The 57,671-nt window shown below is 60.0% G+C and carries 49 protein-coding genes and 1 tRNA gene (2 of these 50 cut by a window edge); 36 read left to right on the top strand and 14 right to left on the bottom strand.

Features of this window, described 5'->3' with window-relative positions:
* The 3 genes from QZ822_RS02430 to dacB all read right to left on the bottom strand — a co-directional run.
* Positions 1-327: the start of an MFS transporter gene (locus tag QZ822_RS02430; RefSeq protein ID WP_294642312.1), read on the bottom strand. It extends 915 nt beyond the left edge of the window; 327 of the gene's 1,242 nt are visible here — the first part of the coding sequence; its start codon is at positions 325-327; its stop codon lies off the left edge, out of view.
* A 555-nt stretch (positions 328-882) separates the two neighbouring features.
* Entirely contained in the window at positions 883-3,978 is a 3,096-nt protein-coding gene (locus QZ822_RS02425; RefSeq protein ID WP_294642311.1) for a DEAD/DEAH box helicase, read from the bottom strand.
* A gap of 209 nt (positions 3,979-4,187) precedes the next feature.
* Complete coding sequence (dacB, locus tag QZ822_RS02420; RefSeq protein ID WP_294642309.1) at positions 4,188-5,804, bottom strand: D-alanyl-D-alanine carboxypeptidase/D-alanyl-D-alanine-endopeptidase; 1,617 nt, start codon at positions 5,802-5,804, stop codon at positions 4,188-4,190.
* Between the two features lie 331 nt (positions 5,805-6,135).
* Here dacB and ppa point away from each other — a divergent pair, with 331 nt between their 5' ends.
* From ppa to folE, 10 genes are all read left to right on the top strand, one after another.
* Positions 6,136-6,621: an inorganic diphosphatase gene (gene ppa, locus QZ822_RS02415; protein WP_005504328.1), complete on the top strand. Its 486-nt coding sequence runs from the start codon at positions 6,136-6,138 to the stop codon at positions 6,619-6,621.
* Between the two features lie 437 nt (positions 6,622-7,058).
* A complete protein-coding gene (locus QZ822_RS02410; protein ID WP_294642307.1) occupies positions 7,059-7,877 on the top strand; it encodes a hypothetical protein in 819 nt (272 codons plus the stop codon).
* A 202-nt stretch (positions 7,878-8,079) separates the two neighbouring features.
* Entirely contained in the window at positions 8,080-9,483 is a 1,404-nt protein-coding gene (locus QZ822_RS02405) for a glycosyl hydrolase family 28-related protein (protein WP_083321764.1), read from the top strand.
* A gap of 94 nt (positions 9,484-9,577) precedes the next feature.
* A complete protein-coding gene (locus QZ822_RS02400; RefSeq protein ID WP_070832273.1) occupies positions 9,578-10,408 on the top strand; it encodes an S-layer homology domain-containing protein in 831 nt (276 codons plus the stop codon).
* A gap of 257 nt (positions 10,409-10,665) precedes the next feature.
* Complete coding sequence (locus QZ822_RS02395; protein ID WP_070691310.1) at positions 10,666-10,890, top strand: helix-turn-helix domain-containing protein; 225 nt, start codon at positions 10,666-10,668, stop codon at positions 10,888-10,890.
* 45 nt (positions 10,891-10,935) lie between these two features.
* Entirely contained in the window at positions 10,936-12,177 is a 1,242-nt protein-coding gene (locus QZ822_RS02390; RefSeq protein ID WP_294642305.1) for a type II toxin-antitoxin system HipA family toxin, read from the top strand.
* A gap of 94 nt (positions 12,178-12,271) precedes the next feature.
* Entirely contained in the window at positions 12,272-13,405 is a 1,134-nt protein-coding gene (tilS, locus tag QZ822_RS02385) for a tRNA lysidine(34) synthetase TilS (protein WP_294642303.1), read from the top strand.
* 196 nt (positions 13,406-13,601) lie between these two features.
* Positions 13,602-14,153 carry a hypoxanthine phosphoribosyltransferase gene (gene hpt / locus QZ822_RS02380; protein ID WP_005504342.1) on the top strand — a complete coding sequence of 184 codons (552 nt, stop codon included), beginning with the start codon at positions 13,602-13,604 and terminating at the stop codon, positions 14,151-14,153.
* 315 nt (positions 14,154-14,468) lie between these two features.
* Positions 14,469-16,697: an ATP-dependent zinc metalloprotease FtsH gene (ftsH, locus tag QZ822_RS02375; protein WP_294642301.1), complete on the top strand. Its 2,229-nt coding sequence runs from the start codon at positions 14,469-14,471 to the stop codon at positions 16,695-16,697.
* The gene (gene folE, locus QZ822_RS02370; RefSeq protein WP_005507626.1) at positions 16,684-17,268 is read left to right on the top strand and encodes a GTP cyclohydrolase I FolE; all 585 of its coding nucleotides are present in this window, start codon (positions 16,684-16,686) and stop codon (positions 17,266-17,268) included. Before ftsH ends, folE begins: the two co-directional genes overlap by 14 nt.
* Positions 17,269-17,645: 377 nt before the next feature.
* Here the strand turns inward: folE and QZ822_RS02365 are convergent, their stop codons facing one another.
* Positions 17,646-17,852 carry a hypothetical protein gene (locus QZ822_RS02365; protein ID WP_070688722.1) on the bottom strand — a complete coding sequence of 69 codons (207 nt, stop codon included), beginning with the start codon at positions 17,850-17,852 and terminating at the stop codon, positions 17,646-17,648.
* Between the two features lie 231 nt (positions 17,853-18,083).
* Here QZ822_RS02365 and folP point away from each other — a divergent pair, with 231 nt between their 5' ends.
* The 11 genes from folP to QZ822_RS02310 all read left to right on the top strand — a co-directional run bounded on the left by folP (position 18,084) and on the right by QZ822_RS02310 (position 31,464).
* Entirely contained in the window at positions 18,084-19,052 is a 969-nt protein-coding gene (gene folP, locus QZ822_RS02360; RefSeq protein ID WP_294642298.1) for a dihydropteroate synthase, read from the top strand.
* A gap of 64 nt (positions 19,053-19,116) precedes the next feature.
* A complete protein-coding gene (gene folB, locus QZ822_RS02355) occupies positions 19,117-19,518 on the top strand; it encodes a dihydroneopterin aldolase (RefSeq protein ID WP_294642297.1) in 402 nt (133 codons plus the stop codon).
* The gene (gene folK / locus QZ822_RS02350; RefSeq protein ID WP_294642295.1) at positions 19,518-20,108 is read left to right on the top strand and encodes a 2-amino-4-hydroxy-6-hydroxymethyldihydropteridine diphosphokinase; all 591 of its coding nucleotides are present in this window, start codon (positions 19,518-19,520) and stop codon (positions 20,106-20,108) included. Before folB ends, folK begins: the two co-directional genes overlap by 1 nt.
* 51 nt (positions 20,109-20,159) lie before the next feature.
* Positions 20,160-20,678, top strand: a complete 519-nt coding sequence (locus QZ822_RS02345; RefSeq protein ID WP_294642293.1) for a DUF3180 domain-containing protein — start codon at positions 20,160-20,162, stop codon at positions 20,676-20,678.
* Complete coding sequence (locus QZ822_RS02340; RefSeq protein WP_294642291.1) at positions 20,665-21,432, top strand: PH domain-containing protein; 768 nt, start codon at positions 20,665-20,667, stop codon at positions 21,430-21,432. Before QZ822_RS02345 ends, QZ822_RS02340 begins: the two co-directional genes overlap by 14 nt.
* Positions 21,432-23,258, top strand: a complete 1,827-nt coding sequence (locus QZ822_RS02335) for a PH domain-containing protein (protein ID WP_294642289.1) — start codon at positions 21,432-21,434, stop codon at positions 23,256-23,258. The genes QZ822_RS02340 and QZ822_RS02335 overlap by 1 nt, the downstream gene beginning before the upstream one ends.
* Positions 23,259-23,352: 94 nt before the next feature.
* A complete protein-coding gene (locus QZ822_RS02330; RefSeq protein WP_294642287.1) occupies positions 23,353-24,315 on the top strand; it encodes a Rossmann-like and DUF2520 domain-containing protein in 963 nt (320 codons plus the stop codon).
* Positions 24,312-25,259, top strand: a complete 948-nt coding sequence (gene panC / locus QZ822_RS02325; protein ID WP_294642285.1) for a pantoate--beta-alanine ligase — start codon at positions 24,312-24,314, stop codon at positions 25,257-25,259. Before QZ822_RS02330 ends, panC begins: the two co-directional genes overlap by 4 nt.
* A gap of 103 nt (positions 25,260-25,362) precedes the next feature.
* Complete coding sequence (lysS, locus tag QZ822_RS02320) at positions 25,363-26,895, top strand: lysine--tRNA ligase (RefSeq protein ID WP_239663389.1); 1,533 nt, start codon at positions 25,363-25,365, stop codon at positions 26,893-26,895.
* Positions 26,896-27,579: 684 nt separating this feature from the next.
* Positions 27,580-27,933 (top strand): Lsr2 family protein, encoded by a 354-nt coding sequence (locus tag QZ822_RS02315; RefSeq protein ID WP_005504366.1) that lies wholly within the window; start codon positions 27,580-27,582, stop codon positions 27,931-27,933.
* Positions 27,934-28,884: 951 nt separating this feature from the next.
* Positions 28,885-31,464, top strand: coding sequence for an ATP-dependent Clp protease ATP-binding subunit (locus QZ822_RS02310; protein WP_294642283.1), 2,580 nt, complete (start codon positions 28,885-28,887; stop codon positions 31,462-31,464).
* Positions 31,465-31,611: 147 nt separating this feature from the next.
* Here the strand turns inward: QZ822_RS02310 and QZ822_RS02305 are convergent, their stop codons facing one another.
* Positions 31,612-32,646, bottom strand: coding sequence for an A/G-specific adenine glycosylase (locus QZ822_RS02305; protein ID WP_294642281.1), 1,035 nt, complete (start codon positions 32,644-32,646; stop codon positions 31,612-31,614).
* Positions 32,647-32,739: 93 nt separating this feature from the next.
* Here QZ822_RS02305 and QZ822_RS02300 point away from each other — a divergent pair, with 93 nt between their 5' ends.
* Entirely contained in the window at positions 32,740-33,537 is a 798-nt protein-coding gene (locus tag QZ822_RS02300) for a hypothetical protein (protein ID WP_294642279.1), read from the top strand.
* Positions 33,538-33,637: 100 nt separating this feature from the next.
* On the opposite strand, the gene QZ822_RS02295 is transcribed toward QZ822_RS02300, so the two are convergent.
* Positions 33,638-33,877 (bottom strand): hypothetical protein, encoded by a 240-nt coding sequence (locus QZ822_RS02295; RefSeq protein WP_005507607.1) that lies wholly within the window; start codon positions 33,875-33,877, stop codon positions 33,638-33,640.
* 151 nt (positions 33,878-34,028) lie between these two features.
* Positions 34,029-35,105, bottom strand: coding sequence for a DNA integrity scanning diadenylate cyclase DisA (gene disA, locus QZ822_RS02290; protein ID WP_294642277.1), 1,077 nt, complete (start codon positions 35,103-35,105; stop codon positions 34,029-34,031).
* Positions 35,106-35,313: 208 nt separating this feature from the next.
* Between disA and QZ822_RS02285 the strand changes: the two genes are divergently transcribed.
* Entirely contained in the window at positions 35,314-36,768 is a 1,455-nt protein-coding gene (locus tag QZ822_RS02285) for a DNA repair protein RadA (RefSeq protein WP_294642275.1), read from the top strand.
* Between the two features lie 151 nt (positions 36,769-36,919).
* Here the strand turns inward: QZ822_RS02285 and QZ822_RS02280 are convergent, their stop codons facing one another.
* The 6 genes from QZ822_RS02280 to QZ822_RS02255 all read right to left on the bottom strand — a co-directional run bounded on the left by QZ822_RS02280 (position 36,920) and on the right by QZ822_RS02255 (position 44,161).
* Positions 36,920-38,248, bottom strand: coding sequence for an FUSC family protein (locus QZ822_RS02280; RefSeq protein ID WP_314667432.1), 1,329 nt, complete (start codon positions 38,246-38,248; stop codon positions 36,920-36,922).
* A gap of 123 nt (positions 38,249-38,371) precedes the next feature.
* On the bottom strand, positions 38,372-40,114 hold the full coding sequence (locus QZ822_RS02275) for a polysaccharide pyruvyl transferase family protein (RefSeq protein WP_294642271.1): 1,743 nt from the start codon (positions 40,112-40,114) through the stop codon (positions 38,372-38,374).
* Positions 40,115-40,116: 2 nt separating this feature from the next.
* Positions 40,117-41,175 (bottom strand): glycosyltransferase family A protein, encoded by a 1,059-nt coding sequence (locus tag QZ822_RS02270; RefSeq protein ID WP_294642270.1) that lies wholly within the window; start codon positions 41,173-41,175, stop codon positions 40,117-40,119.
* Between the two features lie 142 nt (positions 41,176-41,317).
* Positions 41,318-42,352 carry an inorganic phosphate transporter gene (locus QZ822_RS02265; protein ID WP_060824240.1) on the bottom strand — a complete coding sequence of 345 codons (1,035 nt, stop codon included), beginning with the start codon at positions 42,350-42,352 and terminating at the stop codon, positions 41,318-41,320.
* The gene (locus QZ822_RS02260; RefSeq protein ID WP_012902791.1) at positions 42,352-42,969 is read right to left on the bottom strand and encodes a hypothetical protein; all 618 of its coding nucleotides are present in this window, start codon (positions 42,967-42,969) and stop codon (positions 42,352-42,354) included. The genes QZ822_RS02265 and QZ822_RS02260 overlap by 1 nt, the downstream gene beginning before the upstream one ends.
* 418 nt (positions 42,970-43,387) lie before the next feature.
* A complete protein-coding gene (locus QZ822_RS02255; RefSeq protein ID WP_294642267.1) occupies positions 43,388-44,161 on the bottom strand; it encodes a histone acetyltransferase in 774 nt (257 codons plus the stop codon).
* A gap of 87 nt (positions 44,162-44,248) precedes the next feature.
* Between QZ822_RS02255 and QZ822_RS02250 the strand changes: the two genes are divergently transcribed.
* The 9 genes from QZ822_RS02250 to QZ822_RS02210 all read left to right on the top strand — a co-directional run bounded on the left by QZ822_RS02250 (position 44,249) and on the right by QZ822_RS02210 (position 51,167).
* Positions 44,249-44,321: transfer RNA gene (locus QZ822_RS02250), tRNA-Lys, on the top strand.
* A gap of 169 nt (positions 44,322-44,490) precedes the next feature.
* Positions 44,491-45,000, top strand: coding sequence for an asparaginase domain-containing protein (locus QZ822_RS02245; RefSeq protein WP_070832225.1), 510 nt, complete (start codon positions 44,491-44,493; stop codon positions 44,998-45,000).
* Position 45,001: 1 nt separating this feature from the next.
* Positions 45,002-45,670: a FlxA-like family protein gene (locus QZ822_RS02240; RefSeq protein WP_294642265.1), complete on the top strand. Its 669-nt coding sequence runs from the start codon at positions 45,002-45,004 to the stop codon at positions 45,668-45,670.
* 217 nt (positions 45,671-45,887) lie between these two features.
* A complete protein-coding gene (locus QZ822_RS02235) occupies positions 45,888-46,625 on the top strand; it encodes an organic solvent tolerance protein OstA (protein ID WP_294642263.1) in 738 nt (245 codons plus the stop codon).
* A gap of 111 nt (positions 46,626-46,736) precedes the next feature.
* Positions 46,737-47,330: a multidrug DMT transporter permease gene (locus QZ822_RS02230; protein ID WP_294642261.1), complete on the top strand. Its 594-nt coding sequence runs from the start codon at positions 46,737-46,739 to the stop codon at positions 47,328-47,330.
* 665 nt (positions 47,331-47,995) lie between these two features.
* Positions 47,996-48,247 carry a hypothetical protein gene (locus tag QZ822_RS02225; RefSeq protein WP_294642259.1) on the top strand — a complete coding sequence of 84 codons (252 nt, stop codon included), beginning with the start codon at positions 47,996-47,998 and terminating at the stop codon, positions 48,245-48,247.
* 92 nt (positions 48,248-48,339) lie between these two features.
* Positions 48,340-49,158: a multidrug ABC transporter permease gene (locus tag QZ822_RS02220; protein ID WP_294642257.1), complete on the top strand. Its 819-nt coding sequence runs from the start codon at positions 48,340-48,342 to the stop codon at positions 49,156-49,158.
* A 200-nt stretch (positions 49,159-49,358) separates the two neighbouring features.
* Positions 49,359-50,183 (top strand): hypothetical protein, encoded by an 825-nt coding sequence (locus QZ822_RS02215; protein ID WP_294642255.1) that lies wholly within the window; start codon positions 49,359-49,361, stop codon positions 50,181-50,183.
* A gap of 324 nt (positions 50,184-50,507) precedes the next feature.
* On the top strand, positions 50,508-51,167 hold the full coding sequence (locus QZ822_RS02210) for a hypothetical protein (protein ID WP_044150058.1): 660 nt from the start codon (positions 50,508-50,510) through the stop codon (positions 51,165-51,167).
* Positions 51,168-51,316: 149 nt separating this feature from the next.
* On the opposite strand, the gene QZ822_RS02205 is transcribed toward QZ822_RS02210, so the two are convergent.
* On the bottom strand, positions 51,317-51,973 hold the full coding sequence (locus tag QZ822_RS02205) for a DedA family protein (protein ID WP_070507274.1): 657 nt from the start codon (positions 51,971-51,973) through the stop codon (positions 51,317-51,319).
* A gap of 337 nt (positions 51,974-52,310) precedes the next feature.
* On the opposite strand from QZ822_RS02205, the gene QZ822_RS02200 reads away from it, so the two are divergent.
* The 4 genes from QZ822_RS02200 to QZ822_RS02185 all read left to right on the top strand — a co-directional run.
* Positions 52,311-54,500, top strand: coding sequence for a RecQ family ATP-dependent DNA helicase (locus QZ822_RS02200; RefSeq protein ID WP_294642254.1), 2,190 nt, complete (start codon positions 52,311-52,313; stop codon positions 54,498-54,500).
* A 42-nt stretch (positions 54,501-54,542) separates the two neighbouring features.
* On the top strand, positions 54,543-55,070 hold the full coding sequence (locus QZ822_RS02195; RefSeq protein ID WP_294642252.1) for a nucleoside deaminase: 528 nt from the start codon (positions 54,543-54,545) through the stop codon (positions 55,068-55,070).
* 299 nt (positions 55,071-55,369) lie between these two features.
* Complete coding sequence (locus QZ822_RS02190; RefSeq protein ID WP_294642250.1) at positions 55,370-56,257, top strand: multidrug ABC transporter ATPase; 888 nt, start codon at positions 55,370-55,372, stop codon at positions 56,255-56,257.
* Between the two features lie 2 nt (positions 56,258-56,259).
* Positions 56,260-57,671, top strand: partial view of a YhgE/Pip domain-containing protein gene (locus tag QZ822_RS02185; protein ID WP_294642248.1) — the 5' portion only. 1,195 nt of this gene lie beyond the right edge of the window; 1,412 of the gene's 2,607 nt are visible here — the first part of the coding sequence; it begins with the start codon at positions 56,260-56,262; the stop codon falls past the right edge of the window.

The raw sequence follows: 57,671 nt of genomic DNA, 5'->3' as shown, positions 1-57,671 counted from the left end.
GATCACCAAAACGTAAATGTTGGTGACGTTGAAAACGAGGTAGAGAAGAATCGCTATCCAGGACAGTGACTGGCCGATACAGGATAGCGCCAGGCACTTTGAGGGGCCGATTCTGTCGACCCATGTTCCAGATATTGCTCCGGCGCAGGTGGCGAGAACACCCGCGACGAAGAGGGTGATACTCGCAGCTTCGGGGGAGCCGGTCAGCGCCAGGATAATGATGGGCGTGGTGATATAGCTCATCGAGTCTGAGAGCTGGTTGGCTCCAATGGCGAAGAGAGTATTTCGAAAATCTCTATTCTTGAGTAGCTCGGTGTTGACACTCATGGGGGACCTCCACGATGGGGTTTATGGTGTCGCGCGGCGTGCAATCCGTCGTGCGTAGTTCATTGTGCGCAATTCGTAGCGCGCAATCGTATGAGTGAATACCCCGACAGTCGGCTGCGCCTGCCTGTATTCGTCTGTTTTCGTTTGTTTTTGCCTGTGCCCGCCGGTCATGACGGGCCCGCCGGTCATCACGGGGTGGTTGAGGATGCACGGGGCGGCTCATCGGGAGCCCCCGCACAAGAAGTGTGTCGCGCGATACTTTAGATTCTATAAGAGATGTGAATCATATACATGAACGCTAGTTGAAAAACTTTCCTCATTTTGAGTATTGACATTAGGGTTAGTTTGACTATAATTCATTCTTGGTGGTTCCGCCCAAGTAAACCTCGGCTGAACCTCAGTTAAACCCGATTACGGGCGCACCAAAGACGCCCGCAACCAGGCTCCGCCAGTCCACACCGCCAGACTCTGTTACAGTCAGACCCTGTTACAGTCAGCCCCGCAACGCAGCGGGCGGGGGTATAGAAGAGCGCAGAATAAGGGCTGCACTAGGTGCTACTCCACCAGGCCCGCGAAGCCCGACAGAGCTAGCACCTCCTCAACATCCTGCGGCACCGAACGCGCCACCCACGGCGAATGCACCAACACCGCCTGCCACTGACCGCGCGACACCGCCACATTCAAACGATTCGGCGACAGCACAAACCCGGCACCGCGCCCAGATTCAACCCGCGACGACGCCAACGACACCAACACCACCGCAGCCTCCTGCCCCTGGAACTTATCCACCGTGCCCACACGCACGCCAGCGCCCGAAGAATCCGCCAAACCAGCAGCAATCAGCGCCTCACGCACACAATCAACCTGCGCGTTATACGCCGCCACCACAATGCAATCCTCCGCCGCCAGCGGGCGCGGCTCAGCACCAGCCGCCGGAACCCACTCACGACCCAACAACTCGCGCACGCAATCCACCACCGCCTGCGCCTCCTGCACGGAACGCACCGAACAACCCGCATGCTCCACCGGATACGACACCACACCCGGCGCAACACCCCGCAGGGCGCGACCAGCCGTAGCCGCCGCGCTCGCCAACGCGCCATCATACGACAGCCACGAAACCCGCTCGCACAACGCCGAATCCATACGCCACGACTCACCCAAGAAATAGCCAAAACGAGGATCCAGCGCCGCCGCCCCGTTAGACAACCAGCCCAGCGCCGAAACATCCACCGGGTACGGGTGCACACCCGTCGACACCTGCGGCAACTGTTGCGGATCGCCCAACAGCAGTACCGAACGCGCCGCACGAGCCGCCGCCACCGTATTCGTCAGCGAGAACTGGCCCGCCTCATCAACCACCAGAACATCCAGCGACCCGGCAGGCACACGACGCTCACTCACGTAATCCCACACCGTACCGCCAAACAGCAGGCCGCCCGCACCAGAAATCAGCTCGACCAGCTCAGAATCAGACACCTCAGACCACGGGGCGTCCGGAGTCACCGACTTACCGCGCAGGCGTACCGCACGCGAAACGTCAAAACCATCACGGGCACAGCACGCCACCATGAGATTCTCAATCACCGCATGCGACTGAGCCACCACACCCACCTTCGCACCCTCAGCCACCAGACGCGCAATCACATGCGAGGCGAGGAAAGTCTTACCCGCACCGGGAGGGCCCTGAACCGCCACATAGGAATGGTCGAGGGCGCGAACCGCCGCGTGCACGGCATCCACCGTGGGCAGGTCAGAGTCGGAAAAATCAACCTCACGAGGTAGATTTTCTGCATTTTTGGCGTTTGAGGCGCCCTTCTTCAGGCGCGGCGCGCGGCGGAACAGCAAATCCGCGGAGGCGCTCTCCACCCCCGTCAGCGAAGCCGCCGCATCGAGCACGCTCGGCAGGGCACGGGACGGGTCAGGGGTCTCGGCGGACTCGCTGGAAGCTTCGGAATCCTCGCCGGGCACGGGGCCATTAAGCACGGGGTCGCTCGGCATGAGAGCGCCGCCGAAGAGCAACCCGTGCACATCAGACTGCAGAGCCGCCTCAATCGTCGCCGTAGACACCGGATCGCCAGGACCAATACCCGAAGGCAGGGCGCGGTGCGGCTCATCCTTCACGCGGATGCGCTCCTGCAGAAGCACCTCCAGGAACTCGCTGGTCGACTCAGCCGGCTCTTCGGAGCCTTCGGGCTCGGCACCGAAACCGCCCTGCGCCACCGCCAGCACACGCATGCCAAAGAAACCCGTCGCCGCCAACTCGGCGGGCATACGCTCACCCGGATTCGACGCGCGGAAATAATTCAGCTGCGACTCCATGCGGTCCAGCGCAATCTGCGGGCTCAACCCCGCCTCATACGCACAGAACACCGCGTGATCAGAGGGTGCAATCACCAGGCTCGGATCAGCCTCAATCCGCGCACGCAACAGGCGCACCTGCGCGCCGCGCACACGATACCAGCCGGGAGCGTCCGGCACCTCGGCGGGCTCCTTCATGGCGGCGGCGAGCGCCTCCAGGTCGGCGGGGGTGTTCAGAAGGGCATGCGCATGCTCCACCGAAAGCACCTGCACCCGGTCAAGGTACGCGTAATCGCGGCTCGCCACCCACGCCGTCGGGTCGTCCTCTAGGCGGCGAATATGCTCACGCCAGAACGGGGCACGCTCGCGGCGGTGATAATTCGTCATGGACAGCAGCATCGCCGCCTCCAACTCACCGGCACCCCAGCCGTGCTCCGCCGCGTGCTCCTCCAGGGAGGCGAGCTGGGCATCCAGCAGGCACTGCAGGCGGTACTGTTCGCTGTCGTTCTCCACCGCGGCGGGCACCCTGTACATGACCGGGTACTCCTCAGTTTCGGGATTCTCGGCGGTATCTTCGGCAGTGTCTTCGGTGACGAGCTCCGGGGCGTCGGTCGCGAGGGCAAGAGATGCCGCCGCGTTCAGGCACGCCGGGCACTCGTCGCAGGTCAGAAAATAGGGGATGCGCTCGGCAAGTTCTGCCGGTTCCGTACCATCGTTCAGCGCCTGGGTGAGCAGGAGGAGGCGCTGCTCCTGTAGGCGAATCAGCGGCAGAATACGCGCCGAATCAACCCGGTGAGGTTGAGGAACGGGGGAGTGGTGCTTGGTGGGCTCCGATTCGGACTCTGCGCCGTACTCCTCCGCGCCGTGCTCCAGGTGAAGGTCAAGGCGCGCGGCATTCTCGGTGTTCTCTGTGCTCTCGGTGGCGCCGCCGGTTAGCAGGTGCGCCGCCAGGGCACCGCGCAATAGTGCCCGATGCGCCGCCTCACCCAGGTGTGGGGTGCAGACGATTCGCGCGGTGTTGCTCTCGGCGGTGCTGTTCGCGGGTGCGCCGTTCGTGACTGCGTACTCTAGACGGTCAAGCTCCACCGTGTAGGTCAGTCCCGCCGCGGAGGTTGCCACCAGGGGCACCGGGCGCGCCTTACCATCCGCATGCTCACCGCCGACCACTCCACTGCCGACCATCCCACCGGCGGTCAGCACTCGCAGACATTCGCGGTATGCCTCACGGGCGCGCTCAAGCTCCGTCGGGCGCACAGTCTGCTTCTGTGCCCGTTCCTGAAGCTCGGTGTAGAGCCGCAGCTCGCAGGCAGAGGTTGCGGTCAGATCAGCGAGAGTGAAGGTAAGGTTCATGGTGACTTTTCTGCTGGAGGAGAGAGGAACAAGTCGGGCGTGAAACCCGCCGTAGGGAGTGGACGCGAGCCCCGGTTGAGAGGCTTGCAAGAACCCTGAACCACCCCTCACCCCGAGAGGTTGATTTTCAGGTTTCACGTGAAACACTACAGAAAATCAACCTACACGGGGTGATTCAGGGGGCTTTCGGGGCTATCCGGGCATACACGCTAGGAGGCTGCACCCGCCGCAGCCGCGGTAGAAACTGCCGCCGAAGCAGCCGCAGAAGCCGGGGCGCTTGCCCCGTCCGAAGCGGGTGCCGAAGCACTCGCTGCTACCGCAGAGGGAGCATCCGAAGCACTCGGCGCGGTCGAACGGTTCGCAATCGCCGCCGCCGCCGCGTCCACGCGTTCCTTCGCGGCGGGCAGCGCATCCGCACCGCCCAGATCGTTCAGAATAATCGCGAAAATCAGGCGGGTGCCGTCGGGTCGGATCGCCACACCGCACAGCGAAGACACCGTGTACAGGGTGCCGGTCTTCGCCTGCACAAAAGTGCGCGCGTGCACGGCGTTCGCCGCACCAAAACGGTCGGTCAGGGTGCCGCTCACGCCCGCGACCGGGAACGTGCTCATCAGCTGCTCCGCATGCTCATCAGCATTCAGCAGAGCCACAACCTGCACGAGGGTTCGGGCGGTCACGCGGTCCGTCAAGGACATGCCGCACACGTCTGCCTGCACCAGGTTTTCAATGTTCACACCGGCATCCACGAGTGCCTGGCGCACGGTCTGCTGTGCCGCCTCGCCGCTGCCTTCCTTACCTGCGGCAATGGCGGCGCAACGGCCGAGCACCTCAGCGAGGGCGTTATCGGATTTGAGCATCATGTGTTGTGCCTGCTCCAGCAGGGTTGCCGATTCGACCGCGGCGATTTCAACTGCTTCCGCGGGGGCGGTGCGGCGCTCCGCGAGGGTGAAGCTCAGACCGGACTCCTTGCCGGCGGTGTTGAGTGCATCCACGAATGCCTGCTGGGCGGCAACCGCCGCATCATCCGGGCGTACCGGGTTGCTTGCGGTGGACTTGCCCGGCACCGTGTGCGATTCGAGCGCAATCGGGTGAATATGCGTGATCTGGCCGGACGCCACGTCCGCGTCATCCCAGCCGGGGTTCACGCCGGGGCCGGTGAAGAAGGTGCCGTCAAGGTAGACGGGCAGCGCCGCGGTCGGCTTCTCGCCCTGAAGAAGCGCCTTCACGGTCAGCTCGGCGAGGGTGGTCAGGCCTGCGCGTCCGACAATCTGCTTCGGGTCGGAGGCGCCCGCACCGAGCAGGGTGTCGCCGCCCGCCATGAGGTACAGTCCGGCGGCGTCGCGGGTGACGCGGGTGCGCAGGCGCGCCTGCAGATTCGCGTAGCGGTTGAGCGCGAATAGGGTTAGCACCTTAAAAGTGGAGGCGGGCACGCGCGCGGTGTCGGCGTTGGCGGCGTAGAGGTCGGCGGGCGCGGTGGTTGCCTTGATGCTGGGCAGGTTGCCGTCCATGCCGGTGACGAGCAGGCTGTACTGCGGGTAGGTGCCGTCCGAGAAGAGCGCGGTGAGGGCGGCACGTAGCTGTTCCTGTTCCGCTTCGGGCAGTGCGGGTGCGAGGGTCGGGGTGGCGCTGGGGGTTGCGGAGGCGGTCGCCTCGACGGTGCCGGTGGGGCTGCCGGTTGCGCTGCCGGTGGGGCTTGTGGAACCTTCGGGGCGTTTCTGTTCGGTTGCGGCGGATCCGCAGGCGGTGAGGAGGAACATGCCGCCGAGGGTGAGGGCGGCGCGTCGGGTGAGGGTGGTGGTCTGGGTGTTGTGCTTGTTGGAAGGCATCTTTTGAGCATAGCGGGCGGATGGGGTGCCTATCGAATTTACGCGCCGGTGCTGGGATGCTCATGCCGTGTTCCTGCCGCCCCTCGCGGACCCTCTCTGGGCTGCCCGGTACGGCGGCCGGGTGCGCCGGCGGGGCGCGCTGGCGGGCGTGGGACTAGGCGGAATGTTAACTGTGGTGTGAGCGTGGTAAATTACGCTGGTTTTGGCGCCGAATACGCGGTTTCGGTGTGCGTGAACGGGTTACAATGGGTGAGTTCAACACCTAACTTTCGCACCTTGCGCGCCGAAGTCGCCGCGAAAGTGACTCTAACTCACGAGAAAGAAGGTTCCGATGGAACTCGACGTCACTATTGAAATTCCCCGCGGCTCCCGCGTGAAGTACGAAGTGGACCACGAGACCGGCCGCCTGCGCCTGGACCGTGTGCTGTTCACCTCCATGCAGTACCCCACCGCTTACGGCTACTTCGAGAACACCCTCGGTGAGGACGGCGACCCGCTGGACGCAATGCTGATCCTGGACGTTGACGTTGTTCCCGGCGTGCTGGTTGAGTCCCGCCCGGTCGCAGTGTTCAACATGACCGACGAGGCTGGCGGCGACGCTAAGGTTCTGTGCGTTCCCACCGACAAGCGCTACGACCACATCAAGTCCCTGGCTGATGTTCCCGAGCAGCTGAAGGCTGAGATTCAGCACTTCTTCGAGCGTTACAAGGACCTGGAGCCCGGCAAGTGGGTTAAGGGCGAGGGCTGGGAAGACCTGGCTGCTGCTGAGAAGATGGTCCAGGAGGCTATCGACCGTTTCGCAGCTGAGGGTCACTAAGCTGCCGCACCGTTAGGTGCACCCGGTTTTTCGGAAGGGGGCGTGTTCCCTGCGTCTGGTTCGTGCGAGTTTTCGTGCGTGCTGGAGGCAGTGGGCACGCCCCCTTTTGTTGTGCTCGGAGTTGTTGCCCAGGGCTTTGTAGAGGTCGATTTCAACAAGTACTCTGCACGGTGGGGCTTGTAATATTTCTGAAAGTTCAGATTTTTAAAGATATTTCTAAAGTTCTAGTTGCATAAATATTCAAGTTTAAAGTGAGATTTTAATAAACTTCAGGTTTACATTGATATATATTTTTTTCACGAGAATGAAATATTTGCTTGTGAATACTCGAAACGGTGAATTTTCAGAGTAGGGTTGAAGGAGTGTGGTGTAAGAGCGTGGACGAAGCGTAAACGCCACACACTATTGTCATCACTCAACTCAATTTAAGGACTATCATGTCTGAACTGTCACGCCGGCATGTGTGCCGGCTTTCGTCATTTGCCCTGGTAAGTTTCTTCGTAGCACCTCAGAGCACGGCATGGGGTATTCAGGGCTCTGTTGGGTCTCCCCAGCAAATAGATGGGTGCACTGTTGCCCCGCTTCGTGAAGCGTGGTTGCCGACTAATGGCGCAGATAATGTCATTCTGTGGTTTCAGCTCCTTCCCTTTTCGGGCCCCTATGCTGGGGTGCATGCGCTTCCGTCGGTAGAACTGATGGGGAATCAAGGAGAGCGATTCTTGTATGAGGTAATTCGCCCCCATATTCGCCGTGATACAGGGCAGTGGCTGTCTAAAATTCCTTCGGGTCAGCAGATTGTGGTTGAGCTTGAACAGCTGAGTGGATCGCAAGAATACATGGTGCAGATGAGCCGTTGGCAGCCGGGTTCTATGGGATTGACAAGCCATTCTCCTGAGGGGTACCCGGCTGCACCATCACTGACAGTGCGTGAGGACTCGGGTCTGAAGGTGGTTCGTGCGCGTGGTGCCTCAGTGGAGAGCACTGAGTATTTTTGTGGTGTCTACCAAGGGGAGATGAAGGGAAACGCATCCTTTGGAGAAGATGACGGTGCGTTTATTCAAGCTCAGCGCTGGGAATGGGGTCTTGAGGTTGATAAAGATATTTCTCAGCCGGAAGAGTTGTTTCAACGAGGGTGCTTTGGCGTGTATTTCCCGGGTCGTAGCGAATACGGCGGATCTACTGTGTCGGCTTCCTATCGGATTAGTGTTAGGACGCCGGGAGGCGTGTTGACATATACCACAATAGCTGCCCCATAAAACAATTATGGGGGTAATCGCAGGGGTGTGGATTCGGGAAATCTTGCTCTGCAAAAAGAGATGATTGATAGGGGGTTGGTACAGATTTAATAGAATTAAACACAAATCATCTATATGTATAGATATTCAGGAAAAATTGGTGGGTTGGCATTCAAACTATTTGAATGCGTTTGAACTACATGGCTTAAGAAAGGAATACAATATGGTTGATTATAGTAAATCAAAGCATGTGAATGTTTTGGATTTTGGTGCAGACCCAACCGGTACGAAGGATTCCGCACCAGCAATTCAAAATGCCATTAACTCGGTGGCCGCTGTTCCCGGTGGTGGTTCTGTCGAGATTCCTTCGGGAATCTATCTTGTGAGTAATGATTTTATTAATCTCAGGGATAGGGTAGAGGTGTATGGTCATGGATTTTCAACACAAATTATTGGGTTTAATAAAAACCCGAAGATTTTAAGAGATGTTGATGGTGACGATATGGAGTGTCAAGGGGTATTTCATATGGGGTCATACAATACCTTTGTGGGTGATATGGGAACAAATATACCAATGCGTTTTGGGGTACGGGATATGTTTATTCGTGCCGCCAATCTTAATCTTTTGAATCCTAATATTCGTAAAGGATTTTTTGAGTATCAAATTGCTCAGGGTAAGCACGTTGCTGATAATTATATACCGGATAATATTGCGGGCATTATTGTTCATACAAGATATAATATTTTTAATGAACCTGAAGCTGCCCCTATTATTTCAAATGTTGAAATCTGGGATACGGCAATCGGAATTGCCATCCTGGGTGAACATGATCGTGCTATGAAGGTTGATAAGGTCCGCATTCGTAAAACTCGCAGACAAGGGCTCTTGGTGGGAAAGCCGGTGGGTCATGTTCAGCGTAGAACAGAGAGTTTGAACTCTGGAGCTGCGGATAATAAGTTTGTGATGGTTGAGGTCTCTGATGCCAATCTTGGTGGCGGATATCATGGGGCAATTGAGGTGTACGGAGCTCAATGTAAATTTGTGGCATGTACCGCCTGGTTTGCTATTCGCAATAAGCCAAATTCCGACCTTTATCACGATAGAGATCAGTACCGCAGAAAGTCTGGTGCCGGGTGGGCGATTTTTGGCGAACGGAATATGTTCATCGGATGTACCGCTCAGGAGAATGGCGGGCACGGGTGGGTCGTAGGTTTCAAGGATAATCAGTTTATGAATTGTCTAGGTGAGTCCTCGAGTCTCGAGAATTCACTTATTCTTAAGGGAACTGCACGCACTGATGAAGCAGCTAATTGGTATATTGGACGAAATGCTTCTGGAGCACGCCTAGTATCGCCGCGTTCGGCTAATCCGAAAGTTGGCCAGCGTTCCTCGCGTTACGGGTTTTATCTGGAGAATAAGCTGGATGATATTAGTATTGTGGCCGGTTCATCGCGTAATGCCCGTGATGGTAATAAATTGACTTCGAATGACGGTCGGCACCTTTTCTTTAGGAGAGATCGCAGTGTCCCCTGGGGCAATTTCTATATTGATATTAATTTTGTGGTCTATAGGACCTCGCAAGATAATGAGATTAATCGGAATAGTCAAAATGACGTAAAAGTTTAATCATTCTGAAATAATTGCGCGGAGAGTGAATCCCGAGTATGTTCAAAGGGATTCACTCTTCTTCTACTCTCACACCTTTCACCGAGGATAGAAAATGAAGAAAAACCTCTCGACCCGTGGCGCGGCGGCACTGTTGGCGCTGGCTATGGGGTATATGGGTCAGGGCGTAGCCCAGGCGGCATACATTCAGCCGAAATCTGCACAGCCTGTAGAAGAGCTGGAATTTGATGTTAATTGTTTTGACATGCACTTCTATTACGGCAAGAACACTATGGGCAGTTTGGATTGGGCGGAGTGTACCGGCCTGATTACGAAGAAGCAGGTTGTTGGGCTGGCTACAACCCGTGAAGATAAGTTGCCGAACGGGGTCATGACCATTTCGCGTGGCCGCTTGCTGGAGTACCTGTACCATCTGGCGGGTTCACCCGAGGTGAAGAACCTGCCGGAGAAGTCCCCGTACACCGACCTGACTCCGGGCGATGCGCGCTATAAGGTTGCTATTTGGGCGACCCGGGTGGGCTTGACCACCGGTTGGTCTGATGGTTCCTTCCACTACGATACTCCGGCGAGCCGTGGCGCCTACTTTACTTTCCTTTATCGTGCTGCGGGTAGCCCCAAGGTGACTCTGGAATCCCTGGATGCGGCGAATGCTGTGCGTGCGGAAAAGGGTGCTGCTCCCATTAAGGAAGGGAGCGAGTTGCATCGAGCAATGAGTTGGGTTTATCAGCATGCTTTAAGGAGGCCCGATGATAACCTTGATAGTGTCTGGTTGAGTGTTAGCTACACCGAGTACAATACCTGGGAAATCAATAAAATACCGGATTTCTATTACGCTTCGTACCCTACTATTTTCACCCCTCTCGCGATTCTTGATTACCATGAAGAGCTGACGCCGATTGTGGCTCGTCTGCAGTCGCTGTCCTAGCGGCAGGTGAGCGGGAGGGCTTGCTGGGGGCGTGTTCCCTGCATCTGGTTCGTGCGAGTTTTCGTGCGTGCTGGAGGCGGTGGGCACGCCCCTTTTGTTGTGCTCCTTGGCTGTGATTAGGGGTACCGGAAGGGTGTGTTTAACCGAACTATTCTTCGGAAAACAGCCTCAGAGCACCCCTGGGAGTGCTATTATGGGCATATTACGAAGAATAGTTCGTATAACCTGAGGTTCTGCAGCGGTGAGGAGGAAACCCCATGGCATTCGACGCAACGAGGTTCGCACAGGAATTTGGCGCCCAGGTTCGCGCCGTCCGCAAGTACGAAAAAATCACCCAAATGGAGTTGGCGTGGATGGTCGGGCTCAGCGATAAAACAATCCGCGATATTGAGCGTGGGTTGCCCGGCCCGTCAATTGGTGCGGTCCTCAAAGTCGCCCAAGAGCTCGGCATCGAGCTGGCCATCACCAACCCCCTCACCTAACCCCTCCCGCACACTGCGATAGAAAACAGAACCTGGAGAAAAGCCATGACAGATGAACTGATGGCAGATGTCTATAAAGATGGTGTTCTCGCCGCATATTTGAGGCGAGATGCCAACGGGCTGATTCATTTCACCTACCGGGCAGATTATGAAGGCCCGGCAATTGCCACGAGCCTGCCTTTAGACGCGGAATATACCGCAGAATCAATTCCCCCTTTCTTCCAGAATCTTTTGCCTGAAGGCTATAGGCTCGACGTTGTCAGTTCCGAGAAAAAAATCAGCAAAAATAACACCCTGGGCTTATTGCTGGTGATTGGTTCTGACGTTCCAGGCGATGTGCAAATTATTGAGCACGGGCGGGAACTGTACACCGCCCCTGCCGCATTGGTGAATAACCCTGAGGTTGTTTCCTTTGCAGAACTGATGGGTACGGTTGACCGCCGAGGACTGCCTGGCGTTCAAGAAAAGCTGAGCGCCGTCATGAAAACTCTGCCCGTGCATTGGACGGGCGCTGGCTACGATGCGCTTCTGAAAATCAGCCCGCAACGCATGCCTGGGCTCGTGGAAAACGAAGCTGCCCACCTTACGGCGGCCGCGCTCATGGGGATTCCTGTAGCTCAGCATGAGCTTGTCTATGATCGAGATGGCGTGTCAGGTTTGATGGTCTCTCGTTTTGACCGAACACCCTCTGGGGGACGCATCGCCATGGAAGATGGTGCCCAAATTTTGGGTATTCCTTCAGGTGAGAAATACACGGAAGACAACCATGCCGTGACAACAGAGAGCGTCATTCAAGCAATGGTGAAGCTTGCTGCTTCCCCGGCTATTGCCCGAAGGAATCTTTACCTGCATTTTCTCTACGCCTGGCTGACAGGCAATGGGGACCTGCACGCAAAAAATATTTCGCTCCTCAAGGGACGCCGTGGATGGGAAGTAGCTCCTATCTATGACATCCCCTGTTCGCTTGTACACATTAAATCCCTGTCTATGGCGCTTAGCGTGAACGGAAAAGATAACTCGAATCCCGGTGACGGTTCACCACCCGAAGACTGGAAGATTACTGTTGACGATTGGCTTGCTCTTGCCGATACCATCGGTCTTCCACCCAAGGTGCAGAAAGACGCCCTAAAGCGTGCTCTCAAAGCGGCTCGAGCAGTTCGCTGGCCCACAGCCCGAGCCGCCCCGGGATATGTTTTCAACTCAAATGCCTCACCGTTTAAGACCATGCAGAAAGAGTTGGAACGCCGTCAGGACGAGTTTGAAGAATACCTTCATCCGTGCTCCTAAGGCTCCTGACTTCTTGAGCCTTCGTTATTTCTAAATTCTCCTCGTGAAGTATCTGTTGATATAGACACTTCGCAATTTCTATAAAGGAACCATCATGCAGAATGGACGCGCAGGACGCCTGCACCCCGCCGTCGGCACTGCCCGCCGCCGCCTCGCCGCCGCCCTCGAAAAGCTCCTCGGCGCAGGAAGCATCAAAGCCACCGGACGCTCCCGCACCGCCTCCACCTCGGACGCCGCCGACCTGCCCCTGCTCCTGGTCGCCTGCAGCGGCGGCCCCGACTCCCTCGCACTGGCAGCCATTGCCGCGCACTTCGCCCGCCGCGGCGACGTACGCGTAGGCGCCATCATCGTCGACCACGACCTACAAGAAAACTCCGCCGCAGTCGCCGCGCAGACCGCGCAGACCCTCACCGACCTGGGGCTTCACCCCGTCATCACCGAAAAAGTGCAGGTTCCCGTCGGCAACATGGGCCCCGAAATGGCGGCGCGCACCGCCCGCTACGCCGCCTTCACGAAAGCCGTTGAAGCCACCGGCACCCGCGCCGTACTACTCGGCCACACCCTCGACGACCAGGCAGAAACCGTGCTACTCGGCCTAAGCCGCGGCTCCGGCACACGCTCCCTGGCGGGCATGCCGCCCGTACGCGTCGAAGGGGGTGTCACCTACCTGCGTCCCTTCCTCGGCCTGCGCCGCACCGACATGCTCGACATCTGCGACGCCGAAACCCTCACCCCCTGGATCGACCCGACCAACACCGACCAAACCCTCATGCGTGCCCGCATCCGCCACAGCGTGCTGCCCTACCTGGAGGAGCACCTCGGCGGGGACGTCGCCCGCTCCCTGGCACGCACCGCCTCCGTAGCTGGCCCCGACGCCGAATACCTCGACGAACAGGCACAGGCAGCCTACAAGCAGGCGCTCCTACCCGCCGGAACCGCCGTGCGCGGCATCGAACGTGAAGACGCCGTGCTGCTGGACCGTGCGCAGGTGGCGGCGCTGCATCCGGCGCTTCGTTTGCGTGTGCTTGCGACCGCCTGCAAAGCCGCCGGGGGAGAGAACCCCGGCTTCGAACGACTGCAGGCGCTGGACTCTTTCACCGCCGAATATGCGGTAGCTGGGCCCGTTCAGATGCCCGGTCACGTGAGCGCGTACCGCCGCCGCAAAATTGTGCATCCGGCAACCGGTGAACGCCTGGACGTGCTCGTATTAGTGTCAACTCGACCCTAACTAGGTGCCCAGCTAGGTGCCCGCGGAAGCATCCTCAGCACACACTATCTGCGTGGTGAGGTGCGCCGCGGCGCCGTTTTAAGCCATACTTAAGGCGAACACCATCCACATTATCCGCCGTGGGAAGGCATGAAACCCCTTTACCTGGGGCCCCCGGCGGAGGCGCAGAGCGTCTAAAGATACGAAGGAATACATCGTGCAGGCTATCGACGTGCAGGACGATATTAAGAACGTTCTCTTCAGCAAGGAAGAGATTAACGCGAAGGTCGCCGAACTGGCGGCACGCATCGACGAAGACTACGCCGGTAAGGACGTGCTGTTGGTGGGTGTTCTCAAGGGCGCCATCATGATCATGGCTGACCTTTCCCGCGCTCTCAAGGGCCACTACACCATGGACTGGATGGCTGTTTCTTCTTACGGTTCCGGCACCAAGTCCTCCGGTGTTGTGCGTATCCTCAAGGACCTGGACACCGACCTGGTGGGCCGCAACGTCCTGATCGTTGAAGACATCATTGACTCCGGTCTGACCCTGGCATGGTTGCAGCAGAACCTGATTTCTCGCGGTGCAGCTTCCGTTGAGATTTGCACCCTGCTGCGCAAGCCCAAGGTCGTCAAGGCTGACGTTGAGGTCAAGTACGTCGGCTGGGATATCGAGCCCGAGTTCGTTGTTGGTTACGGCCTGGACTTCGCTGAGAAGTACCGCAACCTGGACTGCGTCGCAACCCTGCACCCGCACGTTTACTCCTAAGCCTTCACCTCAGCAACCATGCTGTTAGGTGTGACGCCCCGCCTCCTCACGCTTGTGGGGGAGCGGGGCGTTGCTGTACCTGGTGGTGGATGCGGGACGTAGCCGCCAAGATGCGCCGCCGCCGCGGATACCCGGCAAAGAAAATGCACTCTCACCCCCGCCGAGTGCTACAACCCTTTAGCCCGCAGGTGAAATAGAGAAGCCCGGTACCTAGCCGCTCGCCGGGGTAGGGTACATTTAAGGTTGCATCGTTGGGTGTTCCGGCTGGCATGCCGCACCCCCAACGGGTTACAGCCGCAACGTAAGGACAAAGCATTGGCGCAAACCCCCAATACTCCGCAGAAAGGCTCGGAGGGATTCCTGAAGAAGCTGATTAACGGCCCCTGGTTCTGGCCGGGCGCAGCTCTCGTGATCATGCTGGCTTTCCTCATGACCTCCTTCTTCACTCAGCCCTCGCGTCAGGTGGACACCAACGTGGGTCTTCAGATGCTCAAGGACCACCAGGTCAAGAGCGCAAAGATCTACGACGGCGACCAGCGCGTCGAGCTGCAGCTTAAGGACGACTACAAGAAGGGCAACGACAACTACGGTAAGTCGGTGCGCTTCTACTACGTGCAGCCCCGCGGCGAAGAAGTTGCTAAGGCAATGGAATCCGCCGAGCTGGAAAGCTACACGGACCAGCCGGTTGAGCACAGCTTCCTGGGTTCCCTGGTATCCCTGCTGCTACCGATTCTGCTCTTTGGTGTGCTCTTCTGGTTCCTGATGGGACGAGTCGGAGGCGGCTCCTCCGTCATGAGCTTCTCCAAGTCCCGCGCGAAGAAATTCACCAAGGACAAGCCGGAAGTCCGCTTCAGCGACGTCGCCGGCGTGGACGAGGCGCTCGCCGAACTGGAAGAAGTCCGCGAGTTCCTGGCTGAACCCGAAAAGTTCACCCGCCTGGGTGCAAAGATCCCCAAGGGCGTTCTGCTGTACGGCCCTCCCGGCACCGGTAAGACCCTGCTCGCCAAGGCTGTGGCGGGCGAGGCTGGCGTGCCGTTCTACTCGATTTCTGGCTCTGACTTCGTTGAAATGTTTGTGGGTGTGGGTGCGTCCCGCGTGCGCGACCTGTTCAAGGAAGCGAAGAGCGACCCCGCCGCCATCGTCTTCGTCGACGAGATTGACGCTGTTGGCCGCCGCCGCGGCGTCGGCATGGGTGGCGGTAATGACGAGCGTGAGCAGACCCTGAACCAGCTGCTGGTTGAGATGGACGGCTTCGACGGCAACTCGAACGTCATCGTCATTGCGGCAACGAACCGACCCGACGTTCTGGACCCGGCGCTGCTGCGTCCCGGCCGTTTTGACCGCCAGATTGGTGTGGACGCCCCCGACATGCAGGGCCGCGAACACATCCTGCGCGTTCACGCGGCAGGCAAGCCAATCGCTAACACCGTTGACCTGGCTCAGGTTGCTAAGCGTACCCCCGGCTTCACCGGTGCTGACCTGGCGAACGTCATGAATGAGGCGGCACTGCTGACCGCCCGCGATAACGGCAACGTGATTGACGACCGCGCTATCGACGAGGCAATCGACCGCGTCATGGCTGGTCCGCAGCGTTCCTCGCGCATCATGAACGAGCACGAGCGTAAGGTCACTGCATACCATGAGGGTGGTCACGCCCTGGTCGCGGCGGCACTGCGTAACTCCGCGCCGGTCACCAAGATTACTATTCTTCCGCGTGGCCGCGCCCTGGGTTACACCATGGTCATGCCGCAGGACGACAAGTACTCCACGACCCGCCACGAACTGCTCGACCAGATGGCGTACGCGATGGGTGGCCGTGCGGCTGAGGAAATTGTCTTCCACGACCCGTCCACCGGTGCGTCGAACGACATTCAGAAGGCGACCGACACCGCCCGCAAGATGGTCACCGACTACGGCATGAGCGCCGTGATCGGTTCCGTGAAGCTCGGCGGCGAAGACACCGAACCGTTCCTCGGTGGCGGCGGCGCTTCGGCACGCAACTACTCCGACGCAACCGCGGCAAAGGTCGACGCTGAAATCCGCGCCCTGCTGGATCAGGCACACGACGAGGCATTCCAGATTCTGCTGGAAAACCGCGACATTCTGGACCGCCTGGCGTACGCCCTGCTCGAGAAGGAAACCCTGCTCGAGAACGAGATTGCAGAAATCTTCAAGGACGTTCGCAAGCGCCCCGAGCGTGAGTACTGGTACTCCAAGCCGACCCGCGAGCGCACCAACATCCCGCCGGTGAAGGCTCCGAGCGAGCTGGCTCAGGAGGCGCAGAAGGCTGAGGAAGCACCTGCCGATGCACCGGCAGCTCCTGCTACGGCACCTACTGTTCCCGTAGCACCGGCTGCACCCGCACAGCAGGTTCCGGTAGCACCTACGCAGCCGTTGCCGCCTCAGGTGCCCCTCACCAACCCGGACGCCGACCCGACCGTCGCAATGCCCACCCAGCAGTACCCGAACTACCCCGCCCCTCCGGCACAGCGCCCGGAGAACGGCACCCCGAATCAGAATGGAGCAGAGAATGAGCGAGGCTAAGAACGCCGTCGACCAGCCGCGTATTGAGGCTGCCGTCCGCGAGATTCTGCTCGCGATTGGCGAGGACCCGGACCGTGACGGCCTGCAGCAGACCCCGGCACGTGTGGCGCGTGCCTACGCGGAGTTCTTCTCGGGCCTGCACCAGGACGCCGGCGAGATTCTGGGTACGACCTTCGACATCGCCCACTCTGAGATGGTGCTGGTGAAGGATATTCCCTTCTACTCGACCTGTGAGCACCACCTGGTGCCGTTCCACGGCGTGGCGCATGTGGGTTACATTCCCGGCCCGGACGGTAAGGTGACCGGTCTGAGCAAGCTCGCCCGCGTGGTGGATCTGTACGCTCGCCGCCCGCAGGTGCAGGAGCGTCTGACCACGCAGGTGGTGGAGGCTCTGGAGGAGCACCTGAACCCGCGCGGCGCGATTGTGGTGATTGAGGCTGAGCACATGTGCATGTCGATGCGCGGTGTGCGTAAGCCGGGCGCGAAGACCGTGACCAGCGCGGTGCGCGGTGCGCTGATGAACGGCGCAACCCGTGCGGAGGCGATGAGCCTGATCTTCTCGCAGCGCTAAGCATCGGGATGATCATATAGCCATACGACAGGGGGCAGGATTCTAAGGAATCCTGCCCCCTGCGCTGTGTAGCGGCATTTGTTGGGTCGTATGACGAGTGCCCTTGCGTGAAGAGCATTAGTGATTGTAAAGTTGTTACTACTAGAACCGGCACCACTCCTTCGGGAGTACAGGACCGGTCTTCTTTTTTAAGTGATTGACGCTCATTCCTCATTTGGGGGCAGGCACACTCTAGACACGCTGAAGGGGCGGAGGTGAAAACCTCCGCCCCTTTTCGCATCGCCAAAGTGCTCTGAGAATGTGTTCTGAGCCGGTACCTTCCGCGGCCGTGGCGGCGCCGATCATGCCGCACCGCAGAAGCTAGAAGAGCCCCGCCGCTAACGCTGCAAGCTACCCTTCGCCTCGCTCGGATTATCCCAACCCAGGGCAAGAGTCACGATCAAGCCCACGGCAATGAAACCGCAACCGGTCGCGGTGCCGAAAGCAATCCAACGCACGGCAGGGGCGCCTTCAGCGAGCACAATAGTCACCAGTGCGGCAAGAGCTACCAGGGAGAGGATCCAAGCTCCAGTCTTCATATTCACAACGAGTCACTTCCTAGAGTATGTATGTGTGGGTGCGCACCGCCGACCGGGAACGCGCCCGGCACGGTATGCGTGCCCTCCCAGCATACCTTTAAATAAGTATCTGTAATGCAAGTATTGCATGCCGTGTCCCCAGAATCGACCCCACAGCTGCCCCAACCCCCGCCCCAATCACTGTGTCAATCACTACGCCAAACTCCACCGCACCGCAGATTCGGTAGGATTAAAACCATGATCGAAGACACCGCCCCCCACCCTGCCGTTTCCGCCGCACCCCTGCCCTGCGATGCGCTCGCCGCCGAACGCACCCTCGTGATGGGCATTCTCAACGTCACCCCCGACTCCTTCAGCGACGGCGGACAGCACTACGCCGCCGCCGACGCTATCGCCCGCGCCGCCCGCATGATCGCCGAGGGCGCCTCCATTATCGACATTGGCGGTGAGCCCACCCGCCCCGGTGCCGTGCGCATCAGCGTGGAGGAGGAGCAGCGCCGCATCCTGCCCGTCATCGAGGCAGTCGCGCAGATGGGCACCACCATCAGCGTGGACACCATGAACCCGCAGACCGCCCGCGCCGCCATCGCCGCGGGTGCGCACATCATCAACGATGTGTCCGGCCTGAACGTGAGCGATGAAATGATTGAAACCACCGCCGAACTGCAGGTGCCGTACATCCTCATGCACGCCCGCGGCACCTCCCAGACCATGGACAGCCTGGCGGAGTACCCGCGCGGCGTGGTCACCGAGGTTGTGGAGGAGCTGACCGGCCTGCGTGAGCGTTTCCTCGCCGCCGGTGTGCTGCCGCAGAACCTGATTCTTGACCCGGGTCTGGGCTTCGCGAAGGGCGGTATGCAGGATTGGGAGCTACTCGCCGCCATTGACGAGCTGCAGGGCCTGGGGCACCGCCTGCTCATTGCCGGTTCCCGCAAGCGTTTTATTGCGAACGTCCTGACGGCGGCGGATATGGCGCTGGCTGAGCGCCTGAACGCGAGCGGCTTCACCGCAACCGCTGCCGGTGAGGCTGAACGCGAACTGTGGCAGTCGCTGTCGGAACCGCGCCCGGCTCAGCATCGTGCGGCAGCTTCTGCGGCGGTGACCGCCCTGGTGGCGGCGCGCGGCGTGTGGGCGGTGCGCGTGCACGACGTGCCCGCCAGCGTGGATGCGGTGACGGTTGCCTCCGCGCTGCGTTCTGTTAGCTAGAGCCCTGCCAGCTAAACCCCGCCCGCAACCGCCAACTACCCGAATACCCTCTAGGAGACCCCCAATGACCCAGGCAGACTACGCACGCCACGACCGCATCACCCTCACCGGCATTACAGCCAAGGGCTACCACGGCGTGCTCGATTTTGAGAAGCGCGACGGCCAGCCCTTCGTCGTGGACGCAACCCTGTACAGTGATTTTTCCGCTGCGGCCGTTACCGATGACCTGACGAAGACCACGAACTACGCGCTCGTGGTGGACCTGATTCACCGCCACGTGACGAACGGTTCTCTGGACCTGATTGAGACCCTCGCCGTGAATATTGCCGAGGGTATTCTCGCCATGTTTGAGTACGTTGAGGCGGTGGAGATTACCGTGTCGAAGCCGCAGGCGCCGATTGAGCTGCCGTTCGGTAACGTTGCGGTGAGCGTGTTCCGCGAACGCGCCGCTGAGGACGGCCGCTAGTGGTGGGTGCGGCAGAGTATGCGCACCGCGCGGTGTTGGCGTTGGGCTCGAACCTGGGCGAAAGCGAAGACACCCTGGAGCGCGCCGTCGCCGACCTGGTGGCGGGCGGCGTGCAGCTGGTGCGCGCCTCCGGGCTGTACCGTACCGCCCCGGTGGGGGGCCCGGCGGGTCAGCCGGATTTCGTGAACGCGGTCATTGAGGTGGCCACTGACCTGGGCGCCTACGAGCTGCTGAAGCTGTGTAACGCGGTGGAGGCGGCGCATCACCGTGAGCGCCTGGTGCGTTGGGGCCCGCGCACCCTCGATATTGACGTGATTGACTATGACGGCGTGATCTCTGAGGATCCGGTGCTGACTCTGCCGCATCCGCGGGCGCAGGAGCGTGCTTTTGTGCTGGTGCCGTGGGCGCAGATGGACCCGCAGGCGCACCTGACGGTGACCCGGCGTGCGGAGCCTTCGGGGGAGCGGCCGGATGAGGTTCCTGCGCCGCTGAGCCGCGAGGTCGTGAACGTTGCGGAGCTGGCCTGCACGCTGGTTGAGGCGCATGAAGACGCTATTAGCTATATGCGTGAGATGAAGGTACCTGATTAGCCTTAAATGTGGCACTCTGGAAGGTAGAGGAACCTACCGAAAGGAAACACCATGAAGCCCCTGAGCTATCGGGCGATTATTGTGGCGGCGGTGTGCGCTGCCGCTGTCGCTCTTATGGTGAATTCCGTGATGATTGGCGCCGGTTTTGGTGAGCTGAATTTTTCGTGGATGCTCGGCGCGGTGTGCCTGCTGGTTGCGGCGGGTGCCGTGTGGCTGGGTGTGCAGGTGGCTCGTTATCGTCGTATTCAGACGCGTGAGAAGGTGCCGCATATGGGCCCGATTCTTGCGGCGCGTGCGGTGGCGTATGCGCAGGGGGCCATCATGACCGGTGCCCTGTTGACGGGCTGGTGCGGTGCGATTCTTGGCTACCATCTGGCGATGGTGTCTACGCGCGGTTTTTCGGTGGTCTTTTGGGAGGTTCTTGTTAATTGTGTGGGCAGTGTTGCCCTGCTGATTGCTGGCCTGTGGGCACAGCATTGTTGTCGTATTCCGCCGGAGGATGATGAGGATGCGGCCTCCTCTTCCGGTGCTGTCAAGCCGCGAGAGGGAGGAACCTATGTCGGCTCCTAACCAGAATAGTTATTCGCCGAATGGTCGGTATGGGCAGGACGCCCAGCAGGGTCAGTATGGTCAGCCTGCTCAGCAGAACCAGTACGGGCAGTACCAGCAGGCGGCTTACGGTCAGCCTGGTGCCCAGTATGACCAGCAGGCGCAGTATGGACAGCAAGCCCAGTACGGTCAGCAGGTTCCGCCTGCTGCCGCGTACCCGAACGCGCCGCAGCCAGTATCTTCTCAGCCGGTAAGCTCCCAGCCGGTTCCCCCGCAATCTGTGCCGGAGCCGCAGTGGGTACCCGCCGCCTCCGGCTACCTGACGGTTCGTTTTGTTCACACTATTTCTGCCTTGGCGTTCCCGATTCTTGCGGGTGTTGCCCTGTATTGTGCGGGTGCGTTCTTCGGTGGCCCGGAGGCGCTACGCATCGTCGGTCTGGCGGTAATCGCGGTGTTTGGTCTGTGGGGTCTGTGGTGGATTCTGACCACTCCGCGCCGCACTCGCGCACTCGGCTACGCGCTGGAGTCGAATCACCTGATGGCTCGCCGTGGCATCGTGTTCCGTTCCATGAGCTCCATGCCGTACGGTCGTATCCAGTATGTTGATGTGGATTCGGGCCCGCTCGAGCGCATGTGCGGTGTTGCCCGCCTGACGGTGCGCACCGCGGGCACGACCACCGGCACGATGGTGCTGTTCGGTATTCCGCTGAACGTGGCGGAGGAGCTGCGCGCGGATCTGGTGCGCCGCGCCGATGAGCGAATGGCGGCACTCTAATGAGTACCCCGGTTCCGCCCAACCCCGCGCCGCAGGCACCGCAGCCTCCTGCCTCACAGATGCCGCAGGAGCAGAAGTGGTGGCGTGCCGATATCCGCACGTTCATCATGAACCTCTGGTTCATTATTCTGCTGGCGTTCGGCTTCTTCCAGAGCATTATCCTGAATATTCTGACCACCCCGCCGAACGAGTGGGGCGCGCGCCTGACGCAGGCATTCGACGAGAACAGCAGCTACCTCAGCGCGACGTACTCGCAGCTCATCGGCTTCGCCGTGCTCATGCTGATTCTGGTTGGCGGCTCGCTTGACTGGTGGTTTACCCGCTACAGTCTGGACGATTTGGCAATTCACCGCCGTAGCGGTTTTCTGTTCAAGAAGAACCGCACGATTCGTCTGGAGAGCGTGCAGAGCGTGGACATTTCGCGTCCTCTGGTGACTCGTCTGCTGGGTCTGTCGGAGCTGCGTTTTGAGGTGGCTGACGGCTCTTCGGAGGCACTGCACATCAAGTACGTTTCTGCCCGCAAGGCGGAGGTTCTGCGCCGCACCGCGATGGCGAGTATTAACCTGCTGCGCTCGGAGGCGGCTGGCCGCCCGGTCGATGTGCTACCCGGTAGCATGCAGATTTCTGCGGAGCGCATGCCGGATGCGGATCAGCTGCACCAGCCGTTCGAGGCCTCCTATGGTGCGCCCGTGCAGGACAACACCCAGCAGTCTGAACCTCAGCAGCCCGCAGCATCCCGCCGCGGCGCTCGCGGCCGTATGCCGATGCCGGTCGCGGCTGACCCCTCGCAGCCGCCGATTTTCCGCATCTCGAATGTGCGTCTGATTGCCTCCATCATGCTGGAGCACCTGGTGTGGCTGGTTCCTGCCGTGGCCCTCATGGTCGGTGCCGCCGTCTTCGCCGCGATCATGGGTGGTGAGAGCCCGTTCCTCATTTTCATGGCGATACTGCCCGGCACCTTCGCGCCCATGGTTGGTTACGTGGTTGCCCTCTGGACACGGTTTGATGGTGCCGCGAACTTCAAAATCACCCCCAGCGGTCAGGGCGGCGTGACCCTGCGCTACGGTTTCACCGGCACGCACACTCAGAACGTGATGGTTGAGCGTATTCAGGCGCTGGCTGTGGAGCAGTCCATCCTGTGGCGTGCATTCGGCTGGTACCGCATCAAGATGACCATTGCCGGTATTGGTATTGAGAAGAACGACAACCAGAAGCTGGTGACCCGCAATGTTGCCCTGCCGGTTGGCAATAAGCAGGAGACGCTGATGGTGTTGCGTCTGCTGTTGCCCGCCCTGGATGAGGCACAGGCGCAGGTGCTACTGGATACCGCCGACGGTTCGCTGAAGAGTCAGAAGCCGCAGGTTCCGGCAATGATTGTGACGCCCTCTTCGGCGCGCTGGATGGACCTGCTCACCTGGAAGCGTAACGGCGTGACCACGGTCGGTTACACTGCCGGTTCGGTGCAGGCGACTACCCGCATTGATTCTGATGCGGCGCGTTCGAGCGTTGGCGAGCATACGCGAGGTGACCTGTTGCTGATTCGTGGCGGCTACTTTATCCGTACGCTGTCGATTGTTCCGGTCAGCCGTGTGCTGAGTGTGAGCCGAGGTCAGGGCCCGCTGCAGCGTGCCTTCGGATGCGCGAGCGTGCATTTCGGTACGGTGCCCGGCCCGGTGCGCACGCTCATGATGCACCTACCGCCGCGCGTCTGCGAGGACCTGGTGTGGTTGATGACGGTTCGGCTGGAGGGCATTGAGCCCTACTACCGCGTACCGGAACCTGCGCTGGGTTCTGCGCCTGCTGCGAATGGGTACAGCGCGCGCTAACCCGCCAGTAAAACTACAGATCGCGCTCTGCCGCCGGTGTTCTTCATAACACTGACGGCAGGGCCGGCGTGAAAGGGAGAATATACTTAAAGCCGTGATACAGCATTCAAAACCTGCGCGTTTGGGCATTGGAATTATTTCAGCCGGGAGGGTCGGAGCCGTCCTCGGTGCGGCTCTGCGCGCCTGCGAACACACGATTGTGGGTGTTCATGCGGTGTCTGAGGCTTCTCAGGAGCGCGCCGCGATGCTGCTTCCCGATGTGCCTCTGCTGCCTGTGGAACAGATTGCCGAACGTAGCGAATTGCTGATTCTTGCGGTTCCCGATGATGAGCTGCCGAGCCTTGTCACCTACCTGGCATCTTCGGGAAGTATTACCGCCGGTCAGATTCTGGTGCACACCTCCGGCCGCCACGGCACCGAGGTTCTCGCACCGGCGACCGCACTGGGTGCTATCGGTTTGGCGATTCACCCCGCCATGACCTTCACCGGCATGTCCGTGGACCTGCAGCGCCTGAACGGCACCTGCTTCGCCGTGACCGGACCGGCGCCTTTCATCCCGATTGCTCAGGCACTCGTGGTGGAGGTGGGCGGCGAACCCGTGCACGTTGCCGAGGCCGACCGAGCACTCTACCACGCAGCCCTGGCGCACGCCGCGAACCACCTCGTAACCATCCTGGGTCAGTCCCAGCAGATGCTCGCCTCCATCGGTATTGAGGACCCGGCACGCTACATGGGCCCCCTCGTGCGAGCCGCCGTGGACAATGCGCTCGCCAGCGGTGAGGGTGCTCTCACCGGGCCCGTGGCACGTGGAGACGCAGGCACCGTGAAGGCTCACCTTCAGGCTCTGAATGAGTACTCAGAGCATGAGAAAACAGGTGATATTACAGACTCTTATGCCGCTCTGGCACACGCAACCGCAAAAAGAGCGCATAATAGAGGTTTGTTAAACGATGAACAACTGGGACGAATTGAGAATCTGCTGGGTGAGTCTTCGGACCGCAACCACCCCGGCGATATTGATGATTCAGCCCCCGAAAACAAGGAGTTCTCGTCATGACTGAGACTTCGATGCCCCGAGTCGTGACCACCATTGCGGATTTCCGCACGGCAATCACCGAATCCCTTGCCGCAGCGCAGGAGGAACTGGACCGAGCAGCCCGCCAGGAGGCGGAGCAGAACGGCACCGCAGTTCAGTACACGAACGCATCCCTGGGCTACGTGCCCACCATGGGCGCCCTGCACGACGGCCACGCAACCCTGTTGCGTCGCGCCACTGAACAGAATGATGTAGTGGTCGCCTCCATTTTCGTGAACCCGCTGCAGTTTGGCCCCGGCGAGGATTACGAAGCATACCCGCGCACCCTAGAGGCAGACGCTGCCCTGGCTGGTGCCGCCGGTGTTGACATTATTTTTGCCCCCGAGGTTGAAGAGATGTACCCCGACGGTGACCCGCTCATCCGCATTTCGAGCGGCGAGCTGGGCACCAAGTTTGAGGGTGCGACCCGTCCGGGCCACTTTGATGGCGTGCTGGCCGTGGTCAATAAGTTCTTCAACATTATTCGCCCCGCAGCCGGTAACCACCCGGTGAACGCGTACTTCGGTCAGAAGGACGCTCAGCAGTACATCCTGATTCAGCGTATGGTGCACGATTTCAACCACGACGTGACCATGCGCCCGGTGGCGATTGTTCGCGACGATAACGGCCTGGCGCTGTCTTCGCGTAATGGCTACCTGTCGGATGAGGAGCGCGAGTCTGCCCTGGTGCTGTCCCGCACCCTGGCTATGCTGCGTGAGAATTCGCTGAACCGTGGCTTCCACGAGATTGATTTGGACGGTGCGCGTGAGCGTATCAACTCCACTCCGGGTGTACGCCTTGACTACCTGGAACTGGTCGACCCGATGACTTTCGGTGAGCCGACTGAGGAGTCGGAGCGAGTGCTGGCACTGGTTGCCGCGTTCGTTGGCCCGACCCGCCTGATTGACAACATGGACCTGCGCTAAGCGTTCGTTCGTTTAGAAGAGTCCCCAACACACTACACAGATAGGTATCACTGTGAGCACTGAGCACACTGCCGCACCGGCGATTGCTGATATGTCCGAGCAGATGCAGATTCGCCTGGAGAAGCGTGCGAAGCTGATCGAGTCGGGTCGCGAGGCATACCCGGTGGGTCTGCTGGATTCTGAGGGCAACCGCGTGGAGCCCAACCACATTGAGGATCTGCGCGCCGAGTACGATCCGAAGCTGGCTGCTGAGGAGCTGAAGGCTGGCGACGAGACTGACCGTGTGGTGCATGTTGGTGGCCGCGTGGTGTTTGTCCGTAACACCGGTAAGCTGTGCTTCGCGACCCTGCAGGGTGGTACCGAGGGTAAGCGCATCCAGGCGATGCTGTCGCTGGCTGAGGTGGGCGAGGAGTCCCTGGCTGAGTGGAAGTCTCTGGTTGACCTGGGTGACCACGTGTTCGTGACCGGCCGCGTGATTGTTTCTCGCCGTGGCGAGCTGTCCATTATGGTGACCGACTGGAAGATGGCGTCGAAGGCTCTTCGCCCCATGCCGGTTCTGCACAAGGACCTGAACGAGGAAACCCGTGTTCGCCAGCGTTACCTGGACCTGATGGTTCGCGAGGAGGCTCGCGAGCTGGTGAAGAAGCGCGCCCTGATTACCCGCACCGTCCGCCGCGTGCTGGAGGATCACGGCTACATTGAGGTTGAGACCCCCGTTCTGCAGCTGGTGCACGGTGGTGCGACTGCTCGCCCGTTCCGCACCCACCTGAACGCTTTCGACCAGCCGATGACCATGCGTATTGCGACCGAGCTGCCGCTGAAGCGCGCTGTGGTTGGTGGTATTGAGCGCGTGTACGAGATTGGCCGCGTGTTCCGTAACGAGGGTGTGGACTCGACCCACAGCCCCGAGTTCACCACCCTGGAGTGCTACGAGACCTACGCAGACCAGTTCGTGATGGCTGAGCGCATGAAGGAGATTATCCAGTCCTGCGCGAAGGCTGTTGGTACCGAGCGTATTGAGACCGAGAACGGCACCATCGACCTGTTCGGTGAGTGGAAGTGGGTCGGGGTGTACCCGGGCCTGTCTGAGGCTGTGGGCGTTGAGATCACCCCTGAGACTGACGCTTCTGTGCTGCGTGAGATCGCTGAGAAGCACGAGGTGGACATCGACCCCAAGTGGGACGCTGAGAAGCTGGTGACCGAGCTCTTCGGTGAGATTGTTGAGCCGACCCTGGTGAACCCGACCTTCGTGTACGATTACCCGCCGAGCGCTCAGCCGCTGGCTCGTCCGCACCGTTCCGGTGAACCTCTGATTGAGGCGTGGGACCTGATTATTGGCGGTATGGAGCGCGGTACCGCGTTCTCCGAGCTGATTGACCCGGTCATTCAGCGTGAGCGCCTGACCGCTCAGTCGCTGCTGGCTGCTGCCGGTGACGATGAGGCGATGGAGCTGGATGAGGACTTCCTGCGCGCCCTGGAGCACGGTGCGCCCCCGATGGGTGGCCTGGGTCTGGGCATTGACCGTCTGATTATGCTGCTGGCGGGCGACCAGGATCCGGAGCGTCCGGGTACTGTGGTGCGTCAGCCCGGTATTCGTGAGACTATTCTCTTCCCCTTGATGAAGCCGGAAGCCTAAGCTTTAGCTTCACCTTGAGAGGCGATAATGCGGCGGGTGCCGCGGATACGGTTGTATCTGCGGCACCCGCCGTTTTTGCGTGCACTCTTTTGCACGGTGTATAGCGTGTGCTGTGGGCTTGGATTGGTATTTGCACAGGTCAGGGGTGTTTTTCGGTGCTTTTTTACTCTATTCTGGTGCTGATTTATGCTGCTCTATTCGTTCTGGCGGGGGTTTCTGCTCTTATACACGAATGTGTCGCATAGAAAAGAATGAGCTGTTGGGATAGGACCAGAATTTCGCTTTTAAATAGCCTGGGAATGCCTGGAGTGAATAGCGTATTGTGGGTGCCCGTGCGGGTGATGTAATTCCTGGGGATTGTTGGTGGTGCCGTGTTGTGCATTGTTCGATATTGTCCCCATAGTGTGTGCCGGAGGAATCCAAAGTATTTGCACTCTAAACTGCGCATTAATGTGTGCGGGGTGGGTGAGGATTTAACGGAGGTGAACGGAATGGATATATCGCTCAGGGCGATCAGCGCATTGTTTCAATATTCAGGAAGTTTTCGGAATCTTTAATATATTTCTGTTATTATGTGAAAGAAAATTAGTACATAAATATATCCGGCACACTATTTTCTCAATCTCCGATAGAGGCTTTTGGGTTTATCCACAGGATATATGCAACAGATGAGGAGGTGCCTCAATGGCACAGAAGGTTCGCATCATCCTTGAAGACGATCTCGACGGCGGCCCCGCAGACGAAACCATCCGTTTCGGCCTGGACGGCGCTCACTACGAGATCGACCTGTCCTCCGCTAACGCAGCTCGCCTGCGTGACGCTATCCGCCCCTTCGTGGCAAAGTCCCGCCGCGTGCAGGGTACCGCTACCCAGCGCACCCGTGCACCCCGCGGCACCGCTGCTCCGGTTAAGCGTAACCCTGAGACCGCAGCAATCCGCGAGTGGGCTAAGGCTAACGGCCACAAGGTCTCTGACCGCGGCCGCATCCACCAGGATATTCAGGACGCATACTACGAAGCAATGAAGGCTCAGGACTAAGGGTTCTACGCATTGCGTGTAGCCGGAGGGGTTGGTTCTTTAAGGTTCTAAACCTCCGGGTGCTTAGGGCGGACGGTGTTATCACCGTCCGCCTTTTGTTTTGCCTTCTTATGCGTGTTGTATGTTCTGTATATCTGAATGGGAGATGTTTTATGGCTAATTCCAATTAACTATTTACGTGTAAAATATATGGGGCTGGTTGATGGGGCAATCGGTGCAATACCGAGAAGGGTATTGGTTGAACGCAGGGGCATAGTACACATTCGGGTTCTGCGTTCATTTAGATTTCATGCATCGGCAGGAACACTAAAGGTGTTGGCGCATTAATCTCTTTGATGCTGTTGTTATTCGTCGGGATATTCCCCCTGTGTGGGGTGTGGGGTCTACCCTGAATAGAGCCGAAAATAATAAGCATGCCACCCGTGCGCTGTCGTGGAGATTTACCCTGATACTTCCCTGGTGCCGAGATGATTGTCGGAGGAAATTCTGCTGTAGATTGCCTGGGAATTATGTGGAAATATTCTGCCAATAATCGAGCCGTATATATTTTTGCGAATTATTGAAATTTCTCACGCGAACATATAAATCTTTAAAGAAAATCTGCAATATATTCACGCGCGTGCAGAAAACGGGCGATTCTGGTGTGGGTCTATGTGGCTTCTTGTGTGTTCCCCGTTTTCGGGAACCCTCGTATCGGCACTACCGCCCCTCAGAGCCCACTTATAGCCCCTCCACGCGGGCTCTCCCGCTATCTTCCTCACCCGCTGAGCTTGCCCCCTCAGAACCTCCCCAAAATCCCGCGGAACCCCCTCCTAGGCGCCCGAAAACACGCTCAAAACGCCCCGAACAGCTCATCTGTTCTCTTGATGGCGAACAGGCGCCCACACGCGGGGCATAAACCCGCAGCTCAACGTACTCTTGTATCAATAGGAAAATGCAAGGAGTGCGTAAATGTTTGAACGCTTTACCGATCGAGCTCGGCGCGTTGTGGTGCTTGCCCAGGAAGAGGCACGCATGCTCAACCACAACTACATCGGTACCGAACACCTTCTGCTCGGTCTGATTCACGAGGGCGAAGGCATCGGTGCCCGCGCCCTGGAATCATTGGGCGTTACCCTGAACGCAGTACGTGAACAGGTTCAGGACATCGTCGGCCCCGGCCCCCAGGCGCCTAACGGCCACATCCCCTTCACCCCCCGCGCGAAGAAGGTTCTCGAACTGTCCATGCGCGAGGCTATTCAGCTGAACCACGGCTACATTGGCACCGAACACATCCTGCTGGGCATGGTTCGCGCGAACGAGGGCGTGGCAAACCAGGTGCTGGTCAAGCTGGGCGCTGAGCCCGCCGCCGTGCGCCAGGCTGTCATGGACCTGATTTCCGGCTACCCCGGCAACAACTCCGGCGATAAGGAAACCGCCGGTGTGGGTGCAGGTAACTCTCGCGAAGGCACTCCCGCGGGTTCGACCATCCTGGATCAGTTCGGCCGCAACCTCACCGCCGCTGCACGTGAGGGCGAGCTGGATCCGGTCATCGGTCGCCACAAGGAGATGGAGCGCGTTATGCAGGTCCTCTCCCGCCGTACCAAGAACAACCCCGTGCTGATTGGTGAGCCCGGCGTCGGTAAGACCGCCGTCGTGGAGGGCCTGGCACAGGCTATCGTGCACGGTGACGTCCCCGAGACCCTCAAGGACAAGCACCTGTACACCCTGGACCTCGGCTCCCTCGTGGCCGGTTCCCGCTACCGCGGTGACTTCGAGGAACGCCTGAAGAAGGTTCTGAAGGAGATTCGCTCCCGCGGCGACATCATCCTGTTCATTGACGAGATTCACACCCTGGTGGGTGCCGGTGCAGCTGAGGGCGCGATTGACGCTGCCTCCATCCTCAAGCCCATGCTGGCTCGAGGCGAACTGCAGACCATCGGTGCCACCACCCTGGACGAGTACCGCAAGCACATTGAGAAGGATGCCGCCCTGGAGCGCCGCTTCCAGCCGATTCAGGTTGAGGAGCCCTCTCAGGAGCTCGCCGTGCAGATCCTCAAGGGTGTGCGCGATAAGTACGAGGCACACCACCGCGTCACCATTACCGACGAGGCAATTGAGACCGCCGTGAACCTCGCGGCACGCTACATCTCCGACCGCTTCCTGCCGGATAAGGCAGTCGACCTGATTGACGAGGCGGGCGCACGCCTGCGCATCAAGCGCATGACCGCACCCCCGGAAATCAAGCTGCTCGACGAGAAGGCCGCCAAGCTGCGCCAGCAGAAGGAAGACGCCATCAACTCCCAGGATTACGAGAAGGCCGCAGGCCTGCGTGATCAGGAGCAGAAGGTCCTGGCTGAGAAGGAAGAAGCCGAGAAGGCATGGCGCGAAGGCGGCGACGCATTCGGCACCGTGACCCCCGAGGTCATTGCTGAGGTTCTGGCTGCTTCCACCGGTGTCCCGGTCTACAAGATCACCGAGGAAGAGTCGACCCGCCTGCTGACCATGGAGCAGGAACTCCACAAGCGCGTTATCGGCCAGGAGCACGCTATTGCGGCGCTGTCCCGCGCGATTCGCCGTACCCGTGCAGGTCTGAAGGACCCGCGCCGCCCCGGTGGTTCGTTCATCTTCGCCGGCCCGACCGGTGTGGGTAAGACCGAGCTTGCCAAGGCTCTGGCGGAGTTCCTGTTTGGCGATGAGGATTCGCTCATCACCCTGGATATGTCCGAGTACCAGGAGAAGCACACCGTCTCCCGTCTGTTCGGTGCGCCTCCCGGCTACGTTGGCTACGATGAGGGCGGCCAGCTGACCGAGAAGGTCCGCCGCAAGCCCTTCTCCGTGGTCCTGTTCGACGAGGTTGAGAAGGCTCACGCCGACCTGTTCAACTCGCTGCTGCAGATCCTGGAAGATGGTCGCCTGACCGACTCGCAGGGTCGCGTGGTGGACTTCAAGAACACCGTCATCATCATGACCACCAACCTGGGCTCGCGTGACGTGAACCGCCGCATCCCGGTTGGTTTCCAGGCGATGGATGACACCGCAGCCGACTACGAGCGCATGCAGGCACGCGTGATGGAGAACCTCAAGGAGCACTTCCGCCCCGAGTTCCTGAACCGTGTGGACGACATTATCGTCTTCCCGCAGCTCTCCGAGTCTGAGATTCTGCAGATTGTGGACCTGTTCGTGGGCCGCCTGGCTAAGCGCCTGGCGGAGCAGGATATGTCCATTGAGCTGACTAATGCTGCGAAGGTTCTCATGGCGGCTAAGGGTTACGACCCGTCCATGGGTGCCCGTCCTCTGCGCCGCGAGATGCAGCGCAACATTGAGGACGCCCTGTCTGAGAAGATCCTCTTCGGCGACATCAAGCCCGGTGAGAAGATCACCGTGGACGTTGAGGGTGAGGGCGACTCCGCGAAGTTCGTCTTCTCCTCGCAGCCGATGAAGGAGTTGGCTCTGGATTCGGTGCAGGAGCTGAACGAGGGCGAGTCTTCCGAGGTTCCCGCAGCTGAGGCACCTGCTTCCGAGGCTCGAGAGGGTCAGGGTGGAGACTAAGCCATAGGTAGCTAGGTTTTAGCGCACTAAACGCCTGTGGGGCGGTACCGGAATTATCCTGTACCGCCCCACAGGCGTTTTCTGTCTTCTAAAGGTTCCAGATTCTATAGGCTCTAGAAGCCCCCAGGAGCCTTTCTGCGGCGGGTACTAGAGCGAGACGAGCACTGCATCGCCCTGCGTGACTTCGCGGGCGAGAGAGTCCGCCAGCAGCCCCGCGTAGCAGCGCTGCAACTGCTCGGCGGCGGGGGAGAGCGCATACAGCGCCTTGAGTGGGCGGTGCACCGCGGCGGGTGCATTTGCGGGGAACGCAAAGTCAGGGGAAGTCGTATCGTCAGCTGAAGCTACACCCGCGCTCAAAATCAGCTCGCGATTCACCGGCTCATGCGCCGCACGCAGCACCGCCATGACCGCCCCGCGTACCTGACGGTCCGTGCCGTGCCAGCTCTGACCCTTGGGGGTGTAGTCCGCCTCCGGCTTGCCCGCCGCAACCCAGGCGCACAGATTCTCCACCGGGCACAGTTGACAGGTCGGGGACTTCGCCGTGCAGACCAGCGCACCGAGCTCCATGGTCGCCGCATTCCACAGGCAGGAGGTGGGGGTGTCGGCGGGCATGAGCGCCTCCGCCAGGCGAGTCTCAGCCGCCGTCAACGAACGCGAGGGCAACGCCTTACCGGACACAGCGCGCGCGTGCACGCGGCGGATATTCGTATCAATCACCGTGGCGCGCAGGCCGAACGCGAACACGCTAATCGCCGCCGCTGTGTAGGAACCCACGCCCGGCAGATCCAGTAGCGCCTCGTAGTCGGCGGGAACCTCACCGCCGTGCTGCTCCACAATCGCCACAGCGGCACCGTGCAGCCGCTGCGCGCGGCGCGGGTAACCTAGGCGGCCCCAGGCGCGCACCGCCTCCGAGGCGGGCTCGGCGGCAAGATCGGCGGGGGTGGGCCAGCGGCGCATCCACTCCTCCCACACGGGTAGGACGCGCTTGACGGGGGTCTGCTGCAGCATGAACTCGCTGACCATCACGCCCCAGGGGGTGCACTCGTCACGACGCCACGGCAAATCGCGTGCCTGGTCGAGGAACCATCGGTTGATTCGGTGGTGGAGTGCCTCGGTATTCGTGCCTTCGGGCAGGGTGGGTTCGGGGCGTGTGCGTGCGGTGCGTTTGGGCTCTGAGGTCATCCGAAAAGCCTACGCCACAGGGCATATATTCCCAAAACCGCATGAACAGAGTTCACTGTGAATCTCAGGGTTAAACCCGGTATCCTTAAGGGTATGTCTGAAAATGGTCCCGTTCTGCCTCCCGAAGTCTACCGCCGCCGTCGCATCGTGGCGGTTATCGCTCTGCTCGCTATTATTCTGCTGCTGGTTGCCGGCGTGACCTCCATGGTCGGCATGATTAACGGCAAGAAGGACGCCACTGTAGCCTCCACCGCGACGGCTTCCGGCGCGCCCTTCCAGAGCTTCAGTGCTCGCCCCTCCGAAACTGCTTCGGCTACCCCGTCCGCTAGCGCGACTGCCTCTGCAACCGCGTCGGCTACTGCTTCGGCAACCCCCTCGGTGACCACTTCTGCGGCACCCACTGCAAGCGTGACCACCGCCGCGGCAACCCCTGCGGCAACTACCCCCGCGGCGACCCCGACTACCCCCGCACCGGCACCCTCGGTGACCACTGCGGCTGCTGTTGCGGCGTGCACCGCGAACGACCTGAAGGTGACCGTCACCCCCGCGAAGCGTACCTTCGCAGCCGGTGAGCAGGTGTCCTTCCACGTGACCTACACGAACTCCTCGAAGACCCCCTGCGCTGTGGGTGGCGAGGGCGCGAACACCGGCGTGGACCTGAACATCACCTCCGGTGCGGCTCAGGTGTACACCCGCAGCCTGTGCGCGGCGACCGCCGTTCAGAAGTCTGAGGTGGTCGCAGGTGCCGAGGGCGCAACCGACCTGGCGTGGGACCGTAAGATCAACGTGCTGGGTTGCTCCTCCGCTTCGACCGCTCAGAAGGGTTCCTACTGGGCTGCGGTTACCGTCAATGGTGTGAGCTCGGCTCCGGTGAACTTCGTGATTCAGTAGTTCACTTCTATAGTTTTCGCCCCTGTGCGGGCGTGAGAAGCCCCCGTGCTGGATGTTCTTCCGGCGCGGGGGCTTCTCTATATGGGGTTATTGTGCGGCGCTATTTGGAGGCGCGGGGCTTGGCGAAGCGGCGCTCGCCCAGGTACCCGAGCAGACTACCGAAAGCGGTCCACTGCAGTGCCGCCAACAGCAGGGTGGACAGGTCAGTCACCTCAAAAGAGTTGGGGATGACCTTGAACCACAGCAGCGGCAGATAAATCAGAAAGAGAATGGGGGACGCCCACACGAAGAACGGGACGGGGCGCTTGGCCGACGGATACTTAGCTCGCGAGTACGACATTGTGACCTCCAGGGGGTGTCATGATGCTTGAGACATCAGGGAGCGGAGGGAACTCCGCTTTCACTACATCATAATGCAAAAGGTTCTCGTGAGGTCAGAAAAACCCCGTGCCAGATATTTCTTCCGGCGCGGGGGCTCTCGTATGGGTCTTTTAGAGGTACTTCTCTAGGCTGCTCTCCGCCATGCGGGACAGTTGCTCACGTACCGTGCGGGCACGAGCCTCACCCACACCGTCCACGGCGCGCAGGTCCTCAAGGGACGCCGCCATCAGAGCCTGCAGGCTGCCGAAGCGCTCCACCAGACGCTCAGAAATAGCGTTCGGGATGCTCGGAATACCGGCAAGCAGACGGAAACCGCGCGGCTGCAGGGGCAGCTCCAGGTCGGGGTTCTCACCAAAGCCGACAGTGCGGGCAATCGTGCGCAGATCCACGATGTCCATATCGTCCAGGTTCTGCAGCGCCTCAACGCCGGCGGTAATCAGCTCGTCGTTCACCTCGGGCAGGTAGTCGCGCAGAATCAGGTCGCTGGCGGTCATCTCGGGGGCGCGCAGCTCCTCCAGCTGCAGGGCAATCAGGCGACCGTGCACGCCGAGCTCCAGCACATAGTGGCTGACCTCGCGGATAATGCGGTTCACCATCTCCATGCGCTGCAGGGTCATCGCCACGTCGCTCAGGGAAACGTTCGACTCAATCTCCTGGGCAGACAGGTTAGAGAGCACCGAACGCAGACGCTTCTTATAGCTTTCAAGGGTCTGAATCGCCTGGTTTGCGCGAGCCATCAGGTACTGGCTGTCCTCAACCATGTAGCGGGTGCCGTCAACGTACACCGAAATCACGGACATCGACGCGCTCACTGAAATCACCGGGAAACCGGTCTGAATCGCGGTGCGCTCGGCGGTGCGGTGGCGGGTGCCGGACTCGTTCGTTTCAATGGAGGCGTCCGGCATGAGCTGCACGCCGGCGTGCAGTAGTCGGGTGGCGTCGCGGTCGCAGATGATAGCGCCATCCATCTTTGCCAGCTCGCGCAGGCGGGTTGCCGAGAACTCGGTGTCGATGTTGAAACCGCCCGACGACAGGGAGGATACGGTGCGGTCGGATCCGAGTACGATGAGCGCGCCCGTACGGCCACGCATGATGCGTTCCAGGCCCTCGCGGAGCTCGGTGCCGGGGGCGATTCGGGCGATAGTTTTAAGCAATAGGTCACTATAATTCATCTGCACAAAAAACATTGTACCCGTAAGGGTGGTTATTGAGCCAGGTCAGGGGCGGAACGGCGGGCTAAAGTGCCTCAAAAGCGAATGGATATTCTCGATATTTATACGGGAGTGCACCGGGCTAAACTATCTGCGGTTAAGAGTAAAAATGCGTTCTGTGGCACCCCATTTCGCCGTGACCAAACACCGCGCACCATATCGCCCCAGACCCTAAAATAGACCCATGACCGCGCGCACGAAAAACACCAAAACCGCACCCGCCTACCGCTGCACCGAATGCGGCTGGACCACCGCCAAATGGGTAGGCCGCTGCGGCGAATGCCAAACCTGGGGCACCGTCGAAGAAGCCGCCGGGGGCACCCGCGCGCGCACCCGCGCCGCATCCAGCGTGCAGAAACCCGCCCAGCCCATCGCCGAGGTCGACTCGCGCGTAGCCGCCTACATGAGCACCGGAAACCCCGAATTTGACCGCGTGCTCGGCGGCGGACTCGTACCCGGCGCGGTCATCCTCATGGCGGGCGAACCCGGCGTGGGTAAGTCCACCCTGCTGCTGGATGTTGCCGCCACCTTCGCGCGCGGCACCGCCGGGATTACGGGGCAGAAGGGCGTGCAGAACCGCGCCACCCCGGCGCAGAATAGCGCACCCCAGCCGCCGCGCCCGGTGCTGTACATTACCGGCGAGGAATCCGCCGCGCAGGTTAAACTCCGTGCCGACCGCATCGGCGCCATCGCGGACACCCTCTACCTGACCAGCGAAACCGACCTCGGCACCGCCCTGGCGCACATTGAGCAGGTCAACCCCTCCCTGCTGGTCATTGACTCCGTGCAGACCCTCGCCTCCGCGGAAGTTGAGGGCAGCGCCGGCGGCGTGACCCAGGTGCGTGAGGTCGCCGCCTCCGTGATTGCCGCCGCGAAGGAACGCAATATGTGCACCCTGCTCGTGGGCCACGTGACCAAGGAGGGCACCATCGCGGGCCCGCGTCTGCTCGAGCACCTGGTGGACGTGGTCTGCCAGTTCGAGGGCGATAAGCACTCAAATATCCGCATGCTGCGCGCTATTAAGAATCGCTTCGGCCCCACCGATGAGGTGGGCTGCTTCGACATGCACGAGGACGGCATCGCGCCCGTGCTGGACCCCTCCGGCATGTTTGTTTCGAGCACCCCGCACCCGGTGGCGGGCACCTGCGTGACCGTCACGATGGAGGGCCGCCGCCCCCTGCTCGCGGAGGTGCAGGCACTGCTGGACCAGGCGGTGGCGCCCGCCCCGCGCCGCACCGTCTCGGGCCTGGATTCAGCGCGTATTCAGATGCTATTGGCGGTGCTGCAACGCCGCGCCGGGCTGAACGTGGGCAAGCTCGACTGCTACGTCTCCACGGTGGGCGGCGCGAAAATTGCTGAGCCCGCCGCCGACCTGGCGTGCGTCATGGCGCTCGCCTCGGCGGCGCAGAATAAGCCGCTTCCGCGCAAGCTCGCGGTCTTTGGCGAGGTCGGCCTGGCGGGTGAGGTTCGCGCCGTGCCGGGCATCCGCCAGCGTATCGCGGAGGTGGGCCGCCTGGGATTCACGCACGTGCTGGTACCCGCATCCCCGACCGGTGTGGGGGACGTGCCCGAGGGCGTGACCGTGCGTGAGGTAACCACCCTGGGTGAGGCGCTCGCGCTCCTCTTCCCGCAGAAGTAAAACCTTTAAGAACACAGTAGAGGGGGCTCCCAGCTGGCGTGAATGCCGCCGGGAGCCCCCTCCGTTGTGCGTCTTGGTGGGTTGCCGCTGGCCCCGCTAGAGCCGAGCTAGAACCCAGCTAGAACCCAGCTAGAAACCCTCCAGAAACCTGTTAGGAGGAGCGGCTCTCCTCCTCGTTCTCGTGCAACATAATGTTGATCGAGCGGGTGTTGAGCTTGTTCGTGTGGTGGGTGTTCACCGCGCTATCGGTCACGTCATCAACCACCGTGGAGTCGTCCATGTCAGCGTCAACAATCGGGATTGCCGAGGTGCGCGGTGCATGCTTCGTGACCGCCTCGCCGAGGGGCACCAGAACCGCCACGGCGTCCTTGTGGGACATACCGGTCGCCTCCAAAAAGTCGACCACAATTAGGCGGAGCATCAGCACCAGCGACTCGCCCTCAAAAGTTGCCACACCCATGGTGCGCGGCTCGAGGGTGCCGGCAAGCTTAATCATGCGCTCGCGTGCCGCCATCATGTAGTGCTCGCGTTCGCCTTCCGTCGGGGCAGACATACCCAGGCCGAGGCTCTGCGCCGCCAAAGACAGCTCGGTCAGCGCGTCACTGAGCGAAAGCTGTGCGGCAGTACGCAGCTGCACGTGGTGAATCGTGGACGCCATGCGGCGGTTGAGCACGCGGTCGTTACGAATCGCCAAATCCACCGCGGCGAGGGTCTTCGCCATGCGCGCCAGCTCGCCCTTGCTCTTGCGGCTATTCCACGACAGCTCGCTCATGCCCTGCGCGGTAATCAGGTCGCCGCGGCACGCATCGTAGAGCGGCTGCAGGGCGCGCGCATCGAGCAGGCTCTGGTACGCCTTGTTGTAATCGTAGTAGCGGATTGCCTCGGAGGAGAGCTGGAAAACCTTCGCGAACGCATCCATGAGGGCCTGTGCGCGGGCACGCGGGTTCTTGCGCGGGTCGCGCGGCATCAGGTACATCGCGAGGAATGCAAAGGCGCCACCCACAATGCCGTCAAAACTGCGGGTGAACGCATCGTCAGGTACGGGCAGCAGCAACGTGAAACAGGCCTGGAAGCTGAGCTGAATCGTAAAAATAATGCCCTTATCAATAAATCGGGCAATAATCACGGTCAAGAAAAGCACCACTGCCGCCTGCCAGGTACCGTGACCGAGCAGGATCAGCAGAAGGTCGCCAATGAGAATGCCGAGGGTCACGCCGAAGGAGACCTCAAGGATTCGGCGGGAATGCTTAGCACCGCTTACATAGCCGAGGGATACGAGGGCAGCGACCGGCGCGAAAATGGGCTCGTGGTGGCCCAGGACGCGCTCAGCGAAAAGCCAAGCGCCCATAGACGCCGCAACAATCTGCACAGACTGAAAGAAGTCTGCTTGGACTCGGTGAATACCCTCACGGATGAACTGTCGGGTGTTCTGTTCAGTAGTGCGTAGAATGTCTGCGAATCGTGCCATGGGCACCATCATACCGGCGCATATGCGGTGCACAAGGGGGTAGGGGAGTGTTGGGTTGAAGTGTGAGAGACCCCGCGCTTCGCACTCCTACCCAGGCTGAGGTCGTATGCCTCATATAGCCCATAACCGTGGAAGCTAGCTGCGGAGGCGCCGCGCCACCCTCGCCAGCAGACCCGGTCGGGCGGGGTGGTGTACCTCGGCGGGTGATTCAGAATCAGCCTCAACGGTGACGGGGCGCGTCTGTTCCGCACCGTGCGCCCCGTGGATACCGTGCGCACTGTACCCGCCGATTGCGCGGGCGCGCTCGAGCTGCCGGCGGTGCTCGGCATCCCAGGAGTGCGCCCGGTCAGACATCGCCCACTCGAACCCCGCGGTGAGGGAGGTTTCGGTGAAGAGCTCGCGGGCGGCGCGCACCGTAGCGGCCAGCGGCTCGGGTAGCGCCGGAACCTGCTCCACGGTGGGGAAGGGGGCGGGTGCCTCTACTTCGTCCAGCTTTTCTGCGCCAGATGCAAGAATCTGCGCGAGCAGGTAGGCGCGCTCGGCGCGCAGAACCTCCAGCAGCTCGGCGCGGCGTGCATCCGATGCCACCGCCGCGTGCCGCAGGGCGGCGGCAACCATCAGCTCGGGAACACCACCGGCGAGCATGCCCAACGGCAGGGTGAACTCGCCCAGACCGTACAGGCTCAGGGCGCCGCCCACGCGCATCTGCGTGAAGGCATCCGGAATGAGGGCGAGCACGGGAATACCCGCCGCGGCGGAGAACACCGCCGGGTGGTAGCGGCTGGTCAGCGTGAACGCCGCAGCCCGGTGCACGGTGACGCTCTGATCGGCGTGCAGAATCGGCAGCAGGGTCGCCGGGGTGGAAGGGCTGAGCTGCTCGGCGATGCGCTGGTGCGCCTGAATATCGCCGCTTGCAGGGTCTTGCGGGTCACCGTAGTGGCTCAGGAAGACGGGCGTGTAGCCGTGCTCGCGCCACATGCCGTCGAGCAGGCGCGCGATCTGCTGTGCCTGTTGGTCGGTGCACTCGTTGACGGTCACGCAGACGTAGTGATCCGGCAACTCATCAAGCGTCTGACCTGCGGAAATACCCTCCGCATAGTGCAGGGTACGCGCCGGGGAAGCCACCGAGTAGTCGGTGGCGTCATCCACGCTCAGGCGCGCGTCAATACCCCGCTCACGGCACCAAGCGAGCGAAGAACGTTCACGCACCGTCACCGAACGGGCGGTGCGCAGCATGCGCTCCAGAACCTGCGCGTCCTCGGGGTTGAGGACCGGGCCCAGGGACTGGCCGGTCACGTACACGGGCACGCCCGCATGCTCGGCGGCACGTACCGCGGCGGCACGTTCGTAGAGCAGCCAGCCGTAGCGGGAGTTGAGGTTACCGCCGCCGGAGACCACGACCGCGTCCATGGCGGCGATAGAGTCCGCGAACTCCACTATGCGCTCAATGGTCTGCTCCAGCGGATGCAACACCTCGGGCAGTGCCTGCACCTGCGGTAGCGCCACCAGCTCGGCGGTTGAGGGGCGGTCCCGGTTGGCGTGCAGCTCCACCAGGATGCACTCGAGCGCCGCAAGGGTCAGCTCGCGTTCAGCCGGTGCCCAGGGGAAGAGGAAGAACGGCAGGTACTTGTAAGGCTCGGCGGTCTCATGAGCAGCCGCGCCGATATAGCGCGCCGAATGGCCCACATCGCGGGTCATGAGGGTGACCGCCGCGCCGCCTTCGGAAAGGGCCTGGGCGCTCGCGATGGTCATGGCTTCGTCACCCACGTGGTAGGTGTGCTGGCCAATATCGCCGATGACGAGTACGCGCGGTGCTTCATTAAAGTGCGGTGCTTCAGTAACGGGCAGTGCTGTGGAAGAATGATTGTTCTCTGCCACGGCTATGCGCCCTTCTGGTCTGCCGAACCAGTCTCATCACCGCGACGAGCCTGAGAACGCTGATTGAGCGAACGCTGCGCGAAGGAACGCAGTGCACGGCCCGGTGCGCGCAGGTGCTTTAGTACCCGCAGACGCTCCTCGATGCTCTGCTGGCGGGACTCAATAGCCTGCTGACGAGCCTCGATACGCTCCAGACGGCTCTCGATAGAGCGCAGAATGTCCAGGGATTCGCGGGTCAGATCGTGCCCGTCAATCACGCGGCGCTCCAGGTCAGCCGCCAAATGCGCCTGGTACAGGTACGCACCCGGTCGGGCACCAGCCTGCAGATCCTCGCGGATAGCGCGGGCACGCACCATCGAATCGAAGCGGGCATGCTCAGCCTGACGCTTCACGCTATTCGCCTCAGCACCTTCCGCGTCGGGGCGCAGCGACCAGTACGCCAGCGGCTCATCCACCAGCAGAATATCCGCAACGGAGGCGGCGCGCAGGTTGAACTCCCAGTCGCCGACCACCGGCAGGGACTCGTCGTAGAAACCGACCAGCTCGTGCAGGCTGCGTCGGTAGAGAATGCCGATCGGCACGGCACGGTTCGTGCGGAACAGGAACTGCAAACCGACGCTGGGCAGCCCGTCGTGGAAAATACGCTCCTCGTACACTTCGAACTCGCCCTCGGCGTTCTTGCGTTCGTATCGCTCCACAACGCGGGTGGTGCACATGAGCGCGCCGCTCTCTTCGAGCGCCGCGACGGTGCGTTCCAGGAACTCGGGCGCCCACAGGTCGTCGTCATCGTGAATCGCCACGTATGTGGAGGTGGTCGCCGCCAAACCGGCGTTGGATGCCGCCTCCATGTTGCCGCCGGCGGTGGTCAGCAGCTGCACGCGGCCGGAACCCAGCGGGGAAGCCTCAATGACGGCGCGGGTTGCCTGCTCGTCGCCTCCATCGTTAATCACACAGACCGTGTAGTCGGTGAAGGTCTGCTGCGCAATGTTCTCCAGCGCGCGGCTCAAGAAGCGGGGGCGGCCCTTCGTGCGGACCAGAATAGCTACGGTAGGGGAAGACATAACCACAATCAGTCGAGGGTGAGCGGGCCCGTGCCAGCCCAGGAACTCAACCCATTATGAAGGTGTGCACTGTTCAGACTCAACCCGCCACCCGTCCACGCCGCAGCAGCAGGCACACAGAGGCATACACCGCCCCTAAAAACTAGCTGATGGACTGTAGCGCCACCATCGCCAGCACACCGAGCACAAAGCATGCCGGAATGGTTACCAGCCACACCAGAAGAATCTGCAGAACAATCCTGGATTTCAGCGCGTTAAAGCGCTGGTTCACGCCCGCGCCGAGCGCCGATGCCGTCGCCAGATGCGAGGAGGAGAACGGCACCTGCAGCAGGAAGTAGCCGAGCACCTGCACCACCGCGGTCGTACCCTGAGCGACCGCGCCACGGAACGGGTCCAGGCGCACCATCTTGTAGGCGAAGGTGTAGCCGATGCGGCGGCCACCGGTCAGCGTACCCGCACCCAGGCTGAGGGCAATAATGAAGGTGCCCAGCAACATCCCGCCCCAGGTGAGGGATTGAATCAGCGCCGGATCCATGATGCGTTCGCTCAGCAGCGCCCACAGCAGCAGGTACAGGTAGCCGGTCTGCAGGCCGTGGAGCAGCGAAATTGCGGAGGCAGACACCGCCAGCACCTCGCGGGCATGCTGATTCACCAGGCGCGGGTTATGGCCGACCACTAGCCGGTAGAACGGCACCACCATCAGCCAGGACAGCAGAAAAATGAGCGGCGGCAGGTAGAAGAGCGGCAACAGAGTCGCCCCAAAAATATGCGGCAGGAATGCGAGCGAACCGAACCCTTCAGCGGCGCTGTCAATCCTCGTTTGGGTCCACCAGCTCACACCGGCGAGGGCACCCACCAGCGCGTGGGTCGAGGAGGACGGCAGCCTCAGGAACCAGGTGAGCACACCCCAAATAGCGCAGACCAGCAGCGACGCAACGATACCGTTCAGGCCGGTGATGCCCTCCGGGGCGCTCACCCACGAGGCGGAATACTCACCGAGTAGCAGGAACGCACCGACCACGCCGAGCACGTTGAAGAGCGCGGCAAGGTACAGGGCGGAGCGCTCGCCGAGGGCGCGGGTACGCACCGGAACAGCGACGGAGTTGGAGGCGTCGTGCACACCGGTAACGTAGACCGCGGCAATGAAGGCGCAGCAGGCTAGAAGACCCAGGAACATTAGGATTCCTGAACGATAATGCGGCCGATCTCGGCGGACACATCACGCATAGAGTTGGAGGCGGCGGTCAGCTGCGCCAGGAAGGTGGCGTAGCGGCGGTACCGCTCGGGGGTGTAGCGTTCGGCAATGTACGCGTCGTATTCTTCGGCGGTGCGTAGCGCCTGGCGGGAGATGCGCAGCATGTCCATCCAGTAGTTGTCGAGGCCGCGAATATCGGCAAGTTTGGGGATGACGGCGGCGGTCAGCACCGCCTGACGCTGAATAATGTCCAGGATTGAGGTGATGTGCGTGGCGAAGCCGTCAATGCTGTGCAGGGACAGCACGTGCGCGGCGCTGGTGAGCTTCTCGACGGCGTTGGTGAGCTTGCGCGCCAGCGTGTACAGGTCTTCACGCGGGATGGGCGGGGAGAAGGAGCTGCGCACCTCGGTGAGGGTGCGGAACAGCAGGTTCGTGGAGTCCGCCTCGTGGGTGAGCATGCGTTCGAAGAGTTCGGGGTACTCCGCGACGGGGGAGCCGACCATTTCAGAGAGCAATGCCGCCGCCTCACCGACCTGCGCTGAAATTTCAGCGAGGGAGGCGAGGGACTCGTTAGCGTGGGGGAAAAGTCGGTGCAGCATAGTTCCCAGTCTAACCAGTATTGGGTGCTGCGGGTGCGCATAGCCCGTGGGTATCTCACGAGCGCCCGACCTGCACACGTTATAGTAACGACCTGCAAATGTTATAGCGCCGACCTGTTTGCGGTTCCGTATGACGGTTTTAAACAAAAAACGGTGGGGGTCGGTTTCTCGACCCCCACCGGAACGTTTAGGGATGTCGGGTTGGGAGCGCCTCTCGGCGGAAGGCCGCTCGAAGCGGCTAAAGATTTGGAGCCCGGGGCTACCTATTAGCAACCCGACATCTTGTAATTATTATCCACCTGTACCCGGCACAGAGTCAATTAGAAATAGGCATTTCACGCCTTTGCGACCCAATGTGGAACCTGTGCCAATTCGCGGCACGAACCCGCATTTTTAGGCGCTCAAACGTTGCAGAAGACTAGAATGCTTCGAGGTTGGTCTGCGATTTTTCCTGCGCAGAATCAGCCTCCGAAGCCCCGTGAGCCTGCTGCCCAGCCTCAACGGCGCGTAGCTGGGCGGCGACCGCCTCCAAATCGTGCGCGATCTGCTCCATCTGCTGAGCCTGACGCGGCAGACGAGCACGACGCTCCACCGCCTCACGCTTCACCTCGTGGCTACCCGGAACCGAACTATCCTGCCCGGTAGAGCGCGCATAATCGGTGCGAATACCCAACGCCACCACGTGCGCAAACGCCGCGCAACGTTCCATCGCAATGTCCATATCGCCGGTGTACAGGCCCGCCAGAATCTCATCAATCGTGTGGACCACCTCGTCGGCGCTCGGCGGGTCGGGAACACCCGCCACCACGTGCGAACGGTAGTCCTCCGCCATGCCCAGCTCAAAAGCGCGGCTCACCCCGCGGGGTGAACGATGCACCACATCCCGCAGCCAGTACATACGCCACAGCGCACCCGGCAGGGAGTGGGCGCTCGCGTGCGACCAGAGTTCGGCGAGCATCTCAATTCCGTAGTCGTCGGTGAAGCTGACGAGCCGCTCGGTCATCTGCTCGTCGGTGCCGCGTCCGCGCATCAGCAGGATGCGTGCGGAGGCGTGCGCCGCCTCTTCACGTGCGGCGGGGTCCATGCCGCCTTCGTGGCGTTCAAATTTCTCGGCGGAGTAGAGGACAGGGCGGTGGTGGGTGCGGTGACGTGAGCGCCCGGAGGCGCCGGTTGATGTTGCGGGTGTAGACATAGGATTTCTCAGTGTACCGTTCATCGGCTGGGAGCCGGTAGTGTATAGTATTTCTATCTGCACACTTTCAGTTTTGTGTGGATAGGAGCGCCTTTAGCTCAGTCGGTAGAGCTACGGACTTTTAATCCGCAGGTCGTGGGTTCGAGCCCCACAGGGCGCACTAGCCGACCCGTCGCCTCCCGCTTTGCGGGGGTCGGCGGGTTTTTGCGTCTTCACCCTTATGCACGGGGTTTACCCCGTGCCTATCCCGTGTTGTGGGGCGTGTCCTGCCGGGTTGGCCTGGCAGTTTTTGATTCGTGTACGTTGACCCGAAAAGATGAGGAAACCCCGTGAGCGTCACCATTAAGAACCCCGAAGAAATCACGATTCTTGCCACTGGCGGCACGATCGATAAGTTCTATTCGGTGGCGGGCACCATGGATATTGGTGAGCCTGCCGCTAAGGATCTGCTAGACCGCGTGATTACCGATATCCGTTTTGATATTCGCCCGCTGATTGGCAAGGACAGCCTGGACATGACCGATGAGGATCGTGCCGAGCTGACCGAGGCGCTGAATGCTGTCACTAACGACCAGGTGCTCATCACTCACGGCACCGACACCATGCCGGAGACTGCCCGCTACCTGGTCGAGCACGCCGACCTGGGCGATAAGGTTGTGGTGCTGACCGGTGCGATGCAGCCCGCCGTGATGGCTCGTTCGGATGCCGGCTTCAACCTGGGTGCCGCTATTGCCGCCCTGAACCTGCTGGAGCCGGGCGTGTACATCAGCATGAGCGGCCGTATTTTCCCCGCTGAGAGCGTGCGTAAGGACCGTTCTCGCGGTATTTTTGAGGGCTAAGATGGCTGATTCCGCTCATATGCGGCGGGGTGAACCGGTTTCTGTTGCTGAGCTTGCGCAGGTGGAGGGGTCCTCGGATCTTGTGCCGCAGGAGCGTATGTCCCAGGAGAGTATGTCGCAGGCGCAGCTTATGCAGCTGCAAGCTATTGAGGAGCTACAGCAGCAGGCTGACGAGTTCTGGAATGTCACCAGTGATTACCCGCTGCCGGCTAAGAATCTGTACCTGGTGCGTGTGCTGCTGCTGGTTGTGCCCTCGCTGATTATTGTTTATTACTTCATCCGCGTCACGCTTTTCCCGATTGGTGCGGTGCCGCTGGTCTACCTGGTGATGCATATGTGGCTTGCCATGATTTACCGGGCGAACCGTTCGGTGAAGCTGGTGTGGCTGGCGAATGTGGCATCCGGGGTTGCGGCGGCGATTATGACGGCGTTCTTTGTCTACGCGCTGGTGACGGTGCAGGGCCCGCAGACGCTGCTGGACCGTGTGGGCATGTTCTACACGGTGAGCCTGCTGACGGTCATGGCGTCCTTCGCACTGGAGGCCCTGTTTTCGCTGTTTTATAGTTTGGCGGTTCGTAGGAGCTTGCGTTTGACGCGGCAGAAGCAGAACTTGGAGCAACAGGCGGAGGATTTCCCCGCGCATCCGCCCATCTACGCCTCTGACGGGTGAAGCCTGACGGGGTGATGATGAGGTGATGACGAGGCGATAAGCGGCGGTGTGACACACTCTCAGCGATGCCCAGCCACTGCTCAGATTCCCCTAAAGTACGCGTGATACGGTAGAGAAAGAAACACAACCCGCACCTGCCAGGAGGTCACCCATGGGCGCTACACACCTGAACACAGATGCCGCTTCATCCGCAGAACACCCGGATGAAGATCTCAGTGTGCAGACTCGCTATCAGGCGCCTATCCGCCAGGCGACGCCTGCCACGCCGGAGGTGTCCGTTCCGCTGAACGTGCCGCCGGTGGTGACTGGTTCGCATCCGGTTATTTCGGCGACTTCTACCGTGATCATTCAGGATGGTACGAACCCGCCGATTGTGGTTCGTACGCATCCGACGGGTCCTCTACCGCCGTTCCCGGGGCAGGGTCAGGTACCCGCTTTTCTGCGCACCTACACCGCTGATGAGGTGAAGGAGCGCAAGCAGAAGCTCAAGAAGAACCTCCTAGTCCGCGCCGTTATTTTGTGCATTTTGGCCCTGGTTGAAGGCCTCATTATTTCTCAGTACACGCAGCCGTTGGCGATTTGCTTTGGCTTTGTCGCGGCGCTTTACCTGGTGGTTCAGATGTGGCCGCTGATGCGCCCTCCGCATGATTCGGCGGACGCCTCCGTGTATAGCGTTTGGGCTATCTGCTCCCTGATTGGGTTTGTTGCGATGGGGCTGGTGCTTTCACCGATTACGTTCCTGCTGCTGATGCTCGACTGGGCTGGGGTTTCGATGGGCCTAGACCCCCTGCTGATACTTGTTGTCTTGGGCCTGGTCTGGTTGAGCGAGGTCGGTTTATCGTTGCTGACCATTTACCGCTTCAACAACCTGCGAATTGCGATGGCGAACCGGGCAGATTCTCCGTCGCTACCCGACAGTATTTCTGCGACGGTTGACCCGTCCACTTCTGCCTAAAACTTTTGAGGCGGCGCGGTAGACGAACGCCGCGCCGCCACCCACACTCACACCACACACTCGCTCATACGTTGTCCGCACACTATCAGCCGATATCCGAAAGATTCAGCTATGTCCGCTGTCGAGTCCTCTCCGCCATCCGCTCCGAACACCGCGCATCCTACGAAGCCCGCCACCCCCACTCTCGTGTCTGTGGCGGGTTGGGTTCTGCTCGCTATTGCTGTGGGCTGGCTGGCGCTGATTGCGTACACCGGCATTTCCTACGCGACTACCCATTTGGCGCACCTGTCGACCTGGCGCGCCCAGTCGCTGGTGGATGCGCAGGCGTACTATCCGGTGCTTTTCCTGATGGTCAGCGCGTTCGGTAACGTGACCCTGCACGGCTTCTGCACGGTAGCGTATCTGCGTGGTTACCGGTGGGCGGCATTGGTGCTGTCGGTCGCGTTGGCGTTGGGTGTGTTGGCTTCTTTGCTGATTATGCTGACGGTGGCGGCTCTTCTGGGCACGTTGAATGGCGCGCCGAGCCAGGATGTTGAGCTGCTGCTCAGTAGCGCTTCGCCGTTGTACACGCCGGTGTATATTGCTGGCCCGTACATGCTGGTGTGTGTTGTGGCGTTGGCGTTGGTGTGGTCGCGTCAGTCGCGTTCTTATATGGAGGCGCGCCGTGATTGGCGTGTGCGCCGCAGCGAGGATTACCTGATTTAGCCTCATGGATTCTGGCCGCGGGTCCTGCGGCTCACCGATAACTTTATTCACCTAACCACGTATTCAACCAACCACTATTCACCCAACGACAGTTAGGATGACTCGTGCACCCTACTTCCGAACCTGCGCACGAACCCTCATCGCAGACTAGCCCCAGCTCTACCGCCCCTGCCGCGCCTCAGGTGGTGCTCCCGCCGCGGCCGAAGGCGCTACGCGGCGTCATGTGGTGCGCTACAGCCATCATTATTCTGTCCGCAATCCAACGTATCTATGTATCTATCCATAACGAGGTGCCAGACCGCGTTACGGAAATGATGCCTGGCATCATCATTTCAGGCATATTCACTACCTTCGTCTTCTCTCTCATACCGATTTTCGTCCTCCGCCGACTATGGAAGGGCCGTAGATGGGCGTACTTCCTCACCCTCTTCGGTAGCGCTTTTGCAGTTTTTGTTGGGGCCCTGAGTTTGCAATCTTTCATCTCGGCTGATTATTTCTCCAGGCTGGCGGATGAATCACTGACTTCAAGACCCCGAGACTACGTAGTTTCCATTGTGGTGAGTGACATTATGGGAGCTTTTCTCACGGCCTTCTACCTGGTGATAATTGTGCTGCTCCTTAGCCGTTCCACCAGGTCGTATGTGGCCACTGCGAGGGTCGCGCGGTTGAAGGCACGCGAACAGGTGAACGCCGATGATGGCTGGGTCGTTTTCCATCAGGAAGCAGAAATGGGCGCTCGCCTGGACGAAGAGCAGACACGTCGGGAAGAGAAGGAAGCTAACCGACGGGCTGAGGAGGCGGTCGCTCAGCAGTACAAGACGACCCGCCGCACGGATGCGCGGAAGAACTCCCGCAACGAACAGCGCGGCTACAAGGATACTTCCGTGTACACCGAGGAAGGCTACCGCCTCAACTAGGGCGAGATGCCCCTCCCTATGGGGAGACTCTTCTACTCCCGCCCTGCGCTACGGCGTGCGGGGCGGGGTGCGAAGAGACGAAAGGTACAACGATGTCAGAACGCACCCCAAAACAACCGTTGAACGACCCGGAGTACATGGTTCCCGAGTACAGCGTGCTGCTACCCTCCGACGAGGCTAAAAACAGCACCGCAGAGGGCGACAGCGCCCCCAATAACACCGCCTCCAACAATACCGCCTCCGCCAACGCCACCCTCAGCGGTGCGGTAGACAATAATGCGGCAGAGGATAACGCACCCGCCTCCGAGCAGGTAATTCCGAAGCGCCCGCAGGCTATGCGCAGCGTCATGTGGTGCGCTGCCGCCATTATCGTGCTGGGACCCTTGAGTAACTTTCTGCCGATTCTAAGCCGGTCGTATATCGATTTTGAGATGGTGGTGAGTGTTCTCTTCTCTGCCTTGGTGGTTACCCTCATCATCTCCGCCGTCCCGATTTTTGTTCTCTGGAAGATCTGGGATGGCCGCGAGTGGGCGCGCATTCTTACCATCATCTACTGCGCTCTCGCGGCTGCTAGCGGTGTGCTTATTCTTGCGGATAATTTCTCGGGGTTAAGCTCTAGAGCGGCTGCGGCGTCTAGCCTGGTGCGTATCGCGAGCGGCGTTTTTACTCTCGTTCTTTACCTCCTGATGATTGTGCTGCTGACTCGTGCTCCTATTAGGATGTACACACAAATCGTTAGCGGGGCACGTGCGCTAGAACGCCAGCAGATGATGTCTGAGACGAGGCAGGCTGCCGGTCAGGTCCCGGCAGAACTTCGAGAGATTTTCGCTGACGATGAGGATGACGAACGCACCTCATCAGGGGGAAATAACCCTCGACCCCCGCACCGTAGCGCGGGATGGGGAACGTAGAAGGAACACCAACGTCAGGAGTTCCGGGGCTGGCCCTCGAAATGGTGTACGTGGTTACCTGGATACCTCTGAATACGCTGAGAAAGGGTACTGCCTTCCTAGGGTGCGGCGCGCCTCTTTATATTCTTAAGGTAAGACTCTTTAACGCCCGCTCCGTGCACTGTAGCGCGGGATGGGTGCCAGGGGAGAAAGGACCGACGATGTCAGAACGTACCCCAAAACAACCGTTGAATGACCCGGAGTACACGGTTCCCGAATACAGTGTTTTGCTGCCGTCCAATGAGCCTGAAAATAGCACGGTAGAGGGTGACGGCACATCCAACAACACCGCCACCAACAACGCCGCCCCCACCGGTGCGGTAGACAATAACGCGGCAGAGGATAATGCACCCGGCAACGGCGCTCCCGAGCATGCCACTACCGGCTACCGGGACGCGACCGCCGGTTACGTTGCCGCCTCCGAACATGCGGGGCGGGTACGTCCGAAGGCTCTGCACAGTGCTAAGTGGTGCACCGCCGCGATTATTATTCTGTCGCTTTTCAGTACTATCCAATTCTTCCTGCTCTACGGTAAACCAATCGCCGGTGTGGTGACGCTACCTGAGCTTATCGTGCGTATGCTGGGGTACCCTCTCATCTTTGTTCTTATCCAGATTTTCCTCTTCTGGATGACCTGGAAAGGACACAGATGGGCGCACATACTTACCCTCATGTACAGCGCCTACGAGGTCTTGAGCCGCATGTTTGTGTATGTGGAAGATTTCCTCATAGACTCCCGCTTTCTCACCTTGTTGATGGACGAGTTGCAGTCCCGCGACTCTTCAGATTTTGCGGTCACTCTTCTCATAGATACTGCGATTGGTGTCTTCATTACTGTCCTCTACATCCGGAATATTGTGTTGCTGACCCGTCCATCTGTGTGGGCGTACACGGCTACCGGCAGAACGTCGCATAGTCAGGTGGTTGATCAGAATCCACAGGCACCTAACACGAACTTCAATGAAGGCGGGAACCGCCTCAACTAGGATGTTTGCCTCAAACGGCGCCACTATCACCAAAAGGCTCAGAGCATGAAAGGGTGGGGATACCAGACGGTATCCCCACCCTTTCGCGTTAAACATCGCAATCTTCTAGCTGGTAAAACTCTTTGAGTTACCTAAAAGGTTCCAGGCTTCGCATAAAAACTCTACTGCGCTCGAAGAGCTTACCCTATACTGAAAAAGTATTATTCTCTCAGCTAACTGCATCAAATAACTCTTTTAGGTATTTTCCAAGCAAATCTACCTAAATGAGCGCGACAATCACCGACTTACGCACCATAGTGCGAGCATACGAGAGAAAGAACGACGATGTTTAACAACGCTTCCGGCGCCTCGGCGGGCGCGCTGGCACCTCAGGCGCCTCAGCCTAATGCCGCAGCACCGAACTTTCCGGCACCGAACTTCGCAGCACCCGTAGCGGTGGCACCCCAGACTCCAGTTCCTGCTGGTTCTCGCCCCGTACACGGTGTTCCGGACGTCCAGCGTGCTATTAATCTTCCGTCGCGTCCCATTGCCATCTGGGCTGTATCCCTATTCTTGGTGCTGTACATGTCCACATACCCTCTACAGCCTCTTGTGGGTCTAGAATTTACGGGCGCTTACATGTTTGCAGGTATGACGATGGGGCTTACGATGGTTCTCCCTATTGTCCTTGGAGCAGTCTCTGCCTGGTACCTCAATGAGGGTTATGAGTGGGCGCGAGTGGTGATTATTATTGAGGGCGCGTTACGCATGATCCTGGATATTGTGTATGTAGTTCTCTGTGCCCACGTTTTCTTTGACAATGGATACAATTCGCAAATGCTTAGGGTGTTGTTCTTTGGCCCGTTTATGACCCTTGAAGTCTTGTGCGCGAAGCTCGCCTTTGATTTTATCAGCCGCATCGTGATTATTGTTCTTCTCTGCCAGCCGCAGGTGGGGCGATACATCCAAATGCGTGGAGACCTGCGACGCATGGGCCTAAAGTAACCCCGCGGAGGTAGTAACCTTGCGGAGGCGTAGCTCGCTTCCGGAACGTCGCCTCCACCGGGCTTGAGAGAACGCAAAAGGGTGGGGATACCAGACGGTATCCCCACCCTCTCTCATTCCCGGCTCAGCAGCCGAGAAGGACTCACGTATTACTCAGCAGATTCCTGCTTCGCCTTCGAACGGCCACGCAGGTACTCGATAATAACCGGCACCACAGAAACCGCCACAATAATCACAGCAATGTACTCAATGTTGTTGTGCACGAACGGGATACCGCCCAGCAGCACACCCGCCAGACCAATCGAACCAATCCACGCAACCGCACCAACAACATTCCACAGGTGGAACTTCTTACGGTCGTACGAAGAAATACCCGCCGCAAGAGACACAAAAGTACGAACAATCGGTACGAAACGACCCAGCACCAGAGCCAAGCTACCGCGCTTCTGGAAGAACTCCTCAGTAGTGTGCAGGTTCTTAGTGCTCAGAATCTTCGCGTCATCCTTGAAGATCTTACGGCCGTAACGGGCACCAATCTGGTAGCCAACCTCAGCGCCAGCAATAGCAACCAGCACAAGGACCGGGAACGCAACCCACAGGGACAGGCCCATCTGCTCATGCAGCATACCCAGAGCAAAAATCAGGGAGTCACCCGGAAGAACCGGGAAAAGAACACCGGACTCAATAAATACGATAATTGCCGAAACAACCAGAACCCAGGGGCCGGTATCGAGCAGGAACTGCTCAAGGTCGAGGCCCAAGAGCGCAACCGGAAGATGCGCCAAAGCGGTGGCAAGAAAAGTCATGAAAAATCCTGAACTGTGAGTGGACCGCACGCACGGATCGGCGGCGGAGTAACACCAGCATAGAAAGCGTACCTATGGTGAACATTGTGCAAAACTATGCGGAGGCTGTGTATTACTGGCACAATTCTACCGGCATTTATGCTGGACGCACGGGCGAGCGAGGCGTAAATCTCCGCGCCCGCATGGCGAAACAACCCGAGGTGACGCGGCGCTCGCGTGCCTCCCCAAGAAATGACTATCCGCAGAGTCGGAGGATACGGGGTGTGACATGATGGAAAGAGAGCACGGCGCGTCGCGGCGTAGCGATTGCCCCAACCACCCACCGTTGGAGAGAACCATGAACCCCGAACAGCTAGCTTCCAGCCCCGCCGATCTCCTGCGCGCTGATTCCCTGCACACGGATCCTCTGCATGCTGAAGCCCGTGAAGTGTTGCGCCGCCTCACCGGCGTCGCTGATGCTGAGTTCCACGACGGTCAGTACGAGGCGATTCGCGCCCTCGTAGCCGACCGCGCCCGCACCCTCGTCGTGCAGCGTACTGGTTGGGGTAAGTCCGCAGTCTATTTCATTTCTTCCCTGCTGTTGCGTGCCCGCGGTATGGGCCCGGCGCTTATTGTCTCCCCGTTGCTTTCCCTCATGCGTGATCAGGTCGAGGCGGCATCCCGCGCGGGAGTGCGCGCCGCCATGGTGAACTCCGCGAACGTCACCGAATGGGATGAGATCCGCACCCGCCTCGAAGCTAACGAGCTCGACGTGCTCCTGGTGGGCCCCGAACGCCTCAATAACCCGGCGTTCCGCGAGCAGTGGCTACCGTACCTGCTGCCGCGCCTGGGTCTGCTCGTTATTGATGAGGCGCACTGTATTTCTGACTGGGGCCATGACTTCCGCCCCGACTACCGTCGTATTGGTTCGCTCATTAAATCTCTGCCGATGGGTGTGCCGGTGCTGGCGACTACCGCAACCGCGAATGACCGTGTTAGCCGCGATATTGCCGAACAGCTCAGCACTGATACCACCGCACCCGTACATGTGCTGCGCGGTCCGCTGTCCCGCGAGTCCCTGCGCCTGGGTGTTCTGACCCTGCCCAATGAGGCGCAACGCATCGGATGGATACTCACGCACCTGAACAGCCTGCCCGGTTCGGGTATTATCTACACGCTGACCGTTTCTGCGGCAGAAGATACCGCAAATGCTCTGCGTGCCAGCGGGTACGAGGTGCTCGCCTACACCGGTAAAACTGACCCGGATGAACGGCTGGTTGCAGAGCAAGCACTCAAGGAAAACAGGGTGAAGGCTCTTGTTGCGACGAGTGCCCTCGGTATGGGTTTTGATAAGCCTGATTTGGGTTTTGTTGTGCACCTGGGTGCGCCGTCGTCTGCGGTGAGCTACTACCAGCAGATTGGCCGCGCCGGACGAGGCGCCGTCAACGCTGATGTTCTGCTCCTGCCCGGTCGTGAAGACCGCGCCATTTGGGAGTATTTTGCGACCGCCTCCATGCCCAATGAGGAGCAGGCGCTGGCGGTGCTGGATGCCCTCGCCCAGTCCCCGGAGGGGTTGAGTATTACCGCGTTGGAGGCGCGCGTTCAGTTGCGCCGCTCAACCCTGGAGCTTCTGCTGAAGGTGCTGGACGTTGAGGGTGCCGCCGTGAAGGAAGGCAACTATTGGCGTCGAACTTCTTCACCGTGGCAGTACGATAGTGTCCGTTACGCGGCGGTGGCGCAGGCGCGTGTGGCGGAGCAGAACGCCATGCTCGAGTATGAATGTACTAGTCAGTGCCGTATGCTTTTCCTAGCTCAGCAGCTTGATGATGCTTCCGCGACTGCTTGCGGCCGTTGCGATGTGTGCGCGGGCCCCTGGTACCCGGTTGAAGTTCCCGCTGAGGCGCAGCAGGCGGCACAGAGCAGCTTCAATACGGTGGGCGTGCCCCTGCAGCCGCGCCGCATGTGGCCGAGCGGGCTGGACCAGCTGATGGGTGCGGATGCGCCGCGCGGTCGTTTGTCTAAGGACGAGCAGGCTGAATCCGGTTACGCTTTGGCGCGTCTGAGCGACATGGGGTACGGTACTCGCCTGCGTGAGCTTCTGGCGATGAATGAGCTGGGTGAGCCGGTTGATTCTGAGGTTCCTGCCGAGCTGGGTCGCGCCTGCGTGAAGGTGCTTGCCGCTTGGGAGTGGGCTGAGGCGGGTCGTCCGGTGGCTGTGCTGACTCTGCCGTCGCCGGTGCGTCCACGCTTGGCTCAGTCTTTGGGACGGGGGCTTGCGTCGGTGGGTCGCCTGGTGGATTTGGGCCAGGTTTCTCTGGTGGATGAGCCGCGTTTCTTCGGCGGTAATAGCGCGTTCCGTTGCGCGGACGTGTTGCGCTCGTACCGGGTGCCGGCTGAGGTTCTGGACTACGTGCGTGAGCATCAGTGCCCGGTTCTACTGGTTTCTGATGTGGTGGATTCACGGTGGGCGTTTACTGCGGTGGCGCGTGAGCTACGACTGGCGGGCGCTTCTGCGGTGTATCCTTTCTCCTTGGCTGCTACTCACTAGTCTCACTCGATAATGCTTCATTTATTCCCCTGACGAGGATTTATGTCATATTCGGAATATTCAAAATTAACGGTCACTGACGGTTCCTCCGCTGTGCTCAGCGATATTCCCACCCGCCCTGAACACAGCGAGTGGATGGCGCGCGCCCTGACTGAGGGTGCTGCCGCGGGTGAGCGTGGAGAGATTCCTATCGGTGCCGTGGTGGTGGATGAGCGGGGCGTCATTATCGGTTCGGCGGGCAATACCCGCGAGCATGAGCATGACCCTAGCGCCCATGCGGAGGTGAACGCGATTCGTCAGGCGGCGGCGCATCGCGGGCGGTGGCGCCTGGACGGTTGCACCCTGGTCGTGACCGTGGAGCCGTGCCTAATGTGTGCCGGCACGATTTTGGCGTCACGCGTTTCGACGGTGGTTTTTGGTGCCTGGGAGGAGAAGACCGGCGCCGCAGGCAGTCGTTACGATGTGCTGCGCGACGGGCGGGTTGCCCCGGCCCCCGAGGTGTATGCGGGGGTGCGTGCTGATGAGTGCGCGCAGTTGATGGTGGACTTCTTTAAAGAACGCCGCCCCTAATCGTCACCCGTGGTGGCGCTTCAGGAACTGTTTTGTATAACACGAAAAGCTACGTGAGAGCGCGTGGCTTTTCGCGTTATTTGTACGAAAACCCCCGTTTATTTGAAAAATACTTCAAAAATTTCAAAATTGGTACCCAGTTTCGGGTAAAAAGCCCACTACATCACACATATCCGGGTCTACGATATATAGGCACTGGAGCCTCCGTCTGCCCGTGACTGAAAATAGATACCCCACGCAACCTGCGGAGTGCTCTCCAAAACTCACCTGAACCGTCCTGTATTTAAGGGGAATTATTCGTGCTTCGCGTTAACAATATTTGGGCTAAGGGGCGTCACCACGCCCTTTTTGGTCGTACCTCTTTTTCTGTGGGTCACGGTGAGGTCATCATTATTCAGGCTGATAGCCAGATGGAGCGTACTTCCCTTGGCCTGGCTCTTACTGGCCGTTTGCCTCTGTCGGGTGGCGAGATTTCTTGGAGCGATGGTGATGCGGAGCCGCAGCCGATTTCGATGAAGAAGCTGCGTCGTATCAGTGACATTATCGACTCTCCTGACGTGACCGCCCCGGAGCAACACATGCGTGTGCACGACTACGTTTCTGAGATGCTCTCCTACAACCTGCCGATTTTTGGTCGTTCCCGCGCAAGCCGCTGGCTGAAGGAACGCGGTCTTGAGGATTTCGACGGCCTGTGGATGGACGAGCTTGACGGCGAGATGAACATTGAGCTGATGACGGCTTTGGCGCAGGCGAGCCCTTCGGACCTGCTGGTTTTTGATACGCCTTCCCGTCACCTGAACCATACGAGAATGTGGCTTCCGTACCTGGAGGAGCTTGCCGCTGACGAGGAACGTCCCCGTACTGTGGTGGCGATTGTGCCTCATATTTCGAGGGATTGGCGGGGCGCTCGTGCTGTGGTGGGTAGTGTCCACATGGATCAGGACGGCGAGTTTGAGCCGGCTGAGGAGCCTGCAGAAGCGCTGACTGCGGCAGAAGAACTAACCCAGCCCGAGCCTGTGATTGACGTGATTGAGGTGCGTGAGATGGAAGAAATCCCCTTGACCTCTTCTATTCCTCAGACCTCCGCGGCATCCGGCGCGCTCGGTCAGACCACTGACCATAAGACTGACACCCAGAAGACCGGCAACCAGAAAACTGTTGCCCAGAAGACCGCTGAGAAGGAGTAAGAATGACTGTTCTGCGTGTTGCTCTTGTTGAGCTTAAGCGCCTGACTAGCGGTGTTTTGCCGGTCCTAGTGCTACTTGCGATGTCCTGCATCCCGCTGCTGTACGGTGCCCTGTACCTGTACGGTAACTGGGATGCTTACGGCAATGTGAACGGTATTGTGGGTGCTCTCGTGGTTGAGGATGAGGGCGCGACGGATTCTGAGGGTCAGCAGGTGAATACCGGCGCTGACGTGAAGAAGAATCTTCTGGATGCTGGCACGTTTGATTGGCGTCAGGTGCAGACTCGTACTGAGGCTGTCGAGGGCGTGGAGAAGGGCACCTATGACTTTGCGATGGTGATTCCGAAGGATTTCTCCCGCAATTTGCAGAGTGCCGGTTCGTTCAAGCCCGATGCTGACGGTAAGACGGGCACTATTGATGCGCGTTCGGCGGGTATTGAGGTCATTACGAATGACGCCAATAACTATGTGCTGACGAATATTGTCACGAAGGCGGGCACTGCGGTGCGTGATTCGGTGGCTGAGAAGGTCGGTAATTCGACGGCTAATTCGCTGTTGGCTAGCTTCACGACCATTCATTCGAAGATGGGTGAGGCTGCTGATGGTGCGTCGAAGGTAAATAACGGTACGGTGAAGCTGGCGGACGCTATCACTCAGCTGAAAGACGGCACCGCCACGGTGAATGATGGTGCCGTGAAGCTGAAGGATGGTACTTCCACCTTGGCAGATGGTCAGTCCCAGTTGTTGGATGGCCAGAAGCAGTTGGCGGAGGGTGCCGCGAAGCTTGCTGATGGTGTGTCGACTTTGGATTCTGGCGCGGCGAAGCTGGATTCTGGCGCCGCGAAGCTTGCTGATGGTGCTTCGAGTTTGAAGGATGGTTCGTCGACCTTGGCTTCGGCGGCGGCGTCTGCTTCTGATGGTGCGTCGAAGCTGAAGGATGGTTCGGCGACTCTGGCTGAGGGTACTGCGAGCTTGAAGGATGGTTCGGCGGCGGTTGCGAAGGGCGCTAATGATTTGGCGTCGGGTATTCATCAGATGCGTGAAGGCATGGATCAGGCGGGTATTCGTGAGTTGCCAGCTCAGCTGAATGCGATGTGCATGCGTCTGCATGAGACGGATACTTCTGCTGGTAGTGGCGATTTTGGTCGTGATCTGTCGAATACTGTGGTGTCTGCGAGTGCGCAGAAGGTTCGTGCTCGGGTGACTCCGCTGGTTGAGGCGGGTACGTTGACTCAGGAGCAGGCTGATCAGCTGGTGGCTGCTGTTGATTCTGAGGAGACAAAGAATGAGGTTGCTGAGCTGAATCAGAAGGCTCTGCAGTCGCATCTGGCTACTCGTGATGCTGCCGCTGCTGATGCTCTGTCGAAGTTGAGCGCGTTGAAGTCGAGCCATTGTGTGTCTGATGGTACGTCGTC

Source organism: uncultured Rothia sp., assembly GCF_916715725.1.
GTDB lineage: Bacteria > Actinomycetota > Actinomycetes > Actinomycetales > Micrococcaceae > Rothia.
This window is presented reverse-complemented; position numbering and strand designations above follow the sequence as displayed.

Excerpts from the sequence above, each read along its gene's own strand:
- QZ822_RS02425 (WP_294642311.1), bottom strand. The coding sequence starts at position 3,978 with ATGAACCTTACCTTCACTCTCGCTGATCTGACCGCAACCTCTGCCTGC.
- dacB (WP_294642309.1), bottom strand. The coding sequence starts at position 5,804 with ATGCCTTCCAACAAGCACAACACCCAGACCACCACCCTCACCCGACGC.
- ppa (WP_005504328.1), top strand. The coding sequence starts at position 6,136 with ATGGAACTCGACGTCACTATTGAAATTCCCCGCGGCTCCCGCGTGAAG.
- QZ822_RS02410 (WP_294642307.1), top strand. The coding sequence starts at position 7,059 with ATGTCTGAACTGTCACGCCGGCATGTGTGCCGGCTTTCGTCATTTGCC.
- QZ822_RS02405 (WP_083321764.1), top strand. The coding sequence starts at position 8,080 with ATGGTTGATTATAGTAAATCAAAGCATGTGAATGTTTTGGATTTTGGT.
- QZ822_RS02400 (WP_070832273.1), top strand. The coding sequence starts at position 9,578 with ATGAAGAAAAACCTCTCGACCCGTGGCGCGGCGGCACTGTTGGCGCTG.
- QZ822_RS02395 (WP_070691310.1), top strand. The coding sequence starts at position 10,666 with ATGGCATTCGACGCAACGAGGTTCGCACAGGAATTTGGCGCCCAGGTT.
- QZ822_RS02390 (WP_294642305.1), top strand. The coding sequence starts at position 10,936 with ATGACAGATGAACTGATGGCAGATGTCTATAAAGATGGTGTTCTCGCC.
- tilS (WP_294642303.1), top strand. The coding sequence starts at position 12,272 with ATGCAGAATGGACGCGCAGGACGCCTGCACCCCGCCGTCGGCACTGCC.
- folE (WP_005507626.1), top strand. The coding sequence starts at position 16,684 with ATGAGCGAGGCTAAGAACGCCGTCGACCAGCCGCGTATTGAGGCTGCC.
- folP (WP_294642298.1), top strand. The coding sequence starts at position 18,084 with ATGATCGAAGACACCGCCCCCCACCCTGCCGTTTCCGCCGCACCCCTG.
- folB (WP_294642297.1), top strand. The coding sequence starts at position 19,117 with ATGACCCAGGCAGACTACGCACGCCACGACCGCATCACCCTCACCGGC.
- QZ822_RS02345 (WP_294642293.1), top strand. The coding sequence starts at position 20,160 with ATGAAGCCCCTGAGCTATCGGGCGATTATTGTGGCGGCGGTGTGCGCT.
- QZ822_RS02340 (WP_294642291.1), top strand. The coding sequence starts at position 20,665 with ATGTCGGCTCCTAACCAGAATAGTTATTCGCCGAATGGTCGGTATGGG.
- QZ822_RS02335 (WP_294642289.1), top strand. The coding sequence starts at position 21,432 with ATGAGTACCCCGGTTCCGCCCAACCCCGCGCCGCAGGCACCGCAGCCT.
- panC (WP_294642285.1), top strand. The coding sequence starts at position 24,312 with ATGACTGAGACTTCGATGCCCCGAGTCGTGACCACCATTGCGGATTTC.
- lysS (WP_239663389.1), top strand. The coding sequence starts at position 25,363 with ATGCAGATTCGCCTGGAGAAGCGTGCGAAGCTGATCGAGTCGGGTCGC.
- QZ822_RS02315 (WP_005504366.1), top strand. The coding sequence starts at position 27,580 with ATGGCACAGAAGGTTCGCATCATCCTTGAAGACGATCTCGACGGCGGC.
- QZ822_RS02310 (WP_294642283.1), top strand. The coding sequence starts at position 28,885 with ATGTTTGAACGCTTTACCGATCGAGCTCGGCGCGTTGTGGTGCTTGCC.
- QZ822_RS02305 (WP_294642281.1), bottom strand. The coding sequence starts at position 32,646 with ATGACCTCAGAGCCCAAACGCACCGCACGCACACGCCCCGAACCCACC.
- QZ822_RS02300 (WP_294642279.1), top strand. The coding sequence starts at position 32,740 with ATGTCTGAAAATGGTCCCGTTCTGCCTCCCGAAGTCTACCGCCGCCGT.
- QZ822_RS02295 (WP_005507607.1), bottom strand. The coding sequence starts at position 33,877 with ATGTCGTACTCGCGAGCTAAGTATCCGTCGGCCAAGCGCCCCGTCCCG.
- disA (WP_294642277.1), bottom strand. The coding sequence starts at position 35,105 with ATGTTTTTTGTGCAGATGAATTATAGTGACCTATTGCTTAAAACTATC.
- QZ822_RS02285 (WP_294642275.1), top strand. The coding sequence starts at position 35,314 with ATGACCGCGCGCACGAAAAACACCAAAACCGCACCCGCCTACCGCTGC.
- QZ822_RS02280 (WP_314667432.1), bottom strand. The coding sequence starts at position 38,248 with ATGATGGTGCCCATGGCACGATTCGCAGACATTCTACGCACTACTGAA.
- QZ822_RS02270 (WP_294642270.1), bottom strand. The coding sequence starts at position 41,175 with ATGTCTTCCCCTACCGTAGCTATTCTGGTCCGCACGAAGGGCCGCCCC.
- QZ822_RS02265 (WP_060824240.1), bottom strand. The coding sequence starts at position 42,352 with ATGTTCCTGGGTCTTCTAGCCTGCTGCGCCTTCATTGCCGCGGTCTAC.
- QZ822_RS02260 (WP_012902791.1), bottom strand. The coding sequence starts at position 42,969 with ATGCTGCACCGACTTTTCCCCCACGCTAACGAGTCCCTCGCCTCCCTC.
- QZ822_RS02255 (WP_294642267.1), bottom strand. The coding sequence starts at position 44,161 with ATGTCTACACCCGCAACATCAACCGGCGCCTCCGGGCGCTCACGTCAC.
- QZ822_RS02240 (WP_294642265.1), top strand. The coding sequence starts at position 45,002 with ATGGCTGATTCCGCTCATATGCGGCGGGGTGAACCGGTTTCTGTTGCT.
- QZ822_RS02230 (WP_294642261.1), top strand. The coding sequence starts at position 46,737 with ATGTCCGCTGTCGAGTCCTCTCCGCCATCCGCTCCGAACACCGCGCAT.
- QZ822_RS02220 (WP_294642257.1), top strand. The coding sequence starts at position 48,340 with ATGTCAGAACGCACCCCAAAACAACCGTTGAACGACCCGGAGTACATG.
- QZ822_RS02215 (WP_294642255.1), top strand. The coding sequence starts at position 49,359 with ATGTCAGAACGTACCCCAAAACAACCGTTGAATGACCCGGAGTACACG.
- QZ822_RS02210 (WP_044150058.1), top strand. The coding sequence starts at position 50,508 with ATGTTTAACAACGCTTCCGGCGCCTCGGCGGGCGCGCTGGCACCTCAG.
- QZ822_RS02205 (WP_070507274.1), bottom strand. The coding sequence starts at position 51,973 with ATGACTTTTCTTGCCACCGCTTTGGCGCATCTTCCGGTTGCGCTCTTG.
- QZ822_RS02200 (WP_294642254.1), top strand. The coding sequence starts at position 52,311 with ATGAACCCCGAACAGCTAGCTTCCAGCCCCGCCGATCTCCTGCGCGCT.
- QZ822_RS02195 (WP_294642252.1), top strand. The coding sequence starts at position 54,543 with ATGTCATATTCGGAATATTCAAAATTAACGGTCACTGACGGTTCCTCC.